This is a genomic window from Longimicrobiaceae bacterium, from assembly GCA_036375715.1.
Taxonomy (GTDB): domain Bacteria; phylum Gemmatimonadota; class Gemmatimonadetes; order Longimicrobiales; family Longimicrobiaceae; genus DASVBS01.
The window spans coordinates 1-42755 of sequence record DASVBS010000007.1; the positions used below are offsets into that span (position 1 = coordinate 1).

A 42755-nucleotide genomic window follows, 5' to 3' on the forward strand; every position below is an offset into this window, starting at 1 on the left:
AGATGGTGATGCCGGGGGACAACGTGCAGATGACGGTGGAGCTGATCACGCCGATCGCGATGGAGAAGGAGCTGCGCTTTGCGATTCGCGAGGGCGGCCGGACGGTGGGCGCCGGGGTGGTGACGGAGATTCTGGAGTAGAACGGAAAAGGTTATCCGTTATCCGTTATCCGTCGGAACCGAGGGGCTGGCTCCAAGCCGGCCGACCGTTCCGCACTGACAAACTGCTATCGGATAACGGATGACGGATATCGGATAACCATAATCCGCCACCACTGATATACAGGCATCTGACAAATGGCCGGCAAGATTCGCATTCGACTGAAGAGCTTCGATCACGCGGTGATCGATCAGACCACCTCCGACATCGTGCGCACGGCGCAAAAGACGGGGGCGCGGGTGAGCGGGCCCATCCCGCTTCCCACCCGGATTCAGCGCTGGACGGTGCTCCGCTCGCCGCACATCGACAAGAAGAGCCGCGAGCAGTTCGAGCTCAAGACGCACAAGCGGGTGATCGACATTCTCGACTCACGCCCGCAGACGATCGACGCGTTGACCAAGCTGGATCTTCCGGCCGGTGTCGACGTGGAGATCAAGGTCGACTGAGGGGGGCGTCATGGCGGGAATCATCGGGAAGAAGCTGGGCATGACCCAGATCTTCGAAGAATCGGGCGCCGTGGTGCCGGTCACGGTCGTACAGGCCGGACCGTGCCCCGTCGTCCAGGTCCGCACCCGCGAAAAGGAGGGCTACGAGGCCGTCCAGCTCGGGTTCGGAGAGAAGAAGAGCAAGCGGGCGACCCGCGCGGAGCAGGGGCACGCCGCCAAGGCGGGGCTCGCCGCCGCGCCCGAGGTGCTGCGGGAGTTCGGCCTGGCCGAGGGGGAGACCCCGCCCAATGTGGGGGACCAGATCACCGTCGAGCTGTTCGAGGTGGGCAGCCGGGTCAAGGTGACCGGCACCACCAAGGGGCGGGGCTTCCAGGGCGTGGTCAAGCGCCACGGCTTCGGCGGCGGGCGCGCCTCGCACGGCGCCACCCGGATCCATCGGGCTCCGGGATCGATCGGCGCGGGCACCAACCCCTCGCGGGTTATCAAGGGGAAGCGGCTGCCGGGCCACATGGGCGACGTGCAGCAGACGGTCCGTAATATCCGTGTTGCCAAAGTGGATCCCGAGCGCAACCTGATCTACCTGCGCGGTGCGGTTCCCGGCCCGGTGAACGGCGTCGTGTTCATCACCAAGCAGTGAGGGCTCACGAGATGCTTACCGCACGGTATTTCAGCGCCTCGGGAGAGCCGGGGGAAGCTCGAGAACTGCCGGAAGACCTGTTCGACGGGGTCGTGAACGAGGCGGTGCTGCACCAGGTGATCAAGGCGCACCTGGCGAACAAGCGGCAGGGAACCGCCTCCACGAAGACCCGTGCCCAGGTCTCGGGTGGCAACAACAAGGTCTGGCGGCAGAAGGGAACCGGTCGCGCCCGCCAGGGCTCGATCCGCGCCCCGCACTGGCGCGGGGGCGGCGTCGTCTTCGGTCCGTCGCCGCGCGACTATCACCAGGATGTGCCGCGCAAGGTGAAGGCGCTCGCCCGTCGCTCCGCGCTGAACGCGAAGGCGCTGCGGGAGGAGATCGCCGTGATAGAGGGCTTCGACGTGGACGCCCCGAGGACCAAGGCGGTCGTCGGGCTGCTGAAGAAGATCGGGTCCGCGGACAAGAAGGTCCTGATCCTCACCTCGGGGCTCAATCCGAATCTGTACCTGTCCGCCCGCAACCTGCCCGGCGTGTCGGTGCTCCCCTTCGCGGAGGCGAGCGCGTACGACCTGATGAACGCGGGCGAGTTGCTCATCGAGGAGGCCGCTCTGACCCCCGCCACGGAGGTGGCGAATGCGTAGTCTGTACGACGTGATCGTGCGCCCGATCGTCACCGAGAAGTCGACCGAGCTACTCGATCGGACCGGCAAGTACTCCTTCGTCGTGGCGAAGGAGGCGAACAAGGTGGAGATCGCGCGCGCGGTCGAGAAGCTGTTCAACGTGCGCGTTCGCGACGTCCGCACCATGCAGTATCGCGGCAAGGAGCGTCGGGTCGGCCGGACCATCGGACGGCGCGCCGCCTGGAAGAAGGCGGTGGTGACGCTGCGCGAGGGCGATACAATCGAGATCTTCGAGGGGGTCTGAGCCATGCCCGTCAAGCAGTTCAAGCCGGTGACGGCCGGGACGCGCTTCCGCGCCACCAACGACTTCAGTGAGATCACCCGCAAGGGGCCTGAGAAGTCGCTGACCGAGGCGCTGCCGAAGAGCGGCGGCCGCAACCACCACGGCCACATCACGTCGCGGCGCCGTGGCGGCGGCCAGAAGCGTAAGTACCGCATCATCGACTTCAAGCGGAACAAGTTCGGGGTTCCCGCGCGGGTCGTGGCGATCGAGTACGATCCGAATCGCAGCGCGCACATCGCCCTGGTCGAGTACCAGGACGGTGAGCGTCGCTACATCCTGCACCCCGTGGGTCTCTCCGTCGGCGACACGGTGCAGTCCGGTCCCGGTACGGACATCCGGCTGGGGAATGCCGTTCCGCTCGCCGAGATCCCGCTGGGCACCACGGTGCACAACATCGAGCTCCGCCCGGGCAAGGGCGGTCAGCTGGCGCGTTCGGCCGGTTCGGGTGTGCAGGTGGTGGCGAAGGAGGGCGATCTCGTCACCCTGCGCCTGCCCTCGAGCGAGATGCGGCTCGTCCGTCGCGAGTGCCTGGCGACCATCGGCCAGGTGGGCAACGTCGACCACAGCCAGCAGTCGATCGGCAAGGCCGGCGCGAACCGCTGGCGCGGCCGTCGGCCCAGGGTCCGCGGCGTGGCCATGAACCCGGTCGATCACCCGCTGGGCGGTGGTGAGGGCAAGTCCTCCGGCGGTCGGCACCCGGTCTCCCCCTGGGGCAAGGCCGAGGGCGTCAAGACCCGCCGCCGGAAGAAGAACACGAACCGCTTCATCGTGCGCGGCCGGAAGCGCGGGAAGGCAACGCAGTAGGGAGGTTATCCGTTATCCGTCGGGACTCGCGACTGGCATTTAGTCTGGCCCACTACGCGCGAAGCCAGACCAGCAACGGATAACGGATAACGTACAACGGATAACGTACCACGGATAACCCTGTGCGGGGCTTTCAAACCGCTCCCAATCAGTTATATTGGAAGGCTGCGGCAAAACGGCGTCGCGTCCACCACTGATGAATCAAGTGGACCTTGTTTCCGGCGTTGGCCGGGAAACAGCTAAGAGCGAGAGAGCATGCCGAGGAGTCTGAAGAAGGGGCCGTTCGTCGAGGAGAGTCTCCTCAAGAAGATCACGGCCATGAACGAGCGCGGGGAGAAGCGGGTCGTGAAGACCTGGTCGCGCGCGTCGACGATCATCCCGGAGTTCGTCGGGCACACGCTCGCGGTGCACAACGGGAACAAGTTCATCCCCGTGTACCTCACCGAGAACATGGTCGGGCACAAGCTCGGCGAGTTCGCCCCGACGCGGATGTTCCGCGGTCACGGTGGCAAGCTCGTCGATCGGCGTGCCAAGGCCCGCTAGCACGAGCTCAAGGAGAAGCGACGATGGAAGCTCGCGCGATCGCGAAGAATGTGGGGATGTCCCCGCGCAAGCTGCGGCTGGTGATCGACCTGATCCGTGGCCGTAACGTGAACGATGCGTATTCGATCCTGAAGTTCTCGAAGAAGGCCGCCACGGAACCGATCGACAAGGTCCTCCGCTCCGCGGTCGCGAATGCCCAGCAGAAGGCGGACGCCGCGGGCAGCTTCCTGGATGCGGATGAGTTGTACGTTCGCGAGGCGTATGTCAACGAGGGTCCGCGCCTGAGGCGCTTCCGGGCCGCGGCCATGGGCCGCGCCGCCCCGCGTATCAAGCGGACCAGTCAAGTCACGATCGTCGTCGACCGCAAGGAGTAGACGTGGGACAGAAAACGCATCCCAGAGGGTTCCGTCTCGGCATCGTCAGCCCGTGGAAGTCGCGCTGGTATGCCGAGCGTGATTTCCCGCAGCTCCTGGTCGAGGACGAGAGGATCCGGAAGTACCTGCATCAGCGTCTCGGTCATGCCTCGCTCGCCGAGGTGGAGATCGAGCGCAAGCCGCAGAAGGTCATCGTCACCGTTCACACCGCCCGACCCGGCGTGGTGATCGGTAAGGGCGGCTCGGAGGTCGACAAGCTGCGCGACGAGCTCGGGCGGCTGACGCCCAACGAGGTCGCGATCAACGTCGAGGAAGTGAAGCGCCCTGAGATCGAGGCGCAGCTCATCGCCGACAGCATCGCGCACCAGCTCGTGCAGCGCGTCTCCTTCCGCCGGGCGATGAAGCGCGCGGTGCAGAACGCGATGCGGGCCGGCGCCGAGGGGATCAAGGTCCAGGTCTCCGGGCGACTGAACGGCGCCGAGATCGCCCGCACCGAGGGCTACAAGGAGGGCCGCATTCCGCTGCACACGCTGCGGGCCGACATCGATTATGCGCAGGCGACCGCTCGCACCACCTACGGCACGATCGGCGTGAAAGTCTGGGTGTTCAAGGGCGAGGTCGTGGAGGACCGTCGCGGGCGCACCTACTCCAGCGACGCGTAGGAGGGAGAACGATCATGCTGTCGCCGAAGCGAGTCAAATATCGCAAGCGGATGAAGGGCCGGATGCGCGGGAACGCCACCCGCGGCACCGAGGTGTCCTTCGGCGAATACGGGCTGCAGGCGCTGGATCGCGGCTGGATCTCCAACCGCTCCATCGAGGCCGCGCGAATCGCCATGACCCGCCACATCAAGCGTGGTGGGAAGGTCTGGATCCGCATCTTCCCGGACAAGCCGGTGACCAAGAAGCCGCTGGAGGTCCGGATGGGTAAGGGGAAGGGCAACCCGGAGGCCTGGGTGGCCGTCGTCAAGCCCGGGCGGATGATGTTCGAGCTGGAGGGTGTGCCGGAGCCGGTGGCGCGTCGTGCGCTGGAGCTGGCGGCCGCGAAGCTTCCGGTTCGCTGCCGCTTCGTGGTGCGTGAGCGCCCGCACGGAGGTGAGGCATGAAGGCGTCCGAGATCCGCGAGCTCACCACCGACGAGATCCTGGCCCGCATCGAGGGCTACCAGGAGGAGATCTTCAAGCTGCGGTTCAGGTCCGCGACGCAGGAGATCGAGAACCCGATGCTGCTGCGGACGCTCCGCCGCGACATCGCCCGCTTGAAGACCGTGCTGGCCGAGCGCCAGCTCGAGGAGGAAGGTAGCCGCTGATGAGCACGAACGAGAGCCAGGTGACCCCCGTCACCGACGAGAGCGCGGAGAACGAGCGCGGGCGCCGCAAGACCCGTATCGGCACCGTGGTTTCGGACAAGATGGACAAGACGGTGGTGGTGCTGGTCGAGCGCCGTTACGCTCATCCGCTCTACGGCAAGCAGGTGACCCGGTCGAAGAAGTACCACGCCCACGACGAGAACAACGAGTACCGCGTGGGCGACCGGGTGCGCATCACCGAGACGCGACCGCTGAGCAAGCTGAAGCGCTGGCGCGTGTCGGCGCTGATCGAGAGGGCGAAGTAAGACGAAAACGGGTTATCCGTTATCCGTTATCCGTAAGTCGGCGGGCCTTCGCGTGACGCGGAGGGTAGCGACAGACCAACGGGTAACGGATAACCGATAACGGATAACCAAAGAGCAGACTCCAATGATCCAGCAAGAATCCGTCGTCCGGATCGCGGACAACAGCGGGGCCAAGAAGGCGCTCGTGATCCGCGTTCTGGGGGGCAGCAAGCGGCGCTACGCCCGTATCGGCGACATCGTGGTGGTCGCCATCAAGGACGCCCTGCCGGACGGCACGGTGAAGAAGGGAGACGTGGCCAAGGCGGTGATCGTGCGTACCACCAAGGAGGCACGCCGGCGTGATGGCTCGTACATCCGCTTTGACGAGAACGCCGCCGTGATCATCAACGACGCCGGGGAGCCGCGGGCGACGCGCATTTTCGGCCCGGTGGGCCGTGAGCTGCGCGAGAAGCGCTTCATGAAGATCGTTTCGCTGGCGCCGGAGGTGCTCTGATGGCCGGAATGCGACTCAAGAAGGGCGACCGGGTCAGGGTCGTTCGCGGCAACGAGCGCGGGAAGGAAGGGACCATCCTGCGCGTCGACCGCGAGAAGAACCGCGTCGTGGTGGAGGGGGTGAACCTGCGCAAGCGGCACATGAAGCCCTCGCAGCAGAACCCCGAGGGCGGAATCATCAGCTTCGAGGCGCCCCTGGCCGCCTCCAACGTGATGCTCATCGACCCCGCTTCGGGCGCGCCCACCCGCATCCGCATGCAGGTGAACAAGAGCGGAACCAAGGAGCGGGTGGCGGTGAAGTCGGGGCGGGTGATCTGAGGAACGGACAATTTGGTTATCAGTTATCCGTTATCGGTTATCCGTCCGGACCAGTGACTCAATGCTTCCGCATTGACCGCAACATTCAGCGGCGACACTCGGGCATGCCCGCCGGTCCCGACTGATAACGGATGACGGACAACTGATAACCTTCAAGCGTCACCGCCCTGTCGGGCATTCGGTCGCGGCAGGATACGGAGCGCAGGAGAGAGACATGGCAGCGGAGAATGGAGCGGGCAACGGCCGGGTGAAGCCGCGCCTGCAGAGGCATTACGAGGAGAACGTTCGGGCGAAGCTGCAGCAGCAGTTCGGCTACAAGTCCGTGATGCAGACGCCCCGCCTGGAGAAGGTGGTGGTGAACGTGGGAATCGGCGAGGCGGCCAAGAACGCCAAGCTGCTCGACTCGGTGGTCGAGGAGCTGGGGCTGATCACCGGCCAGCGCCCGACCGTCCGGCGGGCCAAGAAGGCGATCTCGAACTTCTCGCTGCGCCAGGGGATGCCGGTGGGCGTCGCGGTGACGCTGCGGCGCGAGCGGATGTGGGAGTTCGTCGACCGCTTCATCAACATCGCGGTGCCGCGTATCCGCGACTTCCGCGGTCTGCCGTCCCGCTCGTTCGATGGGCGCGGGAACTACACGCTCGGGGTGAAGGAGCAGCTCATCTTCCCCGAGATCGATTACGACAAGGTGCAGAAGATTCACGGCATGGACATCACCTTCGTGACCACCGCCGTGAACGACGAGGAGGGGCTCGCGCTTCTCCGCGAGCTGGGGATGCCCTTCCGGGGCGAGACGCCCGTCCGGGTCTTCGCCTGATCGACCTGGATCCTGACACTCGAGCAAAAGCAAGATGGCCCGTAAGTCCCTGATCGAGAAGGCGAACCGGAAGCCCAAGTTCGGCGTCCGCGCGTACAACCGCTGCAATCGCTGCGGCCGCCCGCGCGGCTATCTCCGGAAGTTCGGCCTCTGCCGCATCTGCTTCCGCGAGATGGCGCTGCGGGGGGAGATACCCGGGGTGCGCAAAGCGAGCTGGTGAGCACGCGCACAGTTGTGCGCGTGAATTACGAATTACGAATGACGAATTATGGGTCCCATTGGCCGCTACTCGTCACTTCGGCAAGCAGAGATCGTAATTCGTAATTCATAATTCGTAATTCGTAGTTGTATTCCATCCACTTCCTACCAGTCCGGCTGCGCTGACGCCGGATACTATAGGAGAACGACCGCATGGTGACGGATCCCATTGCGGACATGCTCACCCGGGTGAGGAACGCGCAGAGCGCGCGGCACCGCCGGGTCGACATGCCCGTTTCGAAGCTGAAAGTCGAGATCGCTCGACTGCTCAAAGAGAACCACTACATCCACGACTACAAGGTCCTGGACGGCGACCGGTTCCCGGTGCTTCGGCTGTATCTGAAGTACTACCAGGAGAAGCCGGTCATCCGGGAGCTGAAGCGCGTGTCCAAGCCGGGCCTGCGCAAGTACGTGGGGGTGAAAGAGATTCCGCGCGTCCGCAACGGGCTGGGTATGGCCATCCTGTCCACCTCCAAGGGGGTGATGACGGACCGGGAGGCGCGGGCGAACAAGGTGGGGGGCGAGCTCCTCGCCACGGTCTGGTAGGAGGAGCAGCCATGTCGAGAATCGGTAAGCGGCCCATCCCCGTTCCGGCGGGCGTGGAGGTCACCATCGACGGTCAGACCGTGCGGGTGAAGGGCCCCAGGGGCGAGCTGCAGCGCACGCTGCATCGCGACATCACCATCGAACGCGCCGACGGCGAGCTGCGGGTGACGCGTCCCAGCGACGCGCCGAATCACCGCGCGCTGCACGGCCTCAGCCGGACGCTGGTCGCCAACATGATCGAAGGGGTGACCACCGGCTTCAAGAAGACGCTCGAGATCGTCGGCGTCGGATACCGCGCGGAGAACAAGCCGTTCGGGCTCACGTTCCAGCTCGGCTATTCCCATCCGATCGACTACCGCGCGCCCGAGGGGATCACCCTGCGTGCGGTGTCGCCCACGGTGGTGGAGGTCGAGGGCGCGAACAAGGAAGTGGTCGGTCAGGTAGCGGCTGAGATCCGGTCGCTGCGCCCCCCCGAGCCGTACAAGGGGAAGGGCGTGAAGTATCAGGGCGAGGTGATCCGTCGGAAGGCCGGCAAGGCGGGCGGCAAGTAACGGCGGTCTGCGCGGCCGCCGGTGCGGGTGGAGACCTGTCTCGCGCCCGTCCCGCGATGACCCGCAGCGCGACCCAACGGATCATCGTAATAGTCAAACCACAGGATCGAACCAATGGCACTGGGAATGAAGCAGCGGCGGGAGCGGCGCGAGCGCCGGCATCGCCGGGTCCGCAAGAAGGTGGTCGGCACCGCCGAGCGGCCCCGTCTGGTGGTCTTCCGCTCGCTGAAGAATATCGAGGCGCAGGTCGTCGACGACACGCGTGGAGTCACGCTGCTGGGTATCTCCACCCTGGCCTCGGACGTGAAGGCGAACGGCGCCGAGCTATCGAAGACCGATCGAGGCCGCCTGGCCGGAAAGCTTCTCGCCGAGAAGGCGAAGGCCGCCGGCATCACGCGGGTCGTGTTCGACCGCGGCGGCTATCTCTATCACGGCCGTGTGAAGGCCTTCGCCGAAGGCGCCCGCGAGGGCGGCCTCGAGTTTTAAGGGGGAAGCGTGGCTAGAGATCAGCAGCAGAATCGAGGCGGCGGTCGCGAGGGCCGGGGCGGTCGCGAGGGTCGCGCGGGCGGCCGGAGCGAGCGCGGGAGCCGCGGGCAGCGCGAGTCGGAGTTCAAGGAGAACGTCATCCACATCAACCGCGTCGCCAAGGTGGTGAAGGGCGGCCGGCGGTTCTCCTTCTCCGCGTTGGTGGCGGTCGGCGACCAGCAGGGCCGGGTCGGCGTGGGTACCGGCAAGGCCAACGAGGTCTCCGAGGCGGTGCGCAAGGCGCTGGAGACGGCGCGGCGCGCCATGGTGACGGTGCCGATCATCGCCGGGACGATCCCGCACGAGATCGTAGGTCACTCCGGGGCCGGAAAGGTGCTCCTTCGTCCCGCGGGTCCGGGAACCGGCGTGATCGCCGGCGGACCGGTGCGCGCGGTGCTGGAGTGCGCGGGCGTGCACGACATCCTCACCAAGAGCCTCGGGTCGAACAATCCGGGCAACATGGTGCTGGCCACCATGGATGCGCTCACGAGACTGACTACCCGCGAGCGTCTCGCCGTCGAGCGTGGCGTTCCGGTCGAGGCGCTGGAGGCGGCCCATGGCTAAGCTGCTCGAGATCCGACAGATTCGTAGTGGCGTGGGGATGCCGAAGGACCAGCGAGCCACGCTCGCGGCGCTGGGGCTGAAGCACCAGCGGACCGTCATCCAGAAGGACAACCCCGCCATTCGTGGCATGATCTTCAAGGTCCGCCATCTCGTCGAGGTGACGGAGCGGGAAGGGCAGGAGTAAATGGACGGACTCCACAATCTGCGGCGCCCCGAGGGGTCGCACCGGAACCGGAAGCGCGTCGGCCGTGGGCCGGGCTCCGGGAAGGGGAAGACCGCCGGGTACGGCCACAAGGGCTCCAAGGCGCGCACCGGCAGTCACGGACCGGGTGGCGGCAAGGCGCACTTCGAGGGCGGTCAGATGCCTCTGCAGCGCCGCCTGCCCAAGCGGGGCTTCAACAACCCGAACCGGGTCGAGTACCAGGTGGTGAACCTCTTCCAGCTGGAGCGGCTGGAGGAGACCGAGATCACTCCCGAGACGCTCCTGAAGCACGGGCTCATCGGCTACGCAAAGAAGCCGGTCAAGGTGCTCGGCGGCGGTGAGCTGAGCCGGGGTATTACCGTTTCCGCGCACGCGTTCAGCAAGTCGGCGCGCGAGAAGATCGGCGCGGCGGGCGGTACGGTACAGGAGATCGGCTGACGATGAGCAATCCCGTCACCACCCTGTTCCGGATTCCGGAGCTCAAGGACAAGATCCTCTTCACGCTGTTCCTCGTCTTCATCTATCGCCTCGGCGCGCACGTGGTGGCGCCGGGCATCGATGTGACGGCGCTGCGCGATTTCGCGGGTCAGCTCCAGGGGACGGTGTTCGGGATCTACGACATGTTCGTGGGTGGCGGGCTGTCGCGCGCGACGGTATTCGCCCTCGGCATCATGCCGTATATCTCCGCGAGCATCATGTTCCAGCTGCTCGCGGCGGTATTCCCGTCCATCGAGCGGATGCAGAAGGAGGGGGAGGAGGGGCGGAAGAAGCTCACGCAATATACGCGGTACGCCACGGTCGGCCTCTCGGCCGCCCAGGCGTACGGCTATTCGATCTTCCTGGAAGGGATCCCCGGGGCGGTGGTGAACCCGGGCATCGGCTTCAAGCTGATCATGATCCTGGCGCTCACCACCGGCGCCGTGTTCGTGATGTGGCTGGGTGAGCAGATCACCGAGCGCGGCATCGGGAACGGGATGAGCCTGCTCATCTTCTTCTCGATCATCGAGGCGATCCCGAGCGCGATCGTGCAGACGGTCGAGCTGGTGCGGGTGGGTGAGGTCACCGGTCTGGCGCTGATCATCCTTGCCGCGGTCTCGGTGGCCACCATCTCCGCGACCATAGCGGTGACGATGGCGGCGCGGAAGATCCCGGTGCAGATCCCGCGCAAGGTGATGGGGAAGGGGCGGGTCCGGGAGGGCCAGAAGTCCTTCATCCCGCTGCGTCTGATCTCGGCGGGCGTGATGCCGATCATCTTCGCCCAGTCGATCATCGTGGTACCCGGGACCTTCGCGACCTTCGCGGACACCCCCTGGTTGCAGCAGGCGGCGGGCTGGTTCCAGTACGGCACCTGGCCGTATTACATCAGCTTTGGCCTGCTGACGATCTTCTTCACCTACTTCTACACCGCCATCATCTTCAACCCCGTCGATCTGGCGGAGAACCTGAAGAAGCAGGGCGCCTTCGTGCCCGGAGTGAAGCCGGGTGCGCGCACGGCCGAGTACATCGACCGGGTGTTGACGCGCATCTCCTTCCCGGGGTCTCTCTTCCTGACCGCCGTGGCGATCGTTCCGCAGCTGGTTCTCGACGCGGTGGGGGTGCCCTTCCTGGGCCGGCTGCTGGGCGGGACCGGCCTGCTGATCGTCGTCGGCGTCGGCCTGGACACCGTGCAGCAGATGCAGCAGCACCTGCTCCTGCGCCACTACGACGGCTTCATGAAGCGTGGCCGGGTGAAGTTCCGGGGGCGGCAGAGGTATATCTGAGAGGGGTGGTTATCCGTTATCCGTTATCCGTTTGTCAGTTATCAGTCATCAGTCATCAGTTGTCACTTGGGACCGACGAGCTGACCCGGAGCCATGCGGTCTGGCTACTGCGGGGCAGGGCATCGGTCTCGATCCATGACGGATAACGGATAACTGATAGCGGATAACCATAGGCCGTTACAGCTACGTCAACCATCCAGATGCTACTCATCCTCCTCGGCGCGCCGGGGGCAGGTAAGGGAACGCAGGGAAGTCTCCTGGCCGAGAAGCTGGGGGTGCCGAAGATCGCCACGGGGGACATCCTGCGCGAGGCGGTGCGGGCGGGGACGCCGCTGGGCGAGGAGGCGCGGCGCTACATGGATGCCGGCGAGCTGGTGCCGGATGGCGTGATCCTCGGGCTGGTGCGTGACGCGCTGGCCGACCCGTCGGCGGAGAAAGGCGCCATCTTCGACGGCTTTCCGCGCAATGTGGCGCAGGCCGAGTCGCTCGCGGGGATCCTGCGGGAGCAGGGCCGTAGCGTCGACGCGGTGGTCGCGCTCGAGGTCGAGCCGGAGGCGATCGTAAAGCGGATGTCCGGTCGCCGCACCGACCCCGAGACGGGCGAGGTCTACCACATCGAGCACAACCCCCCGCCTCCAGAGATCGCGGACCGGGTGGTTCAGCGCCCCGACGACCGGGAGGAGACGATCCGGCACCGGCTCGAGGTATACGAGGAATCGACGCGGCCGCTGATCGACTACTACGAGCGGGCCGGCGTGCCGGTGCACCGGGTGGACGGGGATCGACCCATCGACGTCGTCCAGGCTGACCTGCAGCGGATCGTGGCGGGTTGATCACGCTGAAGTCGCCCGAGGAGATCAAGGCGATCGCGCGGGCTGGGGCGATCATCGCCGACCTGTTCCGGGTGATTCCGGGCGAGCTCTTACCGGGGAGGAGCACCGCCGACCTGGACCGCTTCGCCGAGGAGTTCATCCGCTCTCACGCGGGCGCGGAGCCGGCGTTCAAGGGCCTGTACGGCTTTCCGGCCACCCTCTGTACGAGCATCAACCACGAGGTCGTGCACGGCATCCCCTCCTCGAGGCGCAAGCTGGTCGAGGGGGACGTGCTGAGCATCGACTGCGGCGTGAAGCTGGAGGGGTTCTACGCCGACGCCGCCGTCACGCTGCCGGTGGGGGAAGTGGCCCCCGAGGTGAGCCGGCTGTTGAAGATGACGCGCGAGAGCCTGCTCGCCGGCGTGGCCGAGGCGCGCCCCGGGAAGCGGCTGGGCGACATCGGCGCGGCGATCCAGGCAGTGGCGGAGCGCGAGGGCTACGGCATCGTACGCGACCTGGTCGGTCACGGGATCGGCCGCTCTCCGCACGAGGAGCCGCAGGTACCCAACTACGGCAAGGCCGGCCGGGGGATGCCGCTCGAGGTGGGGCTGGTGATCGCGATCGAGCCGATGTTCAACCTGGGCACCGCCGACGTGCGCACCATGCCCGACCGCTGGACGGTGATCACCGCCGATCGCCGCGTGTCCGCTCACTTCGAGCACACCGTGGCGGTGACGGAGGCGGGGCCGAGGGTGCTCACGCCGTGGGAGCTGGCTGATTGAGGAAGTGGAACGCGGGGTGGAGGCCTCGGGCTATCCGTTGGGATTGGGGTTATCCGTTAGGATTGGCGTTATCCGTTATCGGTTATCCGTTGGGATCGGTGGACCAGCCCACAGCCCGTCCTCCAGCAACCGCGTCCACCGCCCAAGGAGGGGCTGGTCGGGAGCCGCGTCCTGGTCCGGACGGATAACGGATAACCGCGCATGGACGACCTTGCTCCATCTCCGAATCCTGGTTATTATTCCGAGCTATTGTTCTGACGAAGCGAGGCGACGATGAAGGTACGCGCTAGCGTAAAGCCGATCTGCGAGCACTGCAAGGTGATCCGGCGGCGCGGAGTGGTTCGCATCATCTGCAAGAAGAACCCGCGCCACAAGCAGCGGCAGGGTTAAGTCAACATCGGGAGAGCACATGGCTCGCATCGCGGGTGTCGATCTGCCGCGTGAGAAGCGCGTCGAGATCGGTCTGACGTACATCTACGGAATCGGTCGCGCGTCGGCCCAGAAGATCCTGGAGCAGGCGGGCGTGGATCCCGACCGGCGGGTGCATCAGCTCACCGACGAGGAGGTGAACCGTCTTCGTCGGACGATCGATGCGTCGTACCGGGTGGAGGGCGTGCTGCGGGCCGAAGTGGCGCGGAACATCAAGCGGCTGATGGACATCGGCTGCTACCGCGGGCTTCGGCATCGGCGCGGTCTGCCGGTTCGCGGACAGCGCACGCACACCAACGCACGCACCAAGAAGGGTCCGCGCCGGGCGATCGCCGGCAAGAAGAAGCCCGGGAAGAAGTAAGGAGCGAACAGCCTCATGGCAAAGCCGAAGCAGGGTGGGCGGGCGAAGGCCAAGCGCCACGTCGACGCGGAGGGGATCGCCTACATCCAGGCGACCTTCAACAACACGATCATCACGATCACCGACATGGCGGGCAATGCCGTCGTGTGGGGGAGCGCGGGCAAGGCGGGCTTCAAGGGCTCCAAGAAGTCGACCCCCTTCGCCGCCACCGTCGCCGCCGAGCAGGCCGCGAAGGAGGCGTTGAACATGGGGATGAAGCGCGTGCACGTGCGGGTGCAGGGGCCGGGGTCCGGCCGCGAGTCCGCGATCCAGGCGATCGCCGCCGCGGGCATCGCGATCCGCTCCATCCGCGACGTGACCCCGATCCCGCACAACGGGTGCAGGCCGCCGAAGAAGCGCAGGGTGTGACAACTACGGTTATCCGTTATCCGTTATCCGTTGGAACCGGTGTCGAGCCCGGAGCTGTGGCCCCCAGTTATCGCGCCCAGCGCTAAAGCAGGGGGCAAGCAGCGGGCGGCGTCTCGGTCCCGACTGACAACGGATAGCTGATAACGGATATCCATGGTGAGGAAGGGCGGTGGCGGGGCCAACTTGGTGTAAACCTCAGCGACCGGCTGGGGGAGGAAGCCTTAACAGAACGTCAGGAGATTTCGAGGATCAATGGCGCGTTATACCGGTCCGGTTTGTAAGCTCTGCCGGCGTGAGGGACAGAAGCTGTTTCTGAAGGGAACCAAGTGCTTCACCGACAAGTGTCCGGTGGAGCGTCGCGCATACGGGCCTGGACAGCATGGGCCTGCGAGCGCGCGGCGCCGGAAGGCCTCGGAGTACTCCCTCCAGCTTCGTGAGAAGCAGAAGGTCAAGCGGATCTACGGCCTCTCGGAGAAGCCCTTCCGCAACCTCTTCGAGAAGGCCTCCAAGATGTCGGGCGTGACGGGTGAAAACCTGCTCGTCGGGCTCGAGAGCCGGCTCGACAATATCGTTTACCGCATGGGCTTCGCCTCCTCGCGTAAGGAGGCCCGTCAGCTCGTTCGCCACCGGCACATCCAGGTCAACGGCCGTCTGGTGGACGTGCCCAGCTATCAGGTGTCGCCGGGTGACGAGGTGCGGGTGGCCCCCAAGAGCAAGGACATCCTCCCCGTGCAGGCGGCGCTGGAGTCGCGCACTCGCCCGTCGCGGGTTTCCTGGCTGGCCGTCGACGACGGTACGCGTACCGGTCGCATGGTGGAGCGGCCCGGCCGGGCAGATATTCCGCTCGCGGTCCAGGAGCAGTTGATCGTCGAGCTGTACAGCAAGTAATGCGAATGGCTATCAGCTATCCGCTATCGGCTATCAGTCCCATCGACCGATAGCCGATAGCCGGTAGCCGATAGCTTCTTTACTTATCTCCCGGAGGAGTATGGTGGAACTGGACCTGACCGGCCTGCAGATGCCGAATCTGCCCGAGCAGCCGCGTGAGGGGCAGATCGTGCTGCGTCCGCTCGAGCGCGGTTTCGGGCACACGCTGGGCAACACGATGCGCCGGATTCTACTCTCCCGGCTTCGCGGCGCCGCGGTCTGGGCGTTCCGTACCGACGGCGTTCTCCACGAGCACCAGACAATCCCGGGCGTCGTCGAGGACGTGCACCAGGTCATTCGCAACCTCAAGAACCTGGTCATCAAGCTGGACGACGAGACGGATGAGGCGGTGCTCGAGCTGCGTGCCAGCTCGGCCGGTCCGGTGGCGGCGGCGAACATCCGGGAAAATCCGGCGGTGACCATCGTCAACCCCGATCATCACATCCTCGAGCTCACCGAGGACCGGGACCTGAGGATGGAGCTGTACGTGAACAAGGGGCGGGGTTTCGTGCTGGCGGATCAGCATCCCATCCCTCGGGGAATGCCGGCCGACCTCGTGCGCATCGATGCCGTGTACAACCCGGTGCGCCGGGCTAACTTCGTCGTCGAGGAGACGCGCGTTGGCCAGCGGACCGACTTCGATAGGCTGGTGCTCGAGGTGGAGACCAACGGCGCGATCGACGTGCCGACGGCGGTGCAGTATGCCGCACGGCTGGCGATCGAGCACTTCAGCTACCTGGCCGGTGCACGTCCCTCGTGGACGGAGGAGCGGAGCTGGGGATCGGGTGTGGAATCGGCCGCTGCGCGCAGCCCGTTTGCGGGTGGTGTGCCGGTACCGCCTCGCATCCAGGACGTGCTGAACCGTCCCATCGAGGACCTGGCGGAGCTGAGCGTGCGCAGCCGCAACAGCCTGCAGAAGGAAAACATTCAGACGGTGCGCGACCTGGTCCAGCGGACCGAGGAGCAGATGCTCGCCATCGACAATTTCGGCAAGAAGTCCCTACAGGAGATCAACGAGTTCCTCGCCCAGCAGGGCCTCCGCTTCGGGGTCCGGCTCGCCGAGGGCGAGAACGGCACGTTGTGGTGGTCGGAGGGCGCCGAGGAAGACGGTGAGGGGTCGGGCGGCACCGACGAGGAACCCTCGGCCTGAAGGACACCACTGGAGCGATAGAAGATGCGACATCGTAAGAAAGGCCGTCAGCTCAGCCGTACGGCGAGCCACCGGGAGGCGCTGCTGCGGAACCTGGCGACCAGCCTGTTCCGTCACGGGCGGATCTCCACCACCACCGCCAAGGCCAAGGAGCTGCGTCCGTACGCGGAGCGGCTGATCACGCTGGCCAAGCGGGGAGACCTGCACGCCCGCCGGCTCGCTGCGCGCAAGATTGCGGACCGCGAGGTGCTCGGCACGCTGTTCGACACGATCGGACCCCGCTTCGCCGAGCGCCCGGGCGGCTACACCCGAGTGCTGAAGCTCGGACATCGCCAGGGCGACGGCGCCGAGATGGCACTGATCGAGCTGGTCGACCGCGGGGAGTAACGAGCCGATTCTTTTCGGGCTCGGTTAGAAGCTCGCGGGACACAACAAACAGGGCGCGAAGACGGCTCCGGAAGGGGTCGGGCTCGCGCCCTGGGTGTTTTGGGGAACCCGCACGGCGAATCCGCGGGCGGAATCGCTGGGCGCCGTACTGGCGCGGTGGAAATTGGCGCGGGGTCGGGTTGGGTGGCGGGCATTGGTGGCGTCGGGCAACGGACGTCCGGCACGCGGATCCGTACCCGGGTGTCCCGCCGCATGGCGGGCGGGCATGGCGCGCCCGCAACGTTGATGTGCAGGCGGGTTCCGCACATTCGCGAAACTGCCCGCGCTGGCAAACCAAAAGCGGCCGCTCCTCATACGAGGGGCGGCCGCTTCAACAACTCGAGCGAAACGCGACGCTACCGCTCAGCCGGCCTTCTGCACACGGCCGGCAGAGAGGCACTTGGTGCAGACCCGCACGCGCTTGCGCGTACCGTTCTCGGTGACGATCCGCGCCGGCTGGAGATTCGGGAGCCAGCGGCGGCGGGTCTTGTTGTTGGCGTGACTGACGTTGTTCCCGGTCCGCGGCCCCTTGCCGCAAACGGCGCAAACTGCGGCCATATCAATCTCCTCGTGCGAGCGCGTTCAAGGTCGAGCCTCATAATCTAGACAGGCGTTACGTCGCCGTCAAGCGCGCGCGCTGGCTCGCGTTGACACCCCGGAGGGGCTCCGGTAGGTTGCACCGCGCGAACACCTTCGGGGGCCGGGCGCCACCGTGCGACCGCCGGCGCGCCTGGACGACCGAGCCATCGACGACATGAAGCGGGCACTGATCACCGGAATCACCGGGCAGGACGGCAGCTACCTCGCGGAGCTCCTGCTCGAGAAGGGTTACAAGGTCTACGGCCTGGTCCGGCGCAGCTCGACGCTGAACTTCGAGCGCATCGCGCACATCCAGGACCGCCTGGAGCTGGTCTCGGGAGACCTCTCCGATCAGAACTCCCTTTTCTTCGCACTGCAGGAGTCCGATCCGGACGAGGTCTACAACCTCGCCGCGCAGTCCTTCGTGCAGACTTCCTGGCCGCAGCCCATCCTCACCGGCGACGTCACCGCCCTGGGGGCGACGCGCGTGCTCGAGGCGATCCGCGTCTTCAACCCGAAGATCCGCTTCTACCAGGCCTCGTCGAGTGAGATGTTCGGCAAGGTGCGGGAAGTGCCGCAGCGGGAGGAGACGCCGTTCTATCCGCGCTCGCCCTACGGAGTGGCCAAGGTCTACGCCCACTGGATCACGGTGAACTACCGCGAGAGCTACGGGATGTTCGCCACCAGCGGGATCCTGTTCAACCACGAGTCTCCGCGCCGCGGACTGGAGTTCGTCACCCGCAAGGTCACCGACGGGGTCGCCCGCATCAAGCTCGGGCTCGCCCGCGAGCTGCGGCTGGGCAATCTGGACGCGAAGCGCGACTGGGGCTTCGCCGGCGATTACGTCCGCGCGATGTGGATGATGCTGCAGCAGGACGAGCCGCGCGACTACGTGGTGGCCATGGGCGAGACCCATAGCGTGGAGGAGCTGGTGGAAACCGCCTTCGGCTACGTGGGCCTGGACTGGCGCGAGTACGTGGTGCAGGACCCCAGGTTCATGCGACCGGCGGAGGTCGATCTGCTGATCGGCGACGCCACCCGGGCGCGCAAGGAGCTCGGATGGGAGCCCCGGGTCGGCTTCACCGAGCTGATCCACATGATGGTGGACGCCGACCTCGAGCGTCTCCGGCGCGAGGGGCACGGGGCGGCGCTCGCCGGGAGCGCGTAGACCCGTGCGCGTGCTCGTGACCGGCGCGGAGGGCTTCGTCGGCCAGCACCTTCTGCGGGTGCTCGCGCGCGAGGGCGGTCACGAGGTGGTCGCGGGCTACTACCCCGCGACCGGTCCGGCTACCGTGGGAGAGGCTGCCCGGTTGCCGCAGGTTCCTCTCGACGTGACTTCGACGCGGTCGATCGAGCGGGTTCTCGCGGAGCATCGCCCCGAGTGGATCTTCCACCTGGCGGCTCAGAGCTCGGTGAGCCGCTCCTTCGCGGATCCGCTGGGAACCTGGGAGGTCAACGCGACCGGCACGCTGCGGCTGGCGGAGGCGGTTCGCACGCTGGGGAGCGGTCGGACCCGAATGCTGGTGATCAGCTCCGCGGAGGTATACGGAGCGGTGCCCCCCGAGCAGCAGCCCATCCCCGAGACGGCGCGGATGCGTCCGCAGACCCCGTACGGAGCGTCCAAGGGCGCGGCGGAGCTGGCCGCAATCCAGGCGGCTTCCGGAGGAGGGTTGGAGGTGGTCGTCGCGCGCAGCTTCAACCACACGGGACCCGGTCAGGACGAGCGCTTCGTCTTTCCCACTCTGGCGCGCCAGCTCGTGCGGATGCGCCGGGGAGAGCAGGAGCGGGTCCTGCGGGTGGGGAACCTGGAGGTGGAACGGGACTTCCTGGATGTGCGTGACGTGGTGCGCGCCTACCGTTTGCTGATCGAACGGGGCGAGAACGGCACGGCCTACAACGTGTGCTCCGGGGTGTCGCGGTCGCTGCTCGCGATGGTGCAGACGCTGGTGAAGATCTCCGGGACCGGGGCGCGACTGGAGGTCGACGAGGAGCGCTTCCGCCCGGTGGATATCCCCGTTCTCTATGGTGATCCGACCCGGCTGCAGGCACTGGGGTGGCGCGCCGAAGTCGATCTGGAGCAGACCTTCCGTGACCTGCTTTCTGAAGCAGAGCTGAGTACAACGGCGGAGGTAGGATGAGTGAGGCGCCGGGGACGGTCTATCTCGTCGGCGCGGGGCCGGGGGACCCGGGATTGATCAGCCTGCGCGCGGTGGAACGACTGCGCGCGGCGGACGTGATCGTTTACGACGCGCTGGTGCACCCGGACCTGCTCGAGCACGCCCGCCCGGAAGCCGAGCGGATCTTCATGGGGAAGCGGGCGGGCGAGCCGTCTCCCGGGCAGGAGGCGATCAACGATCTGCTCATCAGACTCGCGCGCACCCACCGTCGGGTCGTGCGGCTCAAGGGGGGCGATCCCTTCGTCTTCGGGCGCGGCGGCGAGGAGGCCCTGGTGCTGCGCCAGGCGGGGATCCCCTTCGAAGTGATCCCGGGAATCACGGCGGGGGTGGCGGCGACCGCCTACGCCGGGATCCCGGTCACCCACCGAGGCCTCTCCTCGAGCGTCGCCTTCGTCACCGGACACGAGGATCCCACCAAGGATGACACCGACCTGGACTGGGAGCACCTGGCCCGCGGCGTGGGGACGGTGGTCTTCTACATGGGCGTGCGACGGATGGAGGAGAACCTGGCGCGCCTGCGGGATGCGGGCCGGCCGGGGGACACCCCGGCGGCAGTGATCCAGTGGGGGACCTACCCGTCGCAGCGCACGGTGGTGGGTACCCTGGACACTCTTCCCGGCCTGGCCGCGGCGGCGGGGATCGGTGCCCCGGCGATCACGGTGGTGGGGGAGGTCGTGCGCCTGCGCGAGGAACTCGCGTGGTTCGAGTCGCGCCCGCTCTTCGGACGCCGGATCGTCGTCACCCGCGCGCGCGCCCAGGCGAGCGAGCTGGTGGCGGAGCTGAGCGCGCTCGGCGCCGACGTGATCCAGTTCCCCACCATCCGGGTGATCCAGCCGCCGGACATCGAGCCGCTGCGCCGGGCGGTCGCCCAGGCCGAGTCGTACGATTGGATCGTCTTCACCAGCGTCAACGGGGTGCAGCGGTTCTGGGCGGAGCTGAGGGCCTCGGGACGGGACACTCGCTGCCTGTGCGGCGTGTCGCTCTGCGCCATCGGTCCGGCCACCGCGGCCGCCATCGAGCTGGAGGGAGCGCAGGCCGACCTCGTCCCGCCGCGCTACATCGCGGAGAGCGTGGTAGCCGCCCTGCAGGAGACGGGAGACCTGACCGGCAAGCGGATCCTGCTGCCGCGGGCGGAGCAGGCGCGCTCGGTGCTGCCGGAGGCGCTGCGGGAGAGTGGGGCCGAGGTGGATGAGGTGGTTGCGTACCGCACCATCCTCGACGGGGCAGGGGCTGAAGACATCCGGCGGCGGCTGACTGAGGGGAGGGTGGACATCATCACCTTCACCGCGAGCTCCACGGTGCGCAACTTCGTGGACCTGGTGGGGACGGAGATCGGCAACGCGAGGGTAGCGTCGATCGGTCCGATCACCTCGGCCACCGCGCGTGAGCTGGGACTGCCGGTGCACGTGGAGGCGGAGGTTCACTCCATCCCTGGCCTGTTGGAGGCGCTGACCCGCTTCGCCGCCACCGTGAGCGAATGACGGCTGGCGGACGCCGAGTCGGCGGGTGGCTGCTGGGCGTGGTGCTCGCGGCGGTCGTGTCCGCACCGTGCGGAGCCCAGGCGCCGGGGGTCACCAACGGCGAGACCCCGCGAAGCGTGACCCCGAACGTTCTGCCCGACCACTGGGTGATGGACGCGGTGCGTCGCGCAGAGGGGATGGGGCTGCTGGAGCAGTCGGTGCCTTTTCGCGCGGCGCTCTCGCTGGATCACGCGGCGGAGATCCTGGAGGAGGCCGCCGCCACGGCGAGCCAACGGGATTCCGCAACCGCTCGGCTAGCGAGGGGGTGGCTGAGCCGCTTCCGCCGCGAATACGGGGGACTCACGGCCGGCGGCGCGGCGCGCTGGCTGGGCCTGCAGGCTGCTGTTGCGGGTGAGTCGCACACGGGGCGGGTCGCGCCCGGCTTCGGCGAGCTGGGGGAGGAGCGCAAAGGTGCGGTCGCCCTCGACGACGAGGGATGGGTCGGAGCGGAGACGGAGTTGTCGGCCGCGCTGGGCGAGCACCTGGCGCTGATGTTCGCGCCCCGCGTCAACAGCGAGCGGACGCGGCTCGAACGCTTCGAGCTGGTGACCGGATGGGGCAACTGGCGTCTCTCCGCGGGCCGCCAGCCGGTGGGGTTGATCAAGAGCCCGGCGGCGGGCCTGGTCCTCTCCGGAGGGGTGGCGCTGGACCGGGTATCGCTGAGGACCGAGCGGATGCGCCGTCTCCCTGGCTTTCTGAGGGTGATGGGGCCCGTGGGGGCGGAGCTGGTGGTGAGTCGCCTGTGGAACGACGAGCGGCACGAGCGCGAGCCCTTTCTGTGGGGAGGGACGCTCTCCGTCCAGCCGTTCCCGCGGTTTGGGCTCGCGGTGCACCGAGCGGCGATGTTCGGGGGGCGGGGCTACGCCGAGCCCGTCACCCTCGAGACCCTCGTCGACATGCTGCTCGGGCGGGTGTCGAACCTGGGCTTCGAGAACCAGATCGTCTCGGTGGAGGCGCGCTACCGCCTTCCCACCGAGCGGTGGGCACCGCTGACTGCCTATCTCGAGTGGGGGTCCGAGGATGCCGCCGGGGCCTGGTGGGACGTGCCGGGGCGGGTGTTCGGCCTGGAGAGCCCGGCCATTCCCGGCCTGGAGGCGCTCGCGATCGGTGCGGCCTATACCGACATCGCAGCGCACTGCTGCTTCAACCCGCCCTGGTATCGCCATCACGCCTTCTACGGCGCCTGGGCTGCGTATGACCGCCCCCTGGGGCACCGATTGGGGGGTGAGGGGTCGGAATGGCTGGTGTACGGCAGCTTCGACCGTCCGGAGGAGGGCTATCGCGTCGAGGCGCAGCTCTTTCGACGGGAGCGCTCGGGGCAGAACCTGTACGTACCCGGGCGGGAGGAGAGCGCAGGCGCCGCGTTGCGCGCCAGCTGGCGCCAGCGTCCCGGCCTCGAGCTCAGGGGCGAGGGCGCACTGGAATCCGGCAGTGGGTGGAGCGAACGCCGCCTTCGCCTGGGCGCCCACGTCTTCTTCTGAGACCGAGATGGAGGACGGCCGAATTACGAATTACAAATTACGAATTACCGATGCACTTTGAATTTTGAATTTTGAATTACGGACAGCAGGGCCTCCTCGGCGCCCTCCGGGAAATCCTCTGCGTACTCTGTGGTTTGCCGGCGTGGACCTGCAAACGCGACACATCAGTCGCGATCGCATTCGTAATTCGTAATTCGTAATTCATAATTGTTTCTATGAACGATTATCCGAGTTTCCGGCCGCGGCGGCTGCGGCGGAGCGAGGCGCTGCGCGGGTTGGTGAGAGAGAGGACCGTGCAGCCGGCCGACCTGGTGCTGCCGCTCTTCGTGGTGCCCGGGAAAGGGGTGCGGCGGCCGGTGAGCTCCATGCCGGGGGTGGACCAGACCTCGGCGGACGAGCTGCTACGTGACGCGACCGAGGCGCTCCAGCTCGGGATCCCGGCGGTGCTGCTCTTCGGCATTCCCGAGGAAAAAGATGACGTGGGCTCCTCGGGCTACCACCCGAGCGGGGTCGTGCAGGAGGCGGTGCGGCTGCTCAAGCGCGAGCTGCCGGAGCTGATCGTGGTGACCGACGTCTGCCTCTGCGAGTACACCTCCCACGGGCACTGCGGGGTGTTGAGGGGCGAGACGGTAGACAACGACGCGACCCTGCCGTTGCTGGCGCGCATGGCGGTGAGCCACGCCGAGGCGGGCGCGGACATCGTGGCGCCCTCTGACATGATGGACGGGCGAGTGAAGGCGATCCGCGCGGCGCTGGACGTGAAGGGGCACACCGACGTGCCGATCCTTTCTTATGCGGTCAAATACGCGTCGAGCTTCTACGGTCCCTTCCGCGACGCGGCGGAGAGTGCCCCCTCCTTCGGAGATCGCCGCGGCTACCAGATGGACCCCGCCAACGCACGCGAAGCGCTCCGCGAGGCGCGTCTGGACATCGACGAGGGGGCGGACCTGCTGATGGTCAAGCCCGCTCATGCCTACCTGGATGTGATCCACCGCGTGCGCATGGCCACCGAGCTGCCGCTCTGGGCGTACCACGTCTCCGGCGAGTACGCGATGGTGATGGCCGCGGCGGAGCGCGGCTGGCTCGACGGCGACCGGGCGATGACCGAGGTGCTGACGTCGATCAAGCGCGCCGGGGCCGATCGGGTGGTGACCTACTACGCCCGCCAGTTCGCGCGTCGCGCGCGGGAGGGGTGAACGGCTGAAGGCCCGTCGCTGGCCGACCGATTCTGAGGGATAGAGGACCGGCACCGGTTCTGGCGGCGACGGGACCACACGTACCTTGGGGCTTCCCGATCGAGGACCGGCCTTGAAAGTGCTCGTCACAGGTGGCGGGGGGATGCTGGCGCGGGCAGTGACGGCGGAGCTACAGCGCCGCGGCCACCAGGTCGATGCACCGCCTCGCTCCGAGCTCGATGTCACGGACGAGGCGGCTATTTGTGCGCGAATCATGCAGAGCAGGCCGGCCGCCGTGATCCAGTGTGCGGCGTTTACCAACGTGGACGCTGCGGAGGAAGCGGAGGCCGAGGCCTTCCGGGTCAACGCGAAAGCCACGGAGTATGCGGCTTCGGCCTGTCATAAGATCGGAGCCGCACTCGTTTACCCGAGCACAGACTACGTCTTCGCGGGAACGGGAGAGCGCCCGTACAGACCGGACGATCCGACCGGTCCGGTGAACGCGTACGGGCGCTCGAAGCTGGCTGGGGAGCGGGCCGCGCGCGAAGCGGGGCGATACCTGATAGTTCGCACAAGCTGGCTTTATGGTGCGGGTGGAAGGAACTTCGTCGACACCATCCGGCGGTTAGCGAGCGAGCGGTCGCGGCTGGAGGTGGTGGACGATCAGGTGGGGCGGCCGACGTGGACGGGCACACTCGCTAAAGCCATGGTGGAACTGGTTATGCGTGGGGCGACGGGGGTGGTCCACGTGACCGACCAGGGTGAGCCGGTGAGCTGGGCGGGCGTGGCGCGGGAGGTGGTGGAGCGGTTGGGGGCGAAGGTAGAGGTGGTGCCGGTGCCGACCGAGCGGGTGCCGCGGCCGGCCCGACGCCCTGCGTATTCGGTGCTGGATTGCTCCGGGGCCGAGGCGGTATTGGGGGAAGCGTTGCCGGAGTGGAGGGGGGTGCTGGCGGGGTATCTGGCCTCGTGAGCGAGACGATCTCGGAAAATTCCTCCTATGGGTCGGGTAGATGAATAGTGCGCTGGCGCAGGTCGCCGCGATCGAGGAGGCGCAGCCTTCTCCCGGTCCCCTGCGACCCTTCGATGTGCGGCTGAGGAGGGAGATTGCGCATCGGCGGCTGGTGATCTCGATGATGCGGCGGTTCCTGAGGGTGATGGGATTGCACGTGCTCGACGCCGCGCTGCTGGGGGTTGGCCTGGCCGCGCTCTCGCGGGCCTGGCCGGGGCAGCTGGCCATCGGACGGTATGCGCTGGCGGTGATCGCCATCACCCTGTTGAGCCTCAACGCCCTATCGGCCTACGATCCCGGGATCGGGCGACGAGACCATCGCCGTCTGCTTTCCGGAGTGCTCCTGTCGCTGTTGATCCTGGGTTGCCTGGTGGCTTTCCCGCCGCAGCTCGCGATTCCGGTGCGGGAGCTGGTCGTATTCGGAGCGCTTGGCTTTCCGCTCCTGGTGATCGGACGGGAGGCCGCCGAGTGGCTGGTGAAGCAGGTGTACGTTCGCGGGATCGGGCTGCGCCGCGCGGTGATCATCGGAAACCTGGAAGAGGTTGGCCGCGCCATCGAGCGGCTGCGTGACTCGCGCGACGCCGACCAGTACATCGAGGGGCATCTCTCCCCGACGGGTGTGGCGGATCCGACTTCGCTCGGCGACGTCTCCCGGCTGGCGCAGATCCTGGAAGAGCGCGACGTCCAGGAAGTCATCGTCGCGACGTCGCTGCCGAGCGCCGAGATCCGGCGCATCGCCGACTGCTGCTTCGACCACGGCGCGGCGCTGTTCGCGGTCCCGCCGGTCAGCGACGTGGTGGACTGCCGCGCCGAGCCGATGCGCATGGGCTCCTGTCCGCTCATCCGGCTTCACCCCGGGCGGCTGGAGGTGCCGGCCCTGCTGTTGAAGCGCGCGTTCGACCTGGTGCTCGCCTCGCTGATGCTGGTCGTGGCGCTCCCGCTGATGGCGCTGATCGCCATCGCCATCAAGCTGGATTCTCCCGGTCCGGTGTTCTTCCGGCAGGTACGGGTGGGGCTCGGCGGCCGTCGCTTCGTGATGTGGAAGTTCCGGAGCATGTACATCGACTCCGAGGAGCAACACGATGACGTGCTCTGCCTCAACGCCTACCCCGATCGCCGCCTCTTCAAGGCGCCCCAGGACCCGCGGATCACCCGGGTGGGGCGGATCCTGCGGCGCATGAGCCTGGACGAGCTGCCTCAGCTCTTCAACGTGCTGGCCGGCGATATGTCGCTGGTGGGGCCGCGCCCGCCGATTCCCCGGGAGGTGGCGGAGTACGAGCCGCACCACTTCGAGCGGCTGTCCGTCGTGCCCGGCATCACCGGCCCGTGGCAGGTCGGAGGGCGAAACCTGATCACCGACTTCGAGAAGGTCGTACGGATGGAGAAGGCCTACATCCAATCGTGGTCGCTCCTTCTCGACGCCAAGATCCTCCTCCGAACCGTGAAGGTGGTGCTGAGCGGCGAAGGCGCCTACTGATGCGGGTCGCACTGGTTACCGATTGGCTCACCTCCTTCGGCGGCGCCGAGAGGGTGTTGATGGAGCTCCATCGACTCTTCCCCGAGGCGCCACTTTATACATCCGTATACGATCCATCGGGCCTTCCCCCGGAGATGCAGGGTTGGGACGTTCGTCCCTCCTTCCTGCAGCGGGTCCCGTTCGCCCGCAGCCACAGGCAGGCGTTTTTGCCGGTGATGCCGCTGGCCTTCGAGCAGTTCGACCTGCGCGAGTTCGATCTGGTCATCTCCGGCAGCAGCGCCTGTGCGAAAGGGGTGATCACCCGCCCGGACGCGCTGCACCTCTGCTACTGTCACACCCCCTGCCGCTATCTCTGGGACCTCTATCACGACTACACGGGCGGTAGCCGGGCGAGGGCGCTGATCGCGCCGGTAGCTCACTGGCTGCGCGTGTGGGACCGGGTCTCGTCCGACCGGGTGGACCATTTCGTGGCAAACTCGCGCGAGGTAGCCGGCCGGATCCGCAAGCATTACCGCCGCGAGGCGGACATCGTCCACCCGCCGGTCGACGTCGAGCGGATTCAGCCGAACGGTGCGCCGCCGGAGGACTTCTACCTGACCGTGTCGCGGCTGGTCTCGTACAAGCGGATCGACCTGGCGGTGCAGGCCGCTACCCGGCTCGGGCGACGGTTGATCGTGGTGGGCGATGGGCCCGAGCGCGCGCGGCTCGAGGCGCTGGCGGGCCCGACTGTGGAGCTGGTCGGATACCTACCCGACCGGGAGGTGGCGGAGCTGCTGGCGCGCTGCCGCGCCTTCCTCTTCCCGGGCCACGAGGACTTCGGGATCGCGGCCGTCGAGGCGCAGGCCGCCGGGCGTCCGGTAGTGGCGTTCGGGCGCGGTGGCGCCCTGGACAGCGTGGTCGACGGGAAGACGGGGGTGCTCTTCGAGGAGCAGACCGTCGCGGACCTGGCCGAGGCGATGCTCGAGCTGGAGCGGACCGAGATCGATCCCGACATCTGCCGCGCCAACGCGGAACGTTTCGGGGCGGCGCGCTTCCGTGACCAGATCTCCGCGGTGATCGAGCGCCAACTGGAGGGCGAGCTGCGGCGGGGTACCTCCGAGCCGGCGCTGGAGCGGCGGGCCGGGAGAGTGTGACCGCGCGCGAGCAGCTCGGGGTAAGCAGCTGCGACGGGAGGCGCCCGCACCTACGTCGTTCAGCCTCCGACGTCTCCGCCGGATGCTCGCATTTTGGGGGATGACGGCGGCGGCTGACGAGAACCGAGCACGCATGATCGTCGTCATCAAGATCGCGGCCCGGGGGGACCTCCTCCTCGCGGCGCCGGCGTTCCGCTACCTGCGGGAGAGCCGGCGTGGTGAGCGCATCGTGCTGGTGGTGGGGGAGTCGTGCCGGGACGTGGCGGAGCACCTGCCGTACTTCGACGAGATCCGCACGATCGACGATCGCGCCCTGTTCACCGGCTCTCCGATCGCAAAGCTGCGGGTGGTGGGAGAGCTGCTCCGCATCCTGCGGAGTGCACGCGGAGGTGGGCACTCCGAAGCGATCGTGCTGCATCGCGACTGGCGCTACGGTGTGGTGGCCTGGTTGGCGGGGGTGAAGACCCGACGGGGCTTTTCCTCTGGTCGGGGCGATCGCTTCCTGACGCACCCATACCGGGCGGGCGAGCGGGAGCACCACGAGGCGCAGTACCTGGGCGTCATGGGTGGATCCGGGGCGGTTTTGCCGGGACCCGCCACTCTCTGGCGCTTCGCGCCCGGAGAGCGGGAGCGGGCGCTGCAGAAGGCGGCCTCGCTGGGACTCGAAGTGGATGGTCGGCCACTGTTGGCGCTGGGGTTCGGCGGAGGACGAAACGTGAAGATGGCGGTGGACCTCAAGCTGTGGCCCCTGGAGCGCTACGTCGAGCTGGCCGGGCGGCTGGAGGAGGAGGGGATGCGCGCCGTCTGGCTGGGGGATGGCCACGACGCGGAGCGGTTGGGCGAGGTGGATCCGGGTGTGAACCTGGCCGGGCGGCTGAGTGTGGTGGAGACCGCCGCGGTGGTGAGCGCCTCCCGGCTGGTGATCGCCAACGACACCATGCTGCTCCACCTCGGTCGGGTGCTGGGTATACCGGCGCTGGGGATCTTCGGGCCCACTGACCCCGCGCATACGGGGCCGCACCTTCCCGGCTCCGCCTACCTCTGGCTCGGACCCGACAGGGTCCCCTGTTCCCCCTGTCACCAGGACGGCTACTATCCGCCCTGCCGCTTCGAGCATCGCTGTATGCGTGAGCTGCCGGTGGAGGCGGTGCTGCGCACCGCGCTGCGCCTGCTGCGGGCTGAGCCATCGGCCGCCGGACTGGATCGAAGTGTAGGAGTCGGTTAGCTTTCGCCCCATCATTCCGGCACCGCCCGGCTTGCAGGGCGGCTGGTCAACGCGCCTCGCCCGGCTGTGCGGGAGTCGATTTTCGACCGAGCCACGGTGGGGCGATTTTGACATTCAGGGGCGGTCTTCACTCATATCCGAGAATGTGAATGATGGTACGTTGTCTGATCCTGACAGCGCTGACGCTCGCGCTCACCGCGGCTGGGGCCGGTGCGCAGGAAGGGATGACGGCCGCCACTGAAGCGCTGATCCAGCCGGGCGATCAAGTTGTCCTCACCATCTGGCGCGAGCCGGACCTGAGCGGGACTTTCACCGTGGACGCCGACGGGATGGTGTCGTTGCCGCGCGTGGGACCGGTAAAGGCGTCGGAAATGACCGGCCTGGAGCTGCAGAGCCACGTGCGCGAGGTGCTCACCCGCTACCTGCGCAACCCGTCGATCGAGATCCGCGTCCTGCGACGGGTCGGTGTGCAGGGTGAGGTGCTGCGCCCCGGTCTCTACATGATCGACCTCACCACCACCCTGCGAGAGGTGATCTCCGAGGCCGGCGGGATCACGGAGTTCGGCAACCCCGAACGGATTTCCATCATCCGCGATGGTGAGCGGATCCCCATCGGTAGCGGCGCCAGCGCTCGCTTCGTGGGCGTTGAGCTTCAGTCCGGAGACCAGGTTCTGGTCGGCCGCCGGAGCTGGTTCGAGTTGAACTCACTCGCCATAGTCAGCACGGCCGCCGTGGTCGTCTCGGTGGCGGTCCCCCTGCTGCGCTCCGCCTTCTGATGCGCACGACCTCCGAGGCGGTCGACATCCGCGAGTTCGCCCTCGCTCTGCGACGGGAGTGGCGCTGGGTGGCCGGCGGCGTGATCGTCGGCCTCCTCCTCGCCGTCCTGGTCCTCCTCTTCGTGCGGCCCCGGTACCAGGCCAGCGCGACCGTGCTGCTCCGCACCCAGATCACCCATCCGGGCTCGCTGATGAGCTCGAGCGGAGGAGGGGAAGGGGAGGGGACTTCGGTGTCGCTCGGTGGGCTGGCCGAGATGTTCTCGATGGACACCGGCTTCGAGACCGAGATGGAGATCCTGGGCAGCCGTGCCGTGGTCGGCGCGGTGGTCGACTCCCTGGGACTCCAGGCGCGCGTGCTGAAGCCGTGGGGTACGCCGCTCCGCGACATCATCGCTTCCGCCCATATCCCGACCGACCTGGAGACGATCGAGCTGGAATTCGAGCGGACGGCGAACGGTTACCGGGTTGAGGGGGAAGGGGTGCGGGCGACCGCCAGGCCTGGCGAGCCCTTCGAGGTGGCGGGGGCGCGGCTGACGTTGCGGCCGGAACTGCCGGACGAATTCACCCTCGAGTTGACCTCGCGGCAGGACGCGGTCAAGCGGACGCTCGCGGCGCTCAACGTGGAGCGCGCCGGCGGAAACGTGGCCGAGCTGACCTATCGCGATGTCGACCCGCACACCGCCGCGGGCGTCGCCAACGCCATCATCGACAAGTACATGCTCCGCCGCACCACCACGGACCGGAGCACCAACCGTCGCCGCTACGAGTTCCTGCGGAGCCACACCGACAGCATCGCCACACAGCTCCAGCTGGCCAGCGAAGAGTTGCGGCGTCACCAGGAGCAGAGTGGCCTGCTCAGCCCCGAGGTGCGCACCGAGGCGGAGGTGGAGCAGGCGATGGCGCTGAAGAGCCGGCGGCAGGAGCTGGAGATCGACGCGCGGGCGCTGGCCCAGATCCTTGCCCTCGGCGAGCAGGGCACGCTCGACGCGCACGCGGTGGCCTCCTACCCGACGCTGATCCAGAACGCCGCGGTCAACCAGCTGCTCGCGCGCCTGTCCGACCTGGAGGCGCAGCGCACCGAGCTGCTCGATCGACGTACCCCCGAAGATCCCGACGTGCAGCTGGTGGAGCTGGAGATCGGGCAGACACAGCAGCGCATCGTAGAGATCGCCCGCTCCTTCCAGGCCGGGGTCGCGCGGCAGATCGCCGAAGTGGATCGCGAGCTGGCACGCTCGCAGGCGCAGCTGGCCGCGCTGCCGGAGGCGGTCGAGCGCAGCCTGCAGCTCGAGCGCGAGGTCGATCGCCTCTCGGAGACGCTGGTGGCCCTGCAGACCCAGCTCGTTCAGGCTCGGCTGGCGGCCATCGCCGAGGGCGGCGACCTGATGCAGATCGATACCGCGGAGCCGCCGCGGCGGCCGCTCTACCCGCGCGCCCCCATCACGCTCGCGCTGGGCCTGTTCGGCGGGCTCTTCTTCGGGGTGGTCAGCGCCATCGGCAACGGCTCCCTGGGCCGGCGGGTGCACGATCCGTTGCAGATCGAGCGGCTCACGGGGATACCGGCGGTCCTGCTGCGGCACGATGCGCCGCTGCTGCTCCGCGACGTCGACACCGCGCGCAGCATCCTGGTGGTGGCGGCCGATCGGGAGAGCAGGGCGCTACCCGCAGCGCGCCGGCTGGCGGCCACCGGCGCGCTGCGCGGGCGCACCGTCGTCCTGGCCGACCTCGAGGATGTGCACCACCTGCCCACCGGGGAGATGGCCAGCGCTGCCGCCGACGCGGCAAGGGACGCAGCGGAGGCAGACGCGGAGGTGGATGGTGGGCTGTCCCGGGTGCCGGGTAGCGAGGCCCTGGGCGGCGAGGCTTCACCTCGCAAAGCGCCGCCTGGTAAAGGGTTGACAGCCAGGGCGGGCGCCGACGCGTCGGGCGTACCGACCAGCTCCCACGCGCTGGAGCCGACGCCGGAGCCCCAGGGGGGTGGCTACCTGCTCTTCCGTCCGAACGGAAACCTGCGGATGGGTGCCCGCCCGCTGCTGGACCGGCTGGAGGAGCGGGGCTCGCTGGTCGTTGCCGCTCTGCCGCCCCCGGATCAGGCGGTGACCGCCGCCCTGGTCGAGTCGGGCCGCAGCGTAGCGGTCGTGGTGCGCGCGGGCAAGACCACCCGCGCCTCGCTCGAGGAAGTGCTCCAGGCGCTCGCGCGCATGGACGTCGACGTCTCGGGCGTCATCCTGGACCGAGGCAAGGGACTCCGCGGGTGATGGCCACGCGTGCGGTCGAGGCTGGGTTCAAGCGGCCCGCGACGGGCCGGCGGGGCGTCGTGGAGGCCCGCGCTGAGCCCGAGGTCGTCTCGCCGAGTCGCGCGCAGAAGGCGGTGCTCCTCTTCCTGGTGACCTTCCTGATCGTCTTCCCCAAGGGAGGCATCAAAGTCGGAGGGGTGCCGATCACCTGGGGATATTTAGGGATGGGCCTGGTCTCGCTCTGGCTGCCGTACGCGCTGCTCGCCAGGCGCGCCGCTCCTCTGCGAACGGCGCGCCTGGTCGCAATGGGGATGCTGGTGCCGTTCCTGGCGGTGAGCTGGGGCGGAATCCTGGCGCACGGGGCGATGGACACCGGGTTCGCTCTTTCCTTCGTCACCACCTTCTTCGTCATCCCACCGGTCATGCTGATCGTGCTGGGGATGCACATCGACCGCATCGACCTGGACCTGCTCCTGCGCGCGGTGCGGATGGCGGTGCTCCTGGTATCCGCCTATGGCATCTTCCTCTTCTTCTACAAGCTCGCCACCGACAGCTTCATCGAGATCCCGTACCTGACTGTGAACGCGGGCGACGTGGGCGAGCTGGAAGGCAAATCGATCGATCGCGGCGGCGTCTTCAAGCTCATCTCCACCTATAACAACGGGAACGTGTACGGGATCTCGCTGTTGATGCTCCTGCCCCTGTACACGTTCTTGGAGAAGCGGCTGAGTAGCGTGCTGACGGTGAAGGCCTCGCTGGTGCTGACTCTCTCACGCACCGTGTGGGCGGGGTTGGTGGTTTACGAGGTGCTCAGCCGCCTGTACGTTCGTCGCCCAACGTGGAAGACGGTGGCGGCGATTGCGGGTTGGGTCTCCCTGGCGGCGGTGGGGGTCTGGTATGCTCTGGACCTGCTGGATCGCGACCTCGGCTTCCTCTTCGACCGCACCCTGGGAGGGCGCATCGACCAGGTGCGCTACCTGTTCGAGGCCAGCCTGCTCCCCGCCCGGCCGTTCGACGTGATTCAGGAGATGATCTACCTTTCGGTGGTGGATTATTTCGGGTTGGTGGGCCTGCTGACCTTCCTGGTCGGGCTGACGGGTCCGCTGGTGCTGCACCTGGCACGCTTTCTTCCGCACTGGGAGACCGAGTACAAGAGGAGCCTGGCCGTCGGATTGATCGTGTACCTGTTCGTGGCGATCTCCGACGGGGCGTTGCTGTACATTCCGGTGATGGCGATCTACTGGTTCGTGGTTTCTCTGCTGCTCTCGAACAATCCGAGCTTCCGGGACTTCGTGCCTGCCGGCCGGCGCGCGGGGACGGCATGAACCGCACGCCTCGCGTCTACGTCCTGCTGCTGAACTGGTGCGGCTGGCGGGACACGATCGAGTGCCTGGAGAGCGTATTCCGGCAGGCCTACGCGGATTACCGCGTCGTGGTCTGCGACAACGATTCTCCGGATGGGTCGGTCGATCACATCCGGGCGTGGGCCGAGGGCCGGGAGATCGCGGCCGTGCCGGAGGGACACCCGCTGCGCCACCTCTCCGATCCTCCCGCGGCGAAGCCCATCCCCCTGGCCGAATACGATCGCGAGCAGGCCGAGCGCGGCGGCGACCCGGGGCTCGATCCGCCGCTGGTGCTGATCCACACGGGCGGCAACCTGGGCTTCGCCGGCGGGAACAACGTGGGCTTGCGCTACGCGCTCGCGCGTGGCGATGCCGACTACGTCTGGCTGCTGAACAACGACACCGTGGTCGCCCCGGATGCCCTGGCGACGATGGTGGCGCGCGTCGAGGCGGGCGAGCGGGTGGGAATGGCGGGGGCGAAGCTCCTCTACTATGACGAGCCGCGGCGGGTGCAGGCGATCGCCGGTGGGCTGCTCACCCCGTGGCAGGGGTTGGCCACCCACCTGGGGAGCGACGAGCAGGATGACCAGAGTCGCTGGACCGACCCGGTGGAGGTCGATGTGGTGCTCGGCGCCTGCCTGCTGGTGCGCCGCACGCTGATCGAGGAGGTGGGGCTGCTGGACGAGGAGTACTTCATGTACTCCGAGGAGATGGACTGGTGCTGGCGGGCGCGGCGGCGCGGATGGAAGCTCATCTATGCTCCAGGGAGCGTGGTCTGGCACAAAGTGGGGAGGAGTGCGGGGCAGGGCAGCCCCTTCCAGGACTATCACGCGGCGCTGGGCACCCTGCTGTTCGTGCGCAAGAACTTTCCGCGGCTCGCGCCGATCGCCATGGCTTATGGCCTCTACCGGATGCTGCTCCCCAAGATCGTACGGCTCGAGCCGGCGCGGGCACTGGCGGTGATGCGCGCGTACCGGGACTACCTGGGGCGCTCGCGCGGCGCGCGCCCCCGCGCGACGTGACCGGGGCGATCGAGACATCGCGCTCCCGGCCGGGCCGGATGGACGGTATCGTCATCGGTGCGCTCGAGTCCGAGCTCCCCGCGGGCGGCGGAATCCAGCGCTATGCCGCGGGCCTGGTTCCGGAGCTGCTCGCCCTGGAGGAGAGGGCGGTCGCGTTGGTGGCGTCGCCCGCCGTGGGCGAGGCCTTCGGCGAGCGCGCCGTGGTTGCCCGTCCGCGGCGGATGGCGCGCGGCAACTTCGTCGGCAACCTGCTGCGGGTGACGTGGCACCAGACCGCCCTGCCGCGCCTCCTCCGTGAGCGAGGGGCGCGACTCTTCTACTCCACCACCACCGACGGGATGCTGGCGCCCGCCTGCCCGCAGGTCGTCACCGTGCACGATCTCATCCCCCTGCTCCATCCCCGCTCCGCGCCCCGCCTCCAGTACCACTTCCGCTACGTGGTTCCCCGCATCGTGCGCGCTTCCGCGGCCGTCGTGGCCATGTCCAAGGCAACGCGTGCCGACCTCGAGCGCTTCTATGGCGTTCCCGGGGAGCGGGTGCACGTGGTCCACCAGGGATATCGCAGCGAGGTCTTCCACACCGGCGCGGTGAAGGCCAGCCGCGAGGTCGCGCGCCGCTTCGGCCTCGGGCGGTACTTCCTCGCCACGGCTGACGGGCGATCGTACAAGAACATCCCCCGGGTGATCGAGGCTTTTGCGCGGCTGCTGCGGAATGAGCCGTCGAGCGATAACCCGGCACGGAACGGCGAGCGAGAGGTTCGCTCGGCAGGTGACCTCGTGCGAGGAGACGGCGGAGTAGACAACGGTCCGGGACGGGGCGACGTCCAGCTCGCTCTGGTCGGGCGCAGCAGCCGCAAGGAGGTCGACCTGCCGGCCCTGGCCGCCGAGTTGGGCGTGGCGGACCGCACCCGCTTCCTCGGGTTCGTCACCGACGAGGAGCTGGCCGCGCTATATGCCGGGGCCGAGGCGTTCGTCTTCCCGTCGCTGTACGAGGGGTTCGGCATCCCCCCGCTGGAGGCGATGGCCTGCGGTTGTCCGGTGATCGTGGCGGAGCGCGCGTCGCTCCCCGAGGTGTGCGGAGACGCCGCGCTGTACGTGGATCCCGAGCGGATGGACGATATCGCGGCGGCGATGGGGCGTATCCTCGCCGAGCCGGAGCTACGCGCCGGGCTTGCGAGGCGGGGTCCAGAGCGCGCGGCACACTTCAGCTACCGCACCGCGGCGGCGGCAATCCGCGAGGTTCTACACGCCGTCGCGGAGCGGTGCGGAGGGGTGCCGGTATGAGCGGGCCCGAGCCGACCCCGACACCGCCGGTGGCGGGGCTGACGCGCGGGAGTCTGCTCGCGCGCAATGCCGTGCTGAATCTGCTGGGGCAGGGCGCGCCGATGCTGGTGGCACTGGTCGCCATCCCGGTGCTGATCGCGGCACTCGGAACCGAGCGCTTCGGCGTGCTGACCCTGATCTGGGTGGTGATCGGCTACTTCAGCCTGCTCGACCTGGGGCTGGGGCGGGCGCTCACCCACCTGGTGGCGGAGAAGCTCGGGGCCGGGCGGGAGGAGGAGATCCCCGCGCTGTCGTGGACCGCGCTGGCGCTCGTCCTGGCGCTGGGGGCGGCGGGAGGTCTGGTCGCCGCGCTCCTGGCGCCGTGGTTGATCCTGGAGGTGGCGCACCTGCCAGCGGAGCTGGAGCGCGAGACCGTGGGGGCGATGTACCTGCTCGCCCTCTCCCTGCCGGCCGTGGCCAGCACCGCGGCGCTCCGGGGCATTCTGGAGGCGGCGCAGCGTTTCGACCTGGTGAACGCGCTGCGCGTGCCGCTGGCGGCCTTTCTCTATGCCGGACCGCTGCTGGTGCTGCCGTTCTCCAACCGGCTGGTGCCCATCGTGGGCGTGTTGCTGGTGGGGCGCCTGCTGGGGTGGGCCGCCCACCTCTGGATGTGCCTGCGCACCCTCCCGCAGATGCGGCGGGTGCAGGTAGACCGACTGGCTGTGCCGGCGCTGATCCGCTTTGGCAGCTGGGCTACGGTGAGCAACCTGGTCAGTCCGCTGATGGTCTACCTCGATCGCTTCCTGATCGGGGGGATGGTCTCGGTGGCCGCCGTGGCCTACTACGTCACGCCGTACGAGGTGGTGACCAAACTCTGGGTGGTGCCCTACGCGGTGGTGGGCGTGCTCTTCCCGGCGGTGGCGGCGGTGCACGCGGCCGATTCGACGCGCACCGGGCAGCTCTTCCGGCGCTCGCTGCAGGCGCTCCTGCTGGTGATGTTCCCCGTGACCCTGGTGCTGGTGACCCTGGCGCCCGAAGCCCTCGACCTCTGGCTCGGCGCCGAGTTCGCCCGCAACAGCGCGCCCGTGCTGCGCTGGCTGGCGATCGGCGTCTTCGTGAACAGCCTGGCGCAGGTGCCGTACACGGTGCTGCAGGGGATGGGGCGTCCGGATCTGACCGGGAAGCTGCACCTGCTCGAGCTCCCGCTCTACCTGGTGGGCCTGTGGCTGCTGGTGGGCCGGTGGGGGATCGTGGGCGCGGCCGCTGTCTGGGTGCTGCGCATCGGCGTGGATACCGTGGCGCTCTTCGCGCTGGCGCGGCAGCGCCTTGGACGGGAGAGAGGACTGCAGGGTCTGGGGGGAATGGTGCTCGGCGCGCTGGCCCTGCTGCTGGCGGGGGCGGCGATGCCCGGCACCACCAGCCGCCTGGCCTATGTGATTGCCGTGCTGGTGCCCTTCGCGGTGGTGGCGTGGCGGGTCGGGTTGCGCGGGCGGGGGCGCCAGGGTCTGCTCGAGATGGTCCGGCGGGAGGGGGCCGGATCGACGGTGGCACCGTAGATCGGCGGCGCCGGGATGCTCGAGTGCCGGGTGTGCGGGGCGCGGGGGGAGCACGAGCGGTTCGTCGCCCGGGAGATGATGTTCGGGCGGCGAGACCCGTTCGAGTATTTCGCCTGCGGCTCCTGCGGATGCCTGCAGATCGTCGAGGTGCCGGCGGGCCTGAGCGCCCACTACCCGAGTGACTACTACTCCTTCGCGCGACCGCGCGAGGGGCGCGTGAAGCGGTTCCTGAAGCGGCGCCGCGCGGTCCACCTGCTGGAGGGGAGGTCGGCGATCGGGCGGGTGGCGGCGCGCTGGTTCGGCGTGCCGGATCTGTTCGCATGGATCGCCGTCACCGGCGTCCAGCCCGACGACGAGATCCTGGACGTGGGGTCGGGGGGCGGGCACCTCCTCCTGCAGCTACGCGACATCGGCTTCCGCCGGTTGACCGGGATCGACCCGTATCTCCGGACTGAAGCCGGGCCGGCGGAGGGGGTGCGGCTGCTGCGCCGGCGGGTCGAGGAGGTGGAGGGCGAGTTCGACCTGGTGATGATGCACCACGCCTTCGAGCACGTCCCCGATCCCCGGGATGTCCTCGCGCACGTGCGTCGCCTGCTCCGTCCGGGGGCGGTGGCGCTGATCCGCATCCCCCTGGCCGACTCGTGGGCGTGGGAGCATTACCGGACCGACTGGGTGCAACTCGACGCCCCCCGTCACCTGTACCTGCACACCCGCCGGAGCATGGAGATCCTGGCGAACCAGGTGGGCCTGCGCCTGGAGCGGGTCATACACGACTCCACCGCCTTCCAGTTCTGGGGGAGCGAGCAGTACCGCCGCGACATCCCCCTGCGCGACCCCCGCTCCCACGCGGTGAACCCCCGCGCCTCCCTCTTCACCCGCGAGCAGATCCGCGAGTTCGAGCGCCGCGCCGGCGACCTGAATGCGGAGGGGAGGGGGGACCAAGCCGCCTTCTACCTCAGAAAGGCACGAGGCGTGACGGGTGGCAATTTTGAATTTTGAATTTTGAATTGGGGGCTCCTGCTGGAATTACGAATTACGAATTACGAATTACGGGCTCAATTTACGCCGACCGCACGACCGACATCCGCCGGGGGCGAATTCAGAATTCAAAATTGCTGCTCTGGTAATTCGTAATTCGTAATTCGTAATTTTTCTATAACTCCGGCAGACGGCCCGGTCGGATAGTCAGGCGTAGCGTGTTGTTGTTCAGGTCCCAGGTGCCGGGTTCGCCGAGGCTGGTGGATTCGTTCTGGAACATGAAGTTGTAGCGGCGGGTGCGGGTGTACTCGAGCTCGAGCCAGGCGGGGCCGATGCGGGTGGCGCCGCGGAGGCCGCCGAAGAAGGAGACGTCGTGGTCCAGGGGGAAGGGCTCCTGGGTGAGGTAGTAGGCGTCGTTGTCCCAGCGGATGCGGCCGCCGAAGACCCCCAGCTGCCAGTCGTCGGCCAGGTAGTCGCCGGCGATCCACTGGCTGGAGGAGCCGGGCCCGATGGCGGCGCCCAGGATCTGGCCGCGCTGGGTGTAACCCTGGGGCACGTCCAGGCTGGTGTAGAAGCTGCCCGTGGGCCGGTGCCGGGTGGTGGTGCTCTGCTCCAGGTAGGTGATCTCGCCGTGCAGGCGCAGGAAGCCCGAACTGTCCGCCCGCACGGGGTGCACCCATTGCGCCCCCACGGTATAACCCTGGGTGTGGTTGGGATTGACGAGGAAGTCGCGGAGCGAGGTGGTCATGCGATAGCGGGCCCACTCCCCGTACGCCTCGAACCCCGCGGCCGGGAAGATCCAGCGCCCGAAGGCGGAGAAGACCTGCTCCTCCTTCGACTCCGCGGGCATGATGGCGGAGAACATCTCCTGTGGGAAGTCGTCGAACGCGCGCAGGCGGCCGAACACGGTGCGGGCGAGCCCTACCGTGAGCCCTGGTTCCCCCGCCGGCCGGTAGGTGAAGGCGAGGCCGCTCAGGTGCCGGCGGCCGTTGTGGTTGATGGTGTCGAAGTACACCGACTCCTGCAGCACTCCCGCATTCCAGAGGATCTCGAAATCACCGATCGGGGTGGAGACAGGTGGGCCGGTGCGCACGAAGATCCGCGGCACCCCGGGGGCGTTGTTGCTCATCACGATGGCGTTGCGGACCCCGGGCCCCCACCACTGGTCGTCGCGCGCCCAGCCGAACCGCACCGGTCCCACCGACGCGGTCACGGTGAGCTGGCCGGGACCGAGCGCGGCGCGTTCCTCGTCGCCGAAGCGGGTGGGCATGTCCACCGAGATCGGCAGCGTCGCCCAGTGCCATCGCGCGCTGTATTGACTGCGGTCGGCCAGCGGATAGGGGACGAAGTCGAAGGGTCGGTTCTCTTCGTAGCGCAGCTCGGGGGCAAAGACCACCACCACCGGGCCAAAGGCCGCCCGGATCCCGCCGGTGAGGTGCAGGTTCGCCCCGCGCCCGGCCCAGAGCGCCCCGTCGTTGAAGGTATAGGGGATGTCTGAGTTCCAGACGCCCTTCAGATCGGGCAGCAGGAACTGGAGCCGGAAGGTCGGCACCGAGTCGTGCGGCAGCGCAGGGAGGAGCGTGCTGGTGGAGCGCAGCAGGTAGCCGTCGGTGGAGGCGCGGCCGAGGATCTGGGCCACGCGCAGTCGATCGTCGTAGAGGCCGAAAACACCGGGGAGCGGAAGCGTGCGCTCCACCTCGCCCGGCTGCTGCGCGGCGCCGTCCGCGGGGAGCAGCGCCGCGGCGAGGAGGAGAACGCTCAGATACGGACGGGAGATCATCGGTTCGTCGGCGTCGGCGGACGTGCTGGACGGTTCGAGCCGCACACGATAACCTCAGTGACCCCGCCCGTGCTACGGTCGCGGGCGGCCACGTAGGCCTCGGACCAGCCAATTTTCGTGAGGGAGCTGCGTGAGGAGATCGAGGACCGGGGGATCACCGAGGCGGATCGGCGTGTCGGGGGTTGCGCTCGCGGTGCTTCTCGGCGGTGTCGGGGAGGTCGCGGCGCAGACGACTGAAAGCTACGACGTGCGCGCCGAGGTATTCGCCGGCGGCGAGATCGAGCGGTACCTGCGGAACCTGCAGCTCGCCCGGGCGGCGAACTGGTACCCATGGACCGTGCGCGCCTTCTCCCCCGGCGAGGTGGAGGGCATGGCTCGTCCGGACTCGACGCACCCCTGGGGAGAGCGGTTCAGGATCACGGACGGGGAGAACGGGCTGGTGGAGTACGGGTGGGTGCGCCCGCGCGCCGGCGCGATCTTCAACTCCGCCTTCCCGTATGGTGGGAACGACGGGGCGGTGTGGAGCGGGCGGGGAATCACCACCGCGGTCGAGGGGGGCGCCTGGGCGCGGGTGGGACCCCTGTCGCTGGTGCTCGCGCCGGTCGCGTTCATCGCCCAGAACCGGGAATTCGAATTGCACCCGGCCTCTCTGTCCGGTGAGAGACGCTTCAACGACGCGAGAGAGGGCGGGAGTGGAATCGACCTGCCGCAGCGCTTCGGCGAGGGGTCCTACTCACGCATTTCCCCGGGGCAGAGCACCGTGCGCCTGGACCTGGGGCCGGTCGCGGTTGCAGCGTCCACGGCGAACCAGTACTGGGGGCCGGCCGAGAGCAATCCCCTGATCCTCGGGAACAACGCCGAGGGCTATCCGCATTTCTTGCTGGGGACGAGCCGTCCCCTGAACGTGGGAATCGGGCTCGTGCACGGGCGCATGGTGTGGGGGAGGCTGGAGCAGTCCGACTACTCTCCGATGCCAGACCCGGATGCCTTGCGCTTCATGTCGGGATTCGTGGGACTCTTCCGTCCGCGTGGCGTGCCAGGCCTGGAGATCGGGATGAGCCGCTTCTTCCACTCGCCCTGGCCGGAGGGGGGCTTCTCGCTGGACGACTTCACCAAGCCGCTGGAGGGCTTCCTGAAGGTGAACGTCCGCGGCGACGAGGGGAGCACCGACAACTCCGACGCGGACAACCAGCTCGCGTCCGTCTTCATGCGCTGGGCGCTGCCGCGCATCGGGTTCGAGGCCTATGCCGAGTACGCGCGCGAGGATCACAACTGGGACTTCCGCGACTTCATGCTCGAGCCGGATCACGACGCGGCCTACCTGCTGGGCTTCCGGCGGGTATGGGCGGGCGACGGGCGGCATTGGACCGTGCTGCGCGGCGAGGTGATGAACGCCGAGGTCTCGCACCTCTTCCGGGTGCGCACCCAGACCCGCTTCTATCGGCACGGCCGGATGCGGCAGGGGCACACCTTCGAGGGGCAGATCCTCGGCTCGCAGCACGGCTACGGCGGCGCCGCCACCGAGTTGGCGGTGGATCGCTACGAGCCCTGGGGTCGCTGGACGCTCGCCTGGAACCGCGCGGTGTACGACCGGCGGGGAAGGTACTGGCAGGAAGGGCTCATCGAGCGCGACGCAGTGGACACGGGGCACGCCCTTCGCGCCGAGGCGCTCTGGTTCCACGGGGAGCTCGAGCTCTTCGGTCGCCTGGAGGGGCTGTACCGCCTCAACCACTACTTCGAGGACGACGACGTGAACCTTCACGCCGCGTTCGGGGTGACGTGGAGACCGTGAGCGGGAGCCAGCCGGCGCCGACGCGCCGGGGAATCATTCTGGCCGGAGGGAGCGGGACCCGGTTGTACCCGATCACCCGGGTGGTGAGCAAACAGCTCCTGCCGGTCTACGACAAGCCCATGGTGTACTACCCGCTCAGCGTGCTCATGCTGGCGGGAATCCGGGAGATCCTGGTGATCTCCACGCCCCAGGATCTGCCGCGCTTCGAGCAGCTCCTGGGCGATGGGACGCAGTGGGGGCTCGCCTTCTCCTACGCGGAGCAGCCGCGGCCGGAGGGGCTGGCGCAGGCCTTCCACATCGGCCGGGAGTTCGTGGGGAAGAGCCCGGTGACGCTGATCCTGGGGGACAACCTCTTCTACGGTCGGGGTCTGACGGACCTGTTGCGTATCGCGGCGGCGCAGACAGAGGGGGCCACCATCTTCGGGTACCAGGTGAGCAACCCTGAGCGCTACGGAGTCGCCGAGGTGGACGCGGAGGGGCGGGTGATCTCCATCGAGGAGAAGCCGGAGCGGCCGCGCTCCGACTACGCGGTGACGGGGCTCTACTTCTACGACAACGACGTGCTGGAGATCGCGGCGGGGCTGAAGCCGTCGGCGCGCGGGGAGCTGGAGATCACCGACGTGAATCGCGAGTACCTGCGGCGCGGGGCGTTGCGGATGGAGATCTTCGGGCGGGGGATGGCCTGGCTGGATACCGGCACCCACGAGTCGCTGCACGAGGCGAGCAGCTTCATCGAGACCATCGAGAAGCGGCAGGGGCTCAAGGTGGCGTGCCCCGAGGAGATTGCCTTCCGGCTGGGGTGGATCGACGCCGAGCAGGTGCTGCGTCTGGCGCGGGCGATGAATACCAACAGCTACGGCCGCTATCTCGAGCGGCTGGTGCAGCGAGAGGCGAAGGGATGAAGGTGACGGAGCTGGGTCTCCCGGGTGTGTTGCTGCTGGAGCCGCGCCTCTTCCGGGACGAGCGGGGCGCCTTCGTGGAGAGCTGGAGCGCGCGCCGCTTCGCCGCCGCGGGGTTGGGGGTGGAGTTCGTGCAGGACAACGTCTCGTGGTCCCGGCGGGGGGTGGTGCGCGGGCTGCACTACCAGCATCCCCACGGGCAGGCCAAGCTGATCTCCGTGCTGCGTGGAGAGGTCTGGGACGTGGTGGTGGACGTGCGGCGCGGCTCGCCGACCTTCGGCCAGTGGATCGGGGTGCCGCTCTCGGCGGAGAGCGGGCATCAGCTCTTCATCCCGGAAGGATATGCGCACGGCTTCGCCGCGCTCTCCGAGGAGGCGATCTTCAGCTACAAGTGCAGCCGGTACTACGATCCGGCCAGCGAGTGGACGATCCGCTGGGACGACCCGGAGCTGAAGATCGACTGGCCGGTGGAG

At 67.9% G+C, this 42755-nt stretch carries 52 protein-coding genes; 50 read left to right on the forward strand and 2 right to left on the reverse strand.

Translation table 11 applies throughout. The features are described 5' to 3' along the window. The 31 genes from tuf to rplQ form a co-directional block, all read left to right on the forward strand. The coding region (gene tuf, locus VF167_01450) for an elongation factor Tu (GenBank protein HEX6924067.1) at positions 1-140 on the forward strand (140 nt) is incomplete at its 5' end. A gap of 156 nt (positions 141-296) precedes the next feature. Continuing rightward, positions 297-605 carry a 30S ribosomal protein S10 gene (rpsJ, locus tag VF167_01455; protein HEX6924068.1) on the forward strand — a complete coding sequence of 103 codons (309 nt, stop codon included), beginning with the start codon at positions 297-299 and terminating at the stop codon, positions 603-605. 10 nt (positions 606-615) lie between these two features. After that, entirely contained in the window at positions 616-1242 is a 627-nt protein-coding gene (rplC, locus tag VF167_01460; protein HEX6924069.1) for a 50S ribosomal protein L3, read from the forward strand. Between the two features lie 11 nt (positions 1243-1253). Continuing rightward, complete coding sequence (gene rplD / locus VF167_01465; GenBank protein HEX6924070.1) at positions 1254-1883, forward strand: 50S ribosomal protein L4; 630 nt, start codon at positions 1254-1256, stop codon at positions 1881-1883. Further along, positions 1876-2166 (forward strand): 50S ribosomal protein L23, encoded by a 291-nt coding sequence (gene rplW, locus VF167_01470; GenBank protein ID HEX6924071.1) that lies wholly within the window; start codon positions 1876-1878, stop codon positions 2164-2166. Before rplD ends, rplW begins: the two co-directional genes overlap by 8 nt. A 3-nt stretch (positions 2167-2169) precedes the next feature. Then, the gene (gene rplB, locus VF167_01475; GenBank protein HEX6924072.1) at positions 2170-3009 is read left to right on the forward strand and encodes a 50S ribosomal protein L2; all 840 of its coding nucleotides are present in this window, start codon (positions 2170-2172) and stop codon (positions 3007-3009) included. Between the two features lie 255 nt (positions 3010-3264). Then, on the forward strand, positions 3265-3552 hold the full coding sequence (gene rpsS / locus VF167_01480) for a 30S ribosomal protein S19 (protein HEX6924073.1): 288 nt from the start codon (positions 3265-3267) through the stop codon (positions 3550-3552). Between the two features lie 23 nt (positions 3553-3575). Then, positions 3576-3926, forward strand: coding sequence for a 50S ribosomal protein L22 (rplV, locus tag VF167_01485; protein HEX6924074.1), 351 nt, complete (start codon positions 3576-3578; stop codon positions 3924-3926). A gap of 2 nt (positions 3927-3928) precedes the next feature. Then, positions 3929-4588 (forward strand): 30S ribosomal protein S3, encoded by a 660-nt coding sequence (gene rpsC, locus VF167_01490; protein HEX6924075.1) that lies wholly within the window; start codon positions 3929-3931, stop codon positions 4586-4588. Positions 4589-4602: 14 nt separating this feature from the next. Next, positions 4603-5031, forward strand: a complete 429-nt coding sequence (rplP, locus tag VF167_01495; GenBank protein ID HEX6924076.1) for a 50S ribosomal protein L16 — start codon at positions 4603-4605, stop codon at positions 5029-5031. Next, a complete protein-coding gene (rpmC, locus tag VF167_01500; GenBank protein HEX6924077.1) occupies positions 5028-5234 on the forward strand; it encodes a 50S ribosomal protein L29 in 207 nt (68 codons plus the stop codon). Before rplP ends, rpmC begins: the two co-directional genes overlap by 4 nt. Beyond that, complete coding sequence (rpsQ, locus tag VF167_01505; GenBank protein HEX6924078.1) at positions 5234-5539, forward strand: 30S ribosomal protein S17; 306 nt, start codon at positions 5234-5236, stop codon at positions 5537-5539. The genes rpmC and rpsQ overlap by 1 nt, the downstream gene beginning before the upstream one ends. A 124-nt stretch (positions 5540-5663) precedes the next feature. After that, the gene (rplN, locus tag VF167_01510) at positions 5664-6032 is read left to right on the forward strand and encodes a 50S ribosomal protein L14 (GenBank protein HEX6924079.1); all 369 of its coding nucleotides are present in this window, start codon (positions 5664-5666) and stop codon (positions 6030-6032) included. 8 nt (positions 6033-6040) lie between these two features. Next, positions 6041-6349: a 50S ribosomal protein L24 gene (rplX, locus tag VF167_01515; GenBank protein HEX6924080.1), complete on the forward strand. Its 309-nt coding sequence runs from the start codon at positions 6041-6043 to the stop codon at positions 6347-6349. Positions 6350-6563: 214 nt separating this feature from the next. Next, positions 6564-7163, forward strand: a complete 600-nt coding sequence (gene rplE, locus VF167_01520) for a 50S ribosomal protein L5 (protein ID HEX6924081.1) — start codon at positions 6564-6566, stop codon at positions 7161-7163. A gap of 34 nt (positions 7164-7197) precedes the next feature. Beyond that, positions 7198-7383, forward strand: a complete 186-nt coding sequence (locus tag VF167_01525) for a type Z 30S ribosomal protein S14 (GenBank protein ID HEX6924082.1) — start codon at positions 7198-7200, stop codon at positions 7381-7383. Positions 7384-7574: 191 nt separating this feature from the next. Further along, positions 7575-7967 carry a 30S ribosomal protein S8 gene (rpsH, locus tag VF167_01530; protein ID HEX6924083.1) on the forward strand — a complete coding sequence of 131 codons (393 nt, stop codon included), beginning with the start codon at positions 7575-7577 and terminating at the stop codon, positions 7965-7967. An 11-nt stretch (positions 7968-7978) separates the two neighbouring features. Beyond that, positions 7979-8518, forward strand: a complete 540-nt coding sequence (gene rplF / locus VF167_01535) for a 50S ribosomal protein L6 (protein ID HEX6924084.1) — start codon at positions 7979-7981, stop codon at positions 8516-8518. Positions 8519-8644: 126 nt separating this feature from the next. Continuing rightward, entirely contained in the window at positions 8645-9004 is a 360-nt protein-coding gene (gene rplR / locus VF167_01540) for a 50S ribosomal protein L18 (GenBank protein ID HEX6924085.1), read from the forward strand. 9 nt (positions 9005-9013) lie between these two features. Further along, positions 9014-9607, forward strand: a complete 594-nt coding sequence (gene rpsE / locus VF167_01545) for a 30S ribosomal protein S5 (GenBank protein ID HEX6924086.1) — start codon at positions 9014-9016, stop codon at positions 9605-9607. Next, positions 9600-9791, forward strand: coding sequence for a 50S ribosomal protein L30 (rpmD, locus tag VF167_01550; GenBank protein ID HEX6924087.1), 192 nt, complete (start codon positions 9600-9602; stop codon positions 9789-9791). Before rpsE ends, rpmD begins: the two co-directional genes overlap by 8 nt. Next, positions 9792-10247, forward strand: a complete 456-nt coding sequence (gene rplO / locus VF167_01555; protein ID HEX6924088.1) for a 50S ribosomal protein L15 — start codon at positions 9792-9794, stop codon at positions 10245-10247. It begins immediately after the preceding gene. A 2-nt stretch (positions 10248-10249) separates the two neighbouring features. Next, positions 10250-11569 (forward strand): preprotein translocase subunit SecY, encoded by a 1320-nt coding sequence (gene secY / locus VF167_01560; protein HEX6924089.1) that lies wholly within the window; start codon positions 10250-10252, stop codon positions 11567-11569. Positions 11570-11769: 200 nt separating this feature from the next. Further along, positions 11770-12402 carry an adenylate kinase gene (locus tag VF167_01565; GenBank protein ID HEX6924090.1) on the forward strand — a complete coding sequence of 211 codons (633 nt, stop codon included), beginning with the start codon at positions 11770-11772 and terminating at the stop codon, positions 12400-12402. Further along, the gene (gene map / locus VF167_01570) at positions 12399-13163 is read left to right on the forward strand and encodes a type I methionyl aminopeptidase (protein ID HEX6924091.1); all 765 of its coding nucleotides are present in this window, start codon (positions 12399-12401) and stop codon (positions 13161-13163) included. The genes VF167_01565 and map overlap by 4 nt, the downstream gene beginning before the upstream one ends. A 273-nt stretch (positions 13164-13436) precedes the next feature. Continuing rightward, on the forward strand, positions 13437-13553 hold the full coding sequence (rpmJ, locus tag VF167_01575; GenBank protein ID HEX6924092.1) for a 50S ribosomal protein L36: 117 nt from the start codon (positions 13437-13439) through the stop codon (positions 13551-13553). A gap of 19 nt (positions 13554-13572) precedes the next feature. Further along, positions 13573-13953, forward strand: coding sequence for a 30S ribosomal protein S13 (rpsM, locus tag VF167_01580; protein HEX6924093.1), 381 nt, complete (start codon positions 13573-13575; stop codon positions 13951-13953). Positions 13954-13968: 15 nt separating this feature from the next. Continuing rightward, a complete protein-coding gene (rpsK, locus tag VF167_01585; GenBank protein HEX6924094.1) occupies positions 13969-14361 on the forward strand; it encodes a 30S ribosomal protein S11 in 393 nt (130 codons plus the stop codon). Between the two features lie 252 nt (positions 14362-14613). Next, positions 14614-15249, forward strand: coding sequence for a 30S ribosomal protein S4 (gene rpsD, locus VF167_01590; GenBank protein HEX6924095.1), 636 nt, complete (start codon positions 14614-14616; stop codon positions 15247-15249). A 100-nt stretch (positions 15250-15349) separates the two neighbouring features. Further along, on the forward strand, positions 15350-16438 hold the full coding sequence (locus tag VF167_01595; protein ID HEX6924096.1) for a DNA-directed RNA polymerase subunit alpha: 1089 nt from the start codon (positions 15350-15352) through the stop codon (positions 16436-16438). A gap of 24 nt (positions 16439-16462) precedes the next feature. Then, the gene (gene rplQ / locus VF167_01600; protein HEX6924097.1) at positions 16463-16825 is read left to right on the forward strand and encodes a 50S ribosomal protein L17; all 363 of its coding nucleotides are present in this window, start codon (positions 16463-16465) and stop codon (positions 16823-16825) included. A gap of 402 nt (positions 16826-17227) precedes the next feature. Here rplQ and rpmB read toward each other — a convergent pair whose 3' ends face one another. Then, entirely contained in the window at positions 17228-17422 is a 195-nt protein-coding gene (gene rpmB, locus VF167_01605; protein HEX6924098.1) for a 50S ribosomal protein L28, read from the reverse strand. Positions 17423-17576: 154 nt separating this feature from the next. Between rpmB and gmd the strand changes: the two genes are divergently transcribed. The 16 genes from gmd (at position 17577) to VF167_01685 (ending at position 37832) form a co-directional block, all read left to right on the forward strand. After that, a complete protein-coding gene (gene gmd, locus VF167_01610; protein HEX6924099.1) occupies positions 17577-18611 on the forward strand; it encodes a GDP-mannose 4,6-dehydratase in 1035 nt (344 codons plus the stop codon). Between the two features lie 4 nt (positions 18612-18615). Continuing rightward, positions 18616-19581: a GDP-mannose 4,6-dehydratase gene (locus VF167_01615; GenBank protein ID HEX6924100.1), complete on the forward strand. Its 966-nt coding sequence runs from the start codon at positions 18616-18618 to the stop codon at positions 19579-19581. Continuing rightward, on the forward strand, positions 19578-21101 hold the full coding sequence (gene cobA / locus VF167_01620) for a uroporphyrinogen-III C-methyltransferase (GenBank protein HEX6924101.1): 1524 nt from the start codon (positions 19578-19580) through the stop codon (positions 21099-21101). The genes VF167_01615 and cobA overlap by 4 nt, the downstream gene beginning before the upstream one ends. Then, positions 21098-22621, forward strand: coding sequence for a capsule assembly Wzi family protein (locus VF167_01625; GenBank protein HEX6924102.1), 1524 nt, complete (start codon positions 21098-21100; stop codon positions 22619-22621). The genes cobA and VF167_01625 overlap by 4 nt, the downstream gene beginning before the upstream one ends. Before the next feature lie 215 nt (positions 22622-22836). Then, entirely contained in the window at positions 22837-23817 is a 981-nt protein-coding gene (gene hemB / locus VF167_01630; protein HEX6924103.1) for a porphobilinogen synthase, read from the forward strand. A gap of 118 nt (positions 23818-23935) precedes the next feature. Continuing rightward, entirely contained in the window at positions 23936-24766 is an 831-nt protein-coding gene (rfbD, locus tag VF167_01635) for a dTDP-4-dehydrorhamnose reductase (protein ID HEX6924104.1), read from the forward strand. A 40-nt stretch (positions 24767-24806) separates the two neighbouring features. Beyond that, complete coding sequence (locus tag VF167_01640) at positions 24807-26282, forward strand: sugar transferase (GenBank protein ID HEX6924105.1); 1476 nt, start codon at positions 24807-24809, stop codon at positions 26280-26282. Continuing rightward, the gene (locus tag VF167_01645; GenBank protein ID HEX6924106.1) at positions 26282-27415 is read left to right on the forward strand and encodes a glycosyltransferase; all 1134 of its coding nucleotides are present in this window, start codon (positions 26282-26284) and stop codon (positions 27413-27415) included. Before VF167_01640 ends, VF167_01645 begins: the two co-directional genes overlap by 1 nt. Before the next feature lie 82 nt (positions 27416-27497). Next, entirely contained in the window at positions 27498-28640 is a 1143-nt protein-coding gene (locus VF167_01650) for a glycosyltransferase family 9 protein (GenBank protein ID HEX6924107.1), read from the forward strand. A gap of 149 nt (positions 28641-28789) precedes the next feature. Beyond that, on the forward strand, positions 28790-29416 hold the full coding sequence (locus VF167_01655) for a polysaccharide biosynthesis/export family protein (protein ID HEX6924108.1): 627 nt from the start codon (positions 28790-28792) through the stop codon (positions 29414-29416). Continuing rightward, the gene (locus VF167_01660; GenBank protein HEX6924109.1) at positions 29416-31671 is read left to right on the forward strand and encodes a Wzz/FepE/Etk N-terminal domain-containing protein; all 2256 of its coding nucleotides are present in this window, start codon (positions 29416-29418) and stop codon (positions 31669-31671) included. Before VF167_01655 ends, VF167_01660 begins: the two co-directional genes overlap by 1 nt. Beyond that, positions 31671-32975 carry a hypothetical protein gene (locus VF167_01665; protein HEX6924110.1) on the forward strand — a complete coding sequence of 435 codons (1305 nt, stop codon included), beginning with the start codon at positions 31671-31673 and terminating at the stop codon, positions 32973-32975. The genes VF167_01660 and VF167_01665 overlap by 1 nt, the downstream gene beginning before the upstream one ends. Further along, positions 32972-34015: a glycosyltransferase family 2 protein gene (locus VF167_01670; protein HEX6924111.1), complete on the forward strand. Its 1044-nt coding sequence runs from the start codon at positions 32972-32974 to the stop codon at positions 34013-34015. Before VF167_01665 ends, VF167_01670 begins: the two co-directional genes overlap by 4 nt. Positions 34016-34053: 38 nt before the next feature. Next, a complete protein-coding gene (locus tag VF167_01675) occupies positions 34054-35298 on the forward strand; it encodes a glycosyltransferase family 1 protein (GenBank protein HEX6924112.1) in 1245 nt (414 codons plus the stop codon). Beyond that, a complete protein-coding gene (locus VF167_01680; GenBank protein HEX6924113.1) occupies positions 35295-36833 on the forward strand; it encodes a flippase in 1539 nt (512 codons plus the stop codon). Before VF167_01675 ends, VF167_01680 begins: the two co-directional genes overlap by 4 nt. Before the next feature lie 15 nt (positions 36834-36848). Continuing rightward, positions 36849-37832, forward strand: coding sequence for a class I SAM-dependent methyltransferase (locus tag VF167_01685; protein ID HEX6924114.1), 984 nt, complete (start codon positions 36849-36851; stop codon positions 37830-37832). A 154-nt stretch (positions 37833-37986) separates the two neighbouring features. On the opposite strand, the gene VF167_01690 is transcribed toward VF167_01685, so the two are convergent. Beyond that, complete coding sequence (locus VF167_01690) at positions 37987-39636, reverse strand: hypothetical protein (protein HEX6924115.1); 1650 nt, start codon at positions 39634-39636, stop codon at positions 37987-37989. Between the two features lie 127 nt (positions 39637-39763). On the opposite strand from VF167_01690, the gene VF167_01695 reads away from it, so the two are divergent. From VF167_01695 to rfbC, 3 genes are all read left to right on the forward strand, one after another. Next, entirely contained in the window at positions 39764-41383 is a 1620-nt protein-coding gene (locus VF167_01695) for a capsule assembly Wzi family protein (protein ID HEX6924116.1), read from the forward strand. Beyond that, entirely contained in the window at positions 41380-42285 is a 906-nt protein-coding gene (rfbA, locus tag VF167_01700) for a glucose-1-phosphate thymidylyltransferase RfbA (protein HEX6924117.1), read from the forward strand. The genes VF167_01695 and rfbA overlap by 4 nt, the downstream gene beginning before the upstream one ends. Then, positions 42282-42755, forward strand: a 474-nt coding sequence (rfbC, locus tag VF167_01705) for a dTDP-4-dehydrorhamnose 3,5-epimerase (protein ID HEX6924118.1), incomplete at its 3' end; no start/stop codon positions are given. The genes rfbA and rfbC, both read left to right, overlap by 4 nt.

Excerpts from the sequence above, each read along its gene's own strand:
- rplF (HEX6924084.1), top strand. The coding sequence starts at position 7,979 with ATGTCGAGAATCGGTAAGCGGCCCATCCCCGTTCCGGCGGGCGTGGAG.
- rplV (HEX6924074.1), top strand. The coding sequence starts at position 3,576 with ATGGAAGCTCGCGCGATCGCGAAGAATGTGGGGATGTCCCCGCGCAAG.
- rpmJ (HEX6924092.1), top strand. The coding sequence starts at position 13,437 with ATGAAGGTACGCGCTAGCGTAAAGCCGATCTGCGAGCACTGCAAGGTG.
- rplC (HEX6924069.1), top strand. The coding sequence starts at position 616 with ATGGCGGGAATCATCGGGAAGAAGCTGGGCATGACCCAGATCTTCGAA.
- VF167_01625 (HEX6924102.1), top strand. The coding sequence starts at position 21,098 with ATGACGGCTGGCGGACGCCGAGTCGGCGGGTGGCTGCTGGGCGTGGTG.
- rpsS (HEX6924073.1), top strand. The coding sequence starts at position 3,265 with ATGCCGAGGAGTCTGAAGAAGGGGCCGTTCGTCGAGGAGAGTCTCCTC.
- rpsD (HEX6924095.1), top strand. The coding sequence starts at position 14,614 with ATGGCGCGTTATACCGGTCCGGTTTGTAAGCTCTGCCGGCGTGAGGGA.
- VF167_01685 (HEX6924114.1), top strand. The coding sequence starts at position 36,849 with ATGCTCGAGTGCCGGGTGTGCGGGGCGCGGGGGGAGCACGAGCGGTTC.
- rpmC (HEX6924077.1), top strand. The coding sequence starts at position 5,028 with ATGAAGGCGTCCGAGATCCGCGAGCTCACCACCGACGAGATCCTGGCC.
- rplO (HEX6924088.1), top strand. The coding sequence starts at position 9,792 with ATGGACGGACTCCACAATCTGCGGCGCCCCGAGGGGTCGCACCGGAAC.
- rpsJ (HEX6924068.1), top strand. The coding sequence starts at position 297 with ATGGCCGGCAAGATTCGCATTCGACTGAAGAGCTTCGATCACGCGGTG.
- VF167_01660 (HEX6924109.1), top strand. The coding sequence starts at position 29,416 with ATGCGCACGACCTCCGAGGCGGTCGACATCCGCGAGTTCGCCCTCGCT.
- VF167_01655 (HEX6924108.1), top strand. The coding sequence starts at position 28,790 with ATGATGGTACGTTGTCTGATCCTGACAGCGCTGACGCTCGCGCTCACC.
- rplQ (HEX6924097.1), top strand. The coding sequence starts at position 16,463 with ATGCGACATCGTAAGAAAGGCCGTCAGCTCAGCCGTACGGCGAGCCAC.
- VF167_01565 (HEX6924090.1), top strand. The coding sequence starts at position 11,770 with ATGCTACTCATCCTCCTCGGCGCGCCGGGGGCAGGTAAGGGAACGCAG.
- rplR (HEX6924085.1), top strand. The coding sequence starts at position 8,645 with ATGAAGCAGCGGCGGGAGCGGCGCGAGCGCCGGCATCGCCGGGTCCGC.
- rpsQ (HEX6924078.1), top strand. The coding sequence starts at position 5,234 with ATGAGCACGAACGAGAGCCAGGTGACCCCCGTCACCGACGAGAGCGCG.
- rplB (HEX6924072.1), top strand. The coding sequence starts at position 2,170 with ATGCCCGTCAAGCAGTTCAAGCCGGTGACGGCCGGGACGCGCTTCCGC.
- rpsK (HEX6924094.1), top strand. The coding sequence starts at position 13,969 with ATGGCAAAGCCGAAGCAGGGTGGGCGGGCGAAGGCCAAGCGCCACGTC.
- cobA (HEX6924101.1), top strand. The coding sequence starts at position 19,578 with ATGAGTGAGGCGCCGGGGACGGTCTATCTCGTCGGCGCGGGGCCGGGG.
- rplX (HEX6924080.1), top strand. The coding sequence starts at position 6,041 with ATGCGACTCAAGAAGGGCGACCGGGTCAGGGTCGTTCGCGGCAACGAG.
- VF167_01650 (HEX6924107.1), top strand. The coding sequence starts at position 27,498 with ATGCTCGCATTTTGGGGGATGACGGCGGCGGCTGACGAGAACCGAGCA.
- rpmB (HEX6924098.1), bottom strand. The coding sequence starts at position 17,422 with ATGGCCGCAGTTTGCGCCGTTTGCGGCAAGGGGCCGCGGACCGGGAAC.
- secY (HEX6924089.1), top strand. The coding sequence starts at position 10,250 with ATGAGCAATCCCGTCACCACCCTGTTCCGGATTCCGGAGCTCAAGGAC.
- rplN (HEX6924079.1), top strand. The coding sequence starts at position 5,664 with ATGATCCAGCAAGAATCCGTCGTCCGGATCGCGGACAACAGCGGGGCC.
- rplW (HEX6924071.1), top strand. The coding sequence starts at position 1,876 with ATGCGTAGTCTGTACGACGTGATCGTGCGCCCGATCGTCACCGAGAAG.
- VF167_01675 (HEX6924112.1), top strand. The coding sequence starts at position 34,054 with ATGGACGGTATCGTCATCGGTGCGCTCGAGTCCGAGCTCCCCGCGGGC.
- VF167_01645 (HEX6924106.1), top strand. The coding sequence starts at position 26,282 with ATGCGGGTCGCACTGGTTACCGATTGGCTCACCTCCTTCGGCGGCGCC.
- VF167_01525 (HEX6924082.1), top strand. The coding sequence starts at position 7,198 with ATGGCCCGTAAGTCCCTGATCGAGAAGGCGAACCGGAAGCCCAAGTTC.
- hemB (HEX6924103.1), top strand. The coding sequence starts at position 22,837 with ATGAACGATTATCCGAGTTTCCGGCCGCGGCGGCTGCGGCGGAGCGAG.
- rplE (HEX6924081.1), top strand. The coding sequence starts at position 6,564 with ATGGCAGCGGAGAATGGAGCGGGCAACGGCCGGGTGAAGCCGCGCCTG.
- VF167_01665 (HEX6924110.1), top strand. The coding sequence starts at position 31,671 with ATGGCCACGCGTGCGGTCGAGGCTGGGTTCAAGCGGCCCGCGACGGGC.
- rpsH (HEX6924083.1), top strand. The coding sequence starts at position 7,575 with ATGGTGACGGATCCCATTGCGGACATGCTCACCCGGGTGAGGAACGCG.
- rplP (HEX6924076.1), top strand. The coding sequence starts at position 4,603 with ATGCTGTCGCCGAAGCGAGTCAAATATCGCAAGCGGATGAAGGGCCGG.
- rpsM (HEX6924093.1), top strand. The coding sequence starts at position 13,573 with ATGGCTCGCATCGCGGGTGTCGATCTGCCGCGTGAGAAGCGCGTCGAG.
- rpmD (HEX6924087.1), top strand. The coding sequence starts at position 9,600 with ATGGCTAAGCTGCTCGAGATCCGACAGATTCGTAGTGGCGTGGGGATG.
- VF167_01670 (HEX6924111.1), top strand. The coding sequence starts at position 32,972 with ATGAACCGCACGCCTCGCGTCTACGTCCTGCTGCTGAACTGGTGCGGC.
- VF167_01680 (HEX6924113.1), top strand. The coding sequence starts at position 35,295 with ATGAGCGGGCCCGAGCCGACCCCGACACCGCCGGTGGCGGGGCTGACG.
- VF167_01640 (HEX6924105.1), top strand. The coding sequence starts at position 24,807 with ATGAATAGTGCGCTGGCGCAGGTCGCCGCGATCGAGGAGGCGCAGCCT.
- VF167_01595 (HEX6924096.1), top strand. The coding sequence starts at position 15,350 with ATGGTGGAACTGGACCTGACCGGCCTGCAGATGCCGAATCTGCCCGAG.
- rplD (HEX6924070.1), top strand. The coding sequence starts at position 1,254 with ATGCTTACCGCACGGTATTTCAGCGCCTCGGGAGAGCCGGGGGAAGCT.